Here is a 57,671-nt window from a genome sequence, read left to right as displayed (position 1 = left end):
GCGTGCACGGGCGCATACCTTTGGGTGGTCGATGGTGTGGGACGGCGATGGAGGCCGCCGATGTTGGTCATCAATGAGCGAACGACGGCGCCGCGCTCCGAGCAGCGTGTGCTCCACTGGATGCGGAACTGGACCGGACAGTACGTCATTGTGGGCCTGGCGATCTCCGGGTGCTACTTACCCGACCGCGACCGCAAGGGCGAGACGCAGGAAGCCGATCTGGTGGTGATCACACCGCGGGCAGCGGTGGTGATCGAGGTGCGCGACACCGTGCCGGAAGCCACCACCGGCGTCCTCTCGGTGCAGGCCAACGGACGGTGGCGACTGTCCGGCTTCGCGGGCGACCCGATGCGGGTGCGCGACAACGACAGCAGCCCGTTCGATCAGGTGACCAGCAACGTCGTCAACCTGCAGGCGCTGGTCCGCAAACACCACGCCGAAGCTTCCGTCGACGGGTTGATCGTCGTGGTTCCGCCCGACGAATCGTCCCTCACGCTGAACATCGAATCGCGTCGCCGCGGTTGCGGAGTAGTGCTCGGAGCCGGCGCCGTCGACCTCCGTGCCTGGTTCCACCGCACCGCCGGACGCAAACTCGTCTGGACCGCCGAACGCACGCACACCCTGCTCGCCGATTTGAACCTGGGCGATCAGGTGACCGTCGATGATCTGGTGGCGGACGGTTTCCCGCCGGAACAGAAGTTGCGGGCCGGGACGCTGGCGGCGCTGGACAGCGTCACGCGCAGGACGCGTGCGGTCGACGGCAGCCATTCTGTCGGGATCTCGGAAAAGGCTGAGGGACCGGAAAGTTCGGACGCGCCGTCAACGGAAAGCGTTCTCGAGTCGTCGGACGTGGCACCCCTTGCTGCGCAACCGACAGCATCCGAGCACTCGGAGCGCGATGTCGAGCCGGACGAAGTCGATCGAATAGCATCGGGGCCAGAACGATCGACGCCGCCGTTGTCTGCGATGCTCGCGCGGCCGCGAACCGACGCTTCGGAGCCCGACGCCTCGGAACCTGATATCAAGGAACCCGAAGTCTTGGAGCCCCTGCCGCCGACGCAAGGCAGTGCGCAAAGCGGACAGCACGTGAACGGATCCTTGTCGACGGCTCAGCAGTCGGTCGAATACGTGGACGTGCCCGACGACACCGCCGAGGTGACCACGGCACATCCCGCGCAGATTTCGCCCGATGCGCGGACACGACCGGCCGAACCGGACCCTTTCGCACCGGAATTCCTCGCGCCGGAACCCGCAACGTCGGAGCCCGCGTTGCCGAGTACGACCGTCCATCCCGATCTGGACGATCGCGAAGAAACGCACCACTCGTCGTCCTCTCCGGAGCATGCGCAGCCGCGCGGATCCGTGGAGGTGCCAGAAGATGACCACGCGCAATGGACGGCGAAGCCGCCCCGCTTCGAAGGCAGGCTCGCGGTGCGACCCGCGCGAGAGGAACCTGTCGAGCCCGAATCCTATGCACCGGAACGCTCCGCAACAGGATTCGTAGCGTCGATACGGCCCGTCGCGGCCGAGCCCCACGCACCGGAACCAACAGAATCCTCGCCCTCCGGCGAGGGACTCGATCCGGCTGCACAATCAGCGCCCGAACCGTCGTCGTTCACGGATAGCTGGTCGTCGTGGATCGAACCCGCTCCCGATCGACCACTTCCCCCGCGCCCCACACCGGCACCTCCGCCGAACCGCCCCCCATCGTGGTCCACGCCCAGTCCCCAACCTGAGCCATTGCGCCGCCCCTCGCCAACCACTGTCCTCGAGCGCCGCCCCCGAATCGCGGACCTCCGACGCATAACCACCCTGCCCGCACGTACCCCCGGCCGCCCATCCGAGAAACCGCAGTCACGCGGCCACCGCTCTCAACAGATCGCCGCGGTGGCACTGATCGTGCTCGTCATCGGCACCATCTGGGTACTGGCCGCCTCCTGCTCGACCCCGACAGGCGGCGCTGTACGACCGTCACAAGCCCCCGTGCCCATCACAGAGGAAGTTCCTCCACCGCCGACCGCCACGGAAACCCCGGGCCGCATGAACCTGCTGCCTTTGTGTACCCCGCTCACGCCCAAGTGCTGACTTCTGTTGCCGGGCACGCGGGGCCCATGCTTCTCCATCACGATCTTGGCCTGCTCGCTCGCGCCATCGGCGTCACCGAGCGCGGTGGCGATCGGTGAATCCCGCAAAGACTCGAGGCAGTCCGCGGCCTCCGGACGTGGCGTCTTCACTGGATCCTTGACGTGATCCGATACGCGGCCCACGCGCGGCGGTACCAGGCGAAGCCGGAGGCTGATGAGGTGACCGCGCTGCTCCGCGCCTTCTCGGACTCGTCGGTTCCCGTGCCGCGCGCGACTGAGTTCCAGTATTGGTCGGTCAGTACCGGGACCTGCGGCGGCAAGCGCCGTTTTGTGTGAGTGTCGGTGCGATGGAGGTATTCGTCGTCTCCGACGACCTGTCGGGCTTTCTCAATGTCCGCCGCAGCCTGCTGATTCCCACCGCGGAGGCGCAGCGTGAATTCCTGCGGCGGCATACTCCGCCACGAAAAGCGCTGGCACCGTAGCGTAGCCGCCTGGGTTTCAGGACGGCACCGAACCTTTGGATGATGCGGGCGTCGGTTACGCTGCGCGAAGGCGCCCTCGTAGCGTCGCCGCGCTCGGAACTGTGCACAGAGGTCGGTTTCACATCGGAAAGCCGTGCGAGGAAACGGCCATAGACGACGCACTTCTCCGCCGTGACAGTTCGGCCCAGTCAGGCGTGAACGGTCGTGCTCCGGAAACGTGAAGCCGGGCCGAACCACTCCGCCGGAGGGAGTGATCTGGCCCGGCTTTCGGATCAGGGACTACCAGTTGGCTCGAACGCTTCGGCGATGATCTCCACCTGTTCCACCGTGGACCTTGCTGGCCCCCGGGGAGCGGGGCGACATGGGCGCGGCGGGAGATACGGCACGCAGTTGGCCGTTCGGCAGATAGCTGAACTCGGCGGCTGAACCATCGACCTCGCCTTCCGACTTACGTTTTGGTCCTGTCGAATTCTGTTGCGAGGCAGAAGCCAGGGGATTGCCTGGCGTGGCGCGGGACAACGATCAACACTGACTGGCACGCGTTGACCCCAGTGCGTGTCATCTGTTCATCGAACACCGGAGACGGCATGAACAAGTCGATCGTCCAGTTGCTCCTCGATAGGACCATATACCAAAGAGCGCTGACACCCCTTTCGTGTGAGGTGGTCACGCGATAAGCAGCCGACCCGGTCGGGCCGGACTGCGCCGACGCCTCCGCACGGTCTCGCCGTGTCGATGATCAGCGAAAATTGGAGTACATCATGGCAGATCTCTTGCCGTTCGTGATCGCGGGAATCGTATCCGGCTCGGTCTATGGACTGGCCGCGGTGGGTTTGGTGCTCACTTACAAGACGTCGGGAGTCTTCAACTTCGCCCACGGTGCCATGGCTACGGTGTCGGCGTACGCGTTCTACACATTGCACGTTGTCAATGGCGTCGCCTGGCAGCTGGCCGCCGCGATCTGTGTTCTCGGCGTCGGTCCGGCCTTGGGGTTGGCGCTGGAGTTGCTGGCCCGTGTCGTCGACCGGGCGACAGTGGAATTGCGAATCGCCGCGACGGTCGGCATTCTGCTGGTTGTCGAGGCGGGGGTGACGCTGTTCTACGGGCGGACGACGACACGCATCGTTCCGATCTTTCTGCCGCAGGGCGGATTCGCCGCCTTCGGTGTGCGGGTGCAGTGGTCGGATGTCACCACGTTCGGGGTCGCGGTAGTCGCGACCGCCGCGTTGTCGGCCGCGCTGCGGTTCACGCGACGCGGCATCGCCATGCGTGCGGTCGTGGGGAATGCGGCCTTGCTGGACCTGGCCGGAACCAGCCCGGCCGGCACGCGACGATGGGCCTGGTGTGTCGGCACGGGGTTGGCGTCGCTTTCCGGCGTGCTGTTCGCGCCGTTGATTCCGCTCGATCCCATGCAGTTGACGTTGCTGGTCGTCCAGGCGTTCGGAGCGGCGGCCATCGGCCGATTCACCAGTTTGCCATGGACTTTCGGCGGAGGACTGCTCATCGGGGTGCTGGCCGCGCTGGCCACTCGCTACTTCACCACCGGGCTCGCTGCGGGAGTTCCCGCCGCATTGCCGTTCTTGGCGCTGTTCCTCGTATTGCTGGTGATGCCGCGTCGGTACCTGGTGGACCGGGACCGGGCAGTCCGGCGGATCCGATCCGGCTGGACTGCTCCGCCACTGTTGCAATCCGTTGGCGGGGCCATGGTGTTCGTGGTGCTCGCGCTGGTTCCCTCATTCGCGGGCATCCACCTGACGGATTGGACCGTGGCCCTGGCGATGACGCTCGTCCTTCTGTCGCTCGGCCTGCTGGTCCGGACGTCTGGCCAGGTCTCGCTGTGCCACGTGGCGTTCACCGCGATCGGCGCCTGCGCGTTCTCGCACTTCGCTGTCGATTGGGGGTTGCCCTGGCCGCTCGCGCTCATCGGTTGCGGACTCGTCGTCGTGCCGATCGGTGCGGTGTTGTCGATTCCAGCCATTCGCCTCAGTGGCCTGTATCTGGCGTTGGCGACCTTCGGATTCGGCGTCGTGCTGCAAGTGATGTTCTACTCCCGGCCCTATATGTTCGGCACCAGTGGTCTCGGCCTGAAGATGCCGCGCCCCAGCGTATTCGGGCTCGACTCCGACCCGGCGTTCTACCGGCTCGTGCTGGTGCTGGCCACGGTGGGCACCCTGCTGATAGTGGCGCTGGACAAGAGCAGGCTGGGACGATTGCTCCGGGGTCTGGCCGAATCGCCGACCGCCTTGCGGACCAACGGTGTCACGATCGAAGTCACGCGCGTTCTCGTCTTCTGCGTTTCGGCATTCCTAGCGGCGTTGGGAGGCGCACTCGCCGGAATGGCCCGCACCACCGCCTCGGCGATCGATTACCCGCCGCTGCTGTCGGTCACCTATTTCGCGGTCATCGTCATCGTGGTGGGCCGGGAGCCGTGGTATTCGCTGCTGGCCGCGGCGGCGCTGGTCCTGGTGCCGTCCTATGTCGCGGTCGCCGGGATGTCGCAGTGGCTCCAGGTCGTGTTCGGCATCCTGGTGGTGCTTCGTGCCGCCACCGCGAGCCGCCTGGAGGTACCCGGACCGATCCGGTCCTGGCTGGACAGCGCGTTTCGCCGCGATCGGTCATCGGCGGTCGTCGCGGCGGAAACATCCACCGCGCAGCCCGCAGCGGAGCTGGCGGTTCGCGATCTTTCGGTCCGCTTCGGTGGTGTGGTAGCCGTCGACGGCTTCTCGTTCGCGGCACGCACCGGGCGGATCATCGGGCTCATCGGCCCTAACGGGGCGGGCAAGACCACCACGTTCGATGCCTGCACCGGACTCGTCCAGGCCAGCGGCGAGGTGCGACTGCAGAACCGGGTGATCAGCCGAGCGTCGACCGCACACCGGGCGCGGCTCGGCATCGGGCGAACCTTTCAGCGGACAGAGCTGTTCGATTCCCTTACCGTCGCCGAGAACGTCGCGATAGGAGCCGAAGGCCCACTTGCCGGGGCGAACCCGCTGGCCCAATTGGTCGCGGCCCCTGGGCACTACCGCAAGACGCGCACCGCCGCGGCCTCCGCCATGGCGTTGTGCGGTATCGAATGCCTCGCGCATTCTCGTGTCGGCGCACTGTCCACCGGGCAGCGAAGACTGGTGGAACTCGCCCGATGTCTTGCCGGGCCGTATCGGATCCTGTTGCTCGACGAGCCGAGTGCGGGCCTCGATCGTTCGGAGACAGCGCTCTTCGGGCAGATCCTGCGGCATGTCGTCGCCGCACGCGGCGTCGGAATCGTCCTGGTCGAGCATGACATGTCGCTGGTGCTCGAGATCTGCGACGAGATCTTCGTACTCGACTTCGGTCACCTGATATTCCGGGGCTCGCCCGCGCAGGTCCGGGCTTCGGAGGTGGTGCAGCACGCCTACCTCGGCGAGCCGGTCACCGTCGAGCGCAGGCTGGAGGAACCCGTAGCATGAGCGGCACCGATTTCGCACTCGAATTGCGTTCGATCACAGCCGGATACGGCTCCACGATCGTCCTCAATGACGTCGACCTGGCCGTTGCGCCTCGGTCGGTCGCGGCGTTGCTCGGGCCGAACGGCGCCGGAAAGTCGACGCTGCTGCGGGTGGCCTCGGGGCTACTCCGAGCTCGATCGGGGACTGTGGCGATCGGCGGGACCGACCTGACCCGCGCTCGCCCTGCGCGCCGTGCCCGCGCGGGCCTGTGCTTGATCCCCGAGGACCGAGGGATATTCGCGGACTTGACGGTCCGGGAGAACCTTCGCCTGCTGACACCTCCGTGGCGCCGAGGTGGCGCCGACGAGGCTCTCGATGTCTTCCCGGCGCTGCGGAGGATGCTTGATCAGCGGGGAGGCTCGTTGTCGGGCGGGCAGCAGCAGATGCTGGCACTGGCTCGCGCCTGGCTGGCCGATCCGGCGGTCGTCCTGCTCGACGAGGTGTCCATGGGCCTGGCTCCGCTGGTCGTGGACGAGATCTTCACGGCGCTGCGCGAACTGCGTACCACCGGCGCGGCGATCGTGTTGGTCGAGCAGTACGTCGACCACGCCCTGACGATGGCCGACCACGTGGTTCTGCTCAGCCGCGGCACGGTCGCGTTCGCCGGACCCACCGCGGACATCGACCGAGATGCCGTGCTGCAGAGCTATCTCGGCATGGACGGCGAACGCACAGACTTGCCGGCATCGCCGGCGGGACACCCACCCGGAACTGTTGCCGGGCCATGGGCGTAGCGAACATCCGGTATCCACAGAGGAGTGGAGCAATGAAGAAGAGAAGGTTTCTGTGGTGCGTGGCGCCGGTGCTGGCGGCAGCGCTCGCGCTCACGTCGTGTTCCGCCGACTCGACGAACGACGGGTCCACATCCATCGGCCCGGTGAAGGTGTCCGACGGCGGGCTCACGGGCGACCCGATTCTGATCGGGTCGATTTGCAGCTGCACCGGCCCGGCCGCCGGATCAGTGGGACGCGCCGGCGACGTGCTGCAGTCGTGGGCGTCGTGGGTCAACGATCGTGGTGGAATCAATGGGCACCCGGTCAAAGTCATCTCCTACGACGACGAGCAGAATCCGGCCACGGCGCTGGCCGTCGCGAAGAAACTGGTCGAACAGGACAAGGTTGTCGCCATCGTCGGCCAAACCAGCCTGGTCAGTTCGAGCTGGCAAAGCTACGTCGCCGGCAAGGGCATTCCGGTGATCGGCGGACAGCCGGTCGATGCCCCGTTCATCACCGATCCGAACTTCTTCGCCTCCGGCACCACGCTGCCGGTGCTGATGCTGGGCGAGGTGGCCCAGGCAAAGAAGGCGGGCGCGAAGACCCTCGGCGTCTTCTATTGCGCCGAGATCCCGGTCTGCGAGCAACTGCCGCAGATGCTCGAGCCGATGGCCGAACAGGCTGGTCTGGGATTCGCAGCGGAGAAAGTCGCGATCGCCGCGCCGAACTACATCGCTCCCTGCCTGACATTCAAAGACAAGGGTGTCGACGCCTTGTTCTCCGCTGTCTCGGTCGAGGCGATCTCGCGTATCGCGGCATCGTGTGCGCAGCAAGGTTATAAACCGGTGCAGGCTCCTCTCGGCACGGCCCTCCAGAAAGGGTGGGCGAAGGACCCGAATTTCGAGGGCAGCATCTTCGCGAGCTCCAACGCGCTGTACACCGACGAATCCATCGCGGCTGTCAAGGACTTCAATGACGCCCTCGACAAATACATTCCGGGGCTTCGGGATAGCGCGGACTTCAGCTCACCGCTGCTGTGGCCGTGGGCAGGCGGGCAGTTGTTCCTGGCTGCGGCAAAAACCGCCAACCTCTCCCCGTCTTCGACGAGCGCGGATGTGATCAAGGGGCTGCGCGCACTGCGCGACGAGACTCTCGACGGTCTCGCTCCGCCACTGACCTTCCCGGAAGGCAGACCGGCGTTCCCGTTGTGCTATTTCACCGGAAACACCAAAGGCGGTGCATTCCATTCCGACAACGGTGGTAAGCCGACGTGCATCGACGAGGCTACTGCCGCTGCGCTGATGAAAGCGCTCGCGCCGTCCTGATCGTCGGAACTGGCCAGGCCCCGGCTTTCAGGCCGGGGCGTGGACTCCTTGGAAACGCGAAATCGGGCCGAATCGCTCTGTGGAGAGTGATTCGGCCCGATTTCAGGGTCAAGGACTACGCCGTCGGTTCGAACGCTTCGGCGATGATCTCCGCCTGCTCCACCGCGTGGACCTTGCTGGACCCCGAGGACGGGGCCGACATGGCGCGGCGGGAGATGCGGCGGAGTTTGCCGAGGCGGTCGGGGAGGACTTCCGGGAGGTTGAGGCCGAAGAACGGCCAGGCGCCCTGGTTGGCCGGTTCCTCCTGGACCCAGGCGATGTCGGTGGCGTTGGGGTAGCCGCCGAGTGCCTCGTTCAGGCGGTAGGTGGGCAAGGGATAGAGCTGTTCGACGCGCACGATGGCCACGTCTTCGCGCTTCTGCTTGGCCTTTTCGGCGGCGAGCTCATAGTAGAGCTTGCCGCTGGTCATCAGGATGCGCTTGACCTTGGCCCGGTCGCCGATGCCCTGCTCGTAGGCCGGCTCGTCGAAGACGGAGCGGAACTTGCTCTCGGTGAAGTCCTTCAGATCCGAGACCACGGCCTTGTTGCGCAGCATCGACTTCGGGGTGAAGACGATCAGCGGGCGGCGGATGCCGTCCAATGCGTGGCGGCGCAGCAGGTGGAAGTAGTTCGCCGGGGTGGACGGCACCGCGACGGTCATCGAGCCTTCCGCGCACAACTGCAGGAAGCGCTCGATGCGGCCGGAGGTGTGGTCCGGACCCTGCCCCTCGTGGCCGTGCGGCAGCAGCAGCACGACGTCGGAGAGCTGGCCCCACTTGGCCTCACCGGAGGAGATGAACTCGTCGATGATCGACTGCGCGCCGTTGACGAAGTCACCGAACTGCGCTTCCCACAACACCAGGGCGTTGGGGTTGCCCAGCGAGTAGCCGTATTCGAAGCCGACGGCGGCGAATTCGCTCAGCGCCGAGTCGTGCACGGCGAACCAGCCCGGGTTCTCGCTGCCGATGTTGTGCAGCGGGGTGTACTCCTCGGCGGTCTTGCGGTCGATGATCACCGCGTGCCGCTGGGTGAACGTGCCGCGGCGAGAGTCCTGACCGGTCAGGCGCACCGCGCGACCCTCGTCGATCAGGGTGCCGAACGCGAGCAGCTCGGCGAAGGCCCAGTCGACCTTGCCCTCGTAGGCCATCTCGCGGCGCTTCTCCAGCACCGGCTTGACGCGCGGGTGCACGTTGAAGCCCTCGGGCACGTGCAGGAACGCGTCGCCGATGCGCTGCAGGATGTGCTTGTCGACGGCGGTCACCACGGACGCGGGCACCGGCTGGTCGCCTTCGACCGATTCGCTCGGTCCCGGTGAGTATTTCTCCAGCTCACGAACCTCGTTGAACACCCGCTCCAGCTGGCCCTGGTAGTCGCGCAGCGCGTCCTCGGCCTCTTTCAGCGAGATGTCGCCACGGCCGATCAGGCTCTCGGTGTAGGCCTTGCGGACCGAGCGCTTGGTGTCGATGACGTCGTACATGTACGGCTGGGTCATCGACGGGTCGTCGCCCTCGTTGTGTCCGCGGCGGCGATAGCAGATCATGTCGATGACGACGTCCTTGCGGAACTTCTGCCGGAAGTCGACCGCCAGGCGCGCCACCCAGTCGCACGCCTCGGGGTCGTCGCCGTTGACATGGAAGATCGGCGCGCCGATGAACTTCGCGATGTCGGTGGAGTACTCGGTGGAGCGGCTGTTCTCCGGCGCGGTGGTGAAGCCGATCTGGTTGTTCACCACGATGTGGATCGTGCCGCCGACCCGGTAGCCGCGCAGGCCACCGAGGTTCAGCGTCTCGGCGACGACGCCCTGACCGGCGAACGCGGCGTCACCGTGCAGCATCAGCGGCACGACCGAGTAGCCCTCCGGCCCGTCGCCCTTGTCCAGCAGATCCTGCTTGGCGCGGACCAGGCCCTCCAGGACCGGGTCGACCGCCTCCAGGTGCGAGGGGTTGGCGGTGAGCGAGACCTCGATCTCGTTGTCACCGAACATCTGCAGGTAGGTGCCCTGCGCGCCGAGGTGGTACTTCACGTCGCCGGAGCCGTGGGTGGCGGCCGGGTTCATGTTGCCCTCGAACTCGGTGAAGATCTTCGAGTACGGCTTGCCGACGATGTTGGCCAGCACGTTGAGCCGACCGCGGTGCGGCATGCCGATGATGACCTCGTCGAGGCTGTGCTCGGCGCACTGGTCGATCACCGCGTCCATCATCGGGATGACGGCCTCGGCGCCCTCGAGCGAGAAACGCTTCTGCCCGACGTACTTGGTCTGCAGGAAGGTCTCGAAGGCCTCCGCGGCGTTCAGCCGGTTCAGGATGTACTTCTGCTGCGCGACGGTGGGCTTGGCGTGCTTCTGCTCGACCCGCTCCTGGATCCACTGCAGCTGCTCGGGATCGAGGATGTGGGTGTACTCGACGCCGACGTGGCGGCAGTACGCGTCGCGCAGAATCGACAGCACGTCGCGCAGCTTCATCTGCTCCTGGCCGTGGAAGCCCGCCACGTTGAACGTGCGGTCGAGGTCCCACAGGGTCAGGCCGTGCTGGGTGACGTCCAGGTCCGGGTGGCTGCGGAACTTGTCCTTGACCAGCCGCAGCGGATCGGTGTCGGCCATCAGGTGGCCGCGGTTGCGGTAGGCCGCGATCATCTCCAGCACGCGCGCGCTCTTGTCGACGCCGCGTTCGCGGATGTCCTTGCGCCAGCGGACCGGCTCGTAGGGCACGCCGAGACCGTGGAAGATCTCATCGAAGAAATCGTCGGAGATCAGCAGCTGGTGGATGGTGCGCAAGAAGTCGCCGGACTCCGCGCCCTGAATGATGCGGTGGTCGTAGGTGGAGGTGAGCGTCATCAGCTTGCCGACGCCCAGTTCGGCGATGCGCTCGTCGCTCATGCCCTGGAACTCGGCGGGGTACTCCATCGCGCCCGCGCCGATGATCGCGCCCTGACCGTTCATCAGGCGGGGCACCGAGTGCACGGTGCCGATGGTGCCCGGGTTGGTCAGCGAGATGGTGACACCGGAGAAGTCCTCGGCGGTGAGCTTGCCGTCGCGGGCGCGGCGGACGATGTCCTCGTAGGCGGTGTGGAACTGGCCGAAGGTCATCGCTTCGCAGCCCTTGATGGCCGCGACGACCAGCGACCGGTTGCCGTCCTTGCCGGGCAGGTCGATGGCGAGGCCGAGGTTTGTGTGCGCGGGGGTGACCGCGTGCGGCTTGCCGTCGACCTCGGCGTAGTGCCGGTTCATGTTCGGGAAGGCCTTGACCGCCTGCACGATGGCGTAGCCGAGCAGGTGGGTGAAGGAGATCTTGCCGCCCCTGGTGCGGGCGAGGTGGTTGTTGATGACCAAGCGGTTGTCGATCATCAGCTTGGCCGGGATGGCGCGCACGCTGGTCGCGGTGGGAATGCTCAGCGAGGCGGCCATGTTCTTGGCCACTGCGGCGGCGGCGCCACGCAGCACCTTGGATTCGTCGGCAGCGGTGTCGGCCTGCTTCGGGCCGGAGGTCGGCGCGGCGTTCGACGTCGGCGCCGGGGTGGTCTGCGGGGTGCGCGCGGTCACCGCGGCCGGTTTGGCGGCGGCGGGGGCGGGCTTGGCGGCAGCCGGGGCGGGCGCTTTCGGGGCCGCGGGTGGGGCGGGCTTGGCGTCGGCGGGCTTGGCGTCGTTGCGCGTGGCGGCGGGCTTGGTGGCCGTTGGAGCCGGTGCGGGAGCGGCAGCCTGCGCGGGCGCGGGCTGGCTGTTGCCGGAGTCGCCACTCGCGTCAGGCGTGTAGTCGGCCAGGAACTCGTGCCAGCTTTCGTCGACCGAGGATGGGTCTTGCTTGAACTTCTGATACATCTCGTCGACTAGCCACTGGTTCTGTCCGAACTGGGAAGTTGAGCTGCTCACAGCAGGTGTTCGCCTCTTTTCGTTCTTCGCGCTGCGACGTTTGTGACGTGCCCGGCACGGGGATCAGCGGATTGCGCGCCGATGCGCCCTATCTGAGGATAGGCCCAGCAGCAAATCGGCGGATTCACTGACCACCCGACACCCCCGACCCTATTGGTGATGACCCGGCGTCACCCGAGAATATTCCCTCCGACGACTGCGCCGCTGCCCAGAGCCGGGCATACGGTCCACCCGCCTCGAGCAACTCCGCGTGGCAGCCGAATTCCACGATCCGCCCGTGGTCGACCACGGCGATCCGGTCGGCCCGCGCGGCCGTGCCGAGCCGGTGCGCGACGATCACCGTGGTCCGGTCCCGGCTCAGCGATCGGCTCGCTGCCAGCACCGATGCCTCGGTGTCCGGGTCGAGCGTCGCGGTGGCCTCGTCGAGCAGCAGCAAGTCCGGAGCGACCAGTTCCGCGCGGGCCAGCGCGATCAGCTGCCGCTGCCCCGCCGACAGGCCGCGGCCTCGCTCGCCGACCGGCTGGTTCAGCCCGAGCGGGAGGGCGGCGATCATCTCCGTCGCACCCACCGCGGCGGCCGCGGCGGTGATCTCCTCGGGGGTCGCGGATGGTTTCCCGAATGCAATGTTGCTCGCCACGTCCCCGGTGAACAGGTGAGCTTCTTGCGGGACGATGCCCAGCCGGGAGCGGTAGTCGGCGAGGCGGTAGTCGCGGACGTCGGCGCCGTCCACGCGGATCGCGCCGTGGTCACTCGCGATCACCGAGGCTCTGTTTCTCGCCATCGCGGGACCCAGCGGGTCCGGTACGGCGAGATCGCCCGGCTTCCCGGGATGCCCGCCGGGCTCCCGTGGCAGGTCGTAGAGCCGCGCCAGCAACTTGACGACGGTCGACTTGCCCGCGCCGGTCGGCCCGACCAGAGCCAGGGTGGAACCGGCCGGGATGCGCAGCGAGACTCCGTCCAGCGCCGGGACACGACTGCCCGCGTAGTGGAAACGGACATCGTCGAAGCCCACGTCACCGCGCAGTCCCGCGGCGATCGGCACCGGGTGGGCCGGATCGGCGGCGATCGAGGACGGCGTGCGCAGCAGGTCCCCGATCCGGCGCAGGCCGACCCTGGCCTGCTGGTAACTGTCGAAGACCTGGGACAGCTGCAGGATCGGCACGAACAGCAGCTGTAGATACAGCACGAACGCGACGAGGGTGCCCGCGCTGGTCGCGCCGGTAGCGACCTCGCGCGCGCCGAAGAACACCACCACCGCCAATGCCACGTCCGCCCATCCGACGATGAACGCGAAGTACGACGCGATCGCCCGTTGGGCACGCAGCCGGCTGTTGCGATACCGCTGTGAATACTCGGCGAAGCGACGGGCGGCGCGCGGCTCGTGCCGATTGGCCTGCACCGCGCGCAAACCCGTCACGTTCTCCTGGAAGTCGGCGTTGACCGCCGACACATGCTCCCGCGAGACGGTGTACGCGGTGGATGACACCCGCCGGAACAGCACGGTCGCGACCACGAGGGCGGGCACCGTCGCCAGCACGGCGATGGCCAGCGAGACATCGATCACCAGCAACGCGACCGTGATGCCGACCAGCGTCAGCAGGCCCACCAGGCTGGTGGCGACGCCGGTCTGCAGGAAGGTCGACAGCGCGTCGACGTCGGTGGTCATCCGGGTCATGATCCGTCCGGACAGCTCGCGTTCGTAGTAGTCCAGACCGAGCCGTTGCAGGTGTGCGAAGCTGCGGACCCGCAGGGCGAACAGCACCCGCTCCCCGGTGCGCGCGGTGAGCAAGGTGGTGGCCGCTGCGACCGCCCAGCCCGCGGTGACCAGTACCGCGCCGAGCAGCGTCGCGCGGACCAGCGCGGCGGCGTCGTCGTCCAGCACGCCGCCGTCGATCGCGTAACGCACCAGCGGCGGGAAGGCGATCGCGATCGCCGCGTCCGCGGCCAGCAGCGCCATCACCGTGAGCACCAGCCTGCGGACGGGACGCAGCAGGCGGGTCAGCCGGAAACGCGGATCCGGCTCGCGCAAGCGCCGCGCGTCCTGGGCCGGTTGCTCGGTGGCGGGTGGCAGCGCCTCGATGATCCGGCGCAGTTCGGCCGTCTCGCTGATGTCGGCCGCCGCGGCGCCGAAGCGACGACCGGCGGGACCATCGCCGGCCCGGCCGTTCGAGACTGCGATCGCCTCCGGCTCGGGAGTGGGGTGCGCGGCGGGAACGGATAACCGGATAACCCGGTCGGCGTGGGCGAGCGTCGACTCCCGATGCGCGAGGATCACCGTGGTCCGTCGGCCGTCGCCGGGCAGCGCTTCGAAGATCGCGGCCTCGGTGACCGCGTCCACCGCCGAGGTGGCGTCGTCGAGCACCAGGATGCGCGGACGCGCCAGCAATGTCCTGGCCAGCGCGATGCGCTGGCGTTGGCCGCCGGAGAGCGTGAGACCGCGTTCGCCCACCACCGTGTCGTAGCCGTCCGGCAATTCGGCGATGAATTCGTCGGCCGCCGCCTGGACGGCCGCCTGCCTGATCTCCTCGTCGGTCGCGTCCGGTCGCCCGAGCGCGATATTGGCCGCGATCGTGTCGGAGAACAGGAAAGGATCGTCGAAGACGACGCCGATGGCGGCGCGCAGGTCGGCGGCGCGCAGGTCGGCGATGTCGACGCCGACGGTCTCGGCGGTGCGGGTTGTGGCGCGCGAACTCTCGTGGGCGCCGGTGAACGCGTCGGCGGTGTCGGCTCGCGAGGCCGCGTACGCGGGGACGTCGTCGGTGAACAGGCGGATGCTGCCCGAGTCGGGCGCGTAGAACCGGGGGAGCAGCAGGGCGAGCGTGGACTTGCCCGAGCCCGCCGGGCCGATGACCGCCACCGTCTCGCCGGGCCGCACCCGCAGGTCCAGTTCGCGCAGAACGGGCCGGTCGGGATCGAAACCGAAGCTCACCGCGTCGATCTCGATGCCGAGCGGTCCGTCCGGCAGCTCGACCGGGCGATCGGGGTCGGCGATGACCGGCGCGGTGTCGATCACTTGGAACACCCGCTCGGCCGCTGCCCTGGTGAGCTGAGCCATGACGATCACCGAGGAGAGGATGCGCGCGGTGCCGGTCATCACGGCGACGTAGGCGGCGAACGCGACGAAGGTGCCGATGCCGATGCTGCCGTGCAGCGCGAGCAACCCGCCGATCGCGATGACCGCGACCATCCCGATCTGGGGAATCGTCGCGACGGTCGGTGCGAATCGGGTGTCGATCCGCGCGGCGCGCATTCGCTCCGCGAACAGCTCGCGGCCGTGCCGCTCCAGCTGGTCGACCATCCGCGCTTCCTGGCCGAAGCCTTTGACCACCCGCACCCCGGTGACCGTCTCCTCGACGTGCTGGGCGAGATCGGCGGCGCGTTGCTGCGCGGACCAGGTGGCCGCGTGCAGGCGCGGTCGCATGCGATAGACCACCAGGCCGATGGCGGGCACCACCAGCAGCGCGACCGCGGCGAGCGGAGGGGACAGCCAGATCATCACCGCGGCGGCGAGACCGAATTCCAGCAACGCCATACCCGACAGCGGCACCATCGCCATCAGGCCTTGGACCAATTGGAGATCGGTGATGGATCGCGACACCACCTGGCCGGTGCGCAGGGTGTCCTGCTTGACGCCGTCCAGCCGCTGCAGGGAGCCCAGCAGGTTCACCCGCAGCGCGTGCTGCACGTCCAGGGAGAGCCGCCCGGCCAGCCAGCGCCGCCCGAATCCGGCCGCGGACCGGCTCACGGCCAGTATCAGGAGCAGGCCCGCGACGGCGCTGATGGCCCCCGTGTCACCGATCCCCGCCGCGTCGATGGCGCGTTTGGTCAGCAACGGTCCCGCGGTCTCGATGACCGCTCCGCCGAGCACCGCCGCCCCGAGGCCGGCCAGCACCGCGCGGTGCGGCAGGCATTCGGCCCACAGCCTGCGGATCCATCCCGGTCTGCGTCCCCCGTCCACGTCGCCTGTTCGCCCCCTCTGTCGTACCGCGTTCGTCATCGACGGTACCGACACCGACCGACAGCCCGTTGTTCCCGGCTGGGCTTTCGGGTCACAGGTCGCGGGTGCGCAGGCTCCACCAGCTCGCGGCGCCCAGCCCGATGGTCCACAGGAGCAGGACCACGACGGCGGCAGGGGTGGGCGCGAGGAAATCACTGTCGGGATAGGAGCCGACGGCCACGGTGCCGACGGTGGCGGAGACGGGCAGCACGGTGACCACGCCCGGGATGCCGAGACCGCGCGCGATCAGCCAGATCAAGGGTTCCGCGAGCAGGATCCAGCCGAGCAGTGAGGTCACTGCCCGAGTCGAGGAGCGCAGCAGGATGCCCGCGCTCGCGCCGATCAGCGACCAGCAGACCGCGGCGAGCAGTCCACCGCCGAGCACCGCGAACAACTCCCCGGTGACGGCGACCTTGCCCCGTCCGACGCCGAACAGCGCGCCGAGGGAGACCAATTCCACCGCCACCGCGGCCGCCAGCGCACAGCATCCGATGACCAGGAATTTCGCTGCGGCGAGCCGGTCGCGGTCGGCGGTGAACAGCGCGGTCACCGCCATGCTGTGGTACCGGTACTCCGACCCGGCGGCCACCGCGCCGAAGACCGTGGCCGCCAGCACGACCATGGCGAGGCCGATGTACAGCCCGATGGTCGACGCGCCGGTGGCCGGCTCGCCGCGCGGATTCGGCGGTCCGGCCAGGGCCGCCGAGGCGATACTCGCCAGCAGCGCCACCGCGACCAGCGCCCCGGCCAGGATCGGGCCGCGCGGCATCGTGACGAGCTTGCGGACCTCAGAATTGACGTTCGGCACCAGGTCCGCGGGCAGGATGGTGATCATCGTGGAATCCCGTAAGGCATCGGCGAGGGTTGCTGGAATCCGGGCGTCGCGAGACCCGGATACTGCGGAGCGGGCGCGGCCGTGGCTCTGGTCAAGGACGCGAGTACGCGATCGGGATGAATCGGGTCGGGAACGATGCTGTCGATCCGCACCTGCGCCGAGAGCGCCGCCGCCCGGATCTGCGCTTCGCTCGCCTCGGCGACGGCGAGGCGACCGTCCGGCCGGATCACCGCGTCGGTGAATCCCTGCGCCGCGAGCATGGTGGCCAGCGCGATGGGGGTGGAGGCCGCGACGACCAGTCGGTCCGGATGCCCGCGCCGCAACCGCGCCGGGGTGCCCTGGTAGACCACCGCACCCTGGCTCAGCACGATCAGCTGGTCCGCGCCCGGCAGAACGGCGCCGAGGCTCTCGCTGGTGAGCAGGACACTGCCGCCGCGGCGGGCGTGCTTGCGCAGGAAATCGTGCAGCCAGCCGCGTTCGGCGGTGTCGAGCCCCTCCATCGGCTCGTCGAGCGCCAGCAGCGGTGGGTCGCCGAGCAGCGCCGTGGCCAGGGCCAGCCTGGTCTGCTGCCCGATCGACAGAGCGCCGATCTTCGTCGCCGCGTGCTCGTCCAAGCCGACCAGCTCCAGGACGTCCGTCACGCGGCTGTCGAGGACTCCCGCCGCGGCGGCGTAGATCCATAGGTGGTCTCGTGCGGTACGGACCGGATGCAACCCACGTGGGGCGAGGACGCCGCCGATCACACTCGCCGAGCCCGCGGCGTCCCGCCGGGAGCCGGGGCCGCCGACGGACGCCGATCCGGCGGTGGGGACGAGCAGCCCGAGCAGCGCCCGCACGATCGTGGTCTTACCCGCGCCGCGCGGACCCACCAGCGCGGCGACGGCGCCGGCGGGCACGGTGAAGCTGACGTCCGTCACGGCGGTCGCCAAGTCGTACTGCTTGGTCAATCCCCGGACCGCGAACGCGATCGGCCGCGCCCCGCTCATCGTGGCGTGGCCGGGGGTCGCGGCTTCGCCGGGTCGATCGCGGTGAGCGGATCGGCGTCGATGACCATGTGCCGGTCGGCGGGCCAGGTGGTCGGCGCCGTCCCGAATGCCTTGCGCGCGTTGTTGATCGTGGCCTTGCCGAGCGCGCGGTTGCCCGCACCACCGATCACGGCGCCGATGCCCGCGGGTAGCACTTTGCCCGCCATCAGCGCGGCGCGCTTGGTGATGAACCGGACGATGAACCGCTTCAGCAGCGAATCGTTCATGCTCGACAGGCCGGGAATCCGGTTGGCGAAGGCCGTGCCCCAGTTCTTCGCCGAGGTGCCGACGCTCTTCTGCACGATCTGCATGCCGCTCTCGCCGAGCACGACGGCCAGCACGAGTGCCCTGCGCTGTTCCTGATCTTCCGGCGATATGCCGTGCACCGAGGCCACGGCCAGGGTGAAGACCGCCGAAGCCTCCATGAAGAAGGTGGTCTCGGCGCTGACCGCGGCGATGGCCGCGACGGTGCCGACGCCGGGGAACGCCGCGGTCGCGCCGACGGCGCTGCCGCTGCCGGTCACCGCGAGCAGGTACTGCTTCTCCAACCGCTCGATGATCTGCGCGGGACTCTCCTCGGGGTGGGAGCGGCGGATTCGGTCCACGTACTTGGCGACCGCGGGGGCCTGCAGGCGGGACCCGGTGTCGAGCAGTTCGACCACCGTCTTCTCGAACGCGCCTTTGAGCATCGGCGGCATCCTCCTCTTCCGGTCTGCTGGGTAGAACTGTATGGCACCGGTTGCCGTCAGCTCGTCATGACAACGAAGTACCCAGCCGGATCGGTTCCACCGGCGGCTGCCCGAGTTATGACCGGTTACGCGGGGGTGTGGACCGCGGGCACGCGTTCGGCCGACGGCGGAGGGGGCGGCGGGGTTCCGTCGCCGAAGGGCCTGCCGCCGAGTGTTTCCCGGCCGTGCGGGGTCTGCCAGTTCTCCAGGTCCGGGCCCTTGGGAACGATGCCGGTCGGGTTGATGTCGCGGTGCACCACGTAGTAGTGCGTCTTGATCTGCCCGAAGTCGATCGTGTCGCCGAAACCGGGAGTCTGGTACAGATCGCGCGCGTACGCCCACAGCACCGGCATCTCGGCCAGCTTGGACCGATTGCACTTGAAGTGCCCGTGGTACACCGCGTCGAAGCGGACCAGCGTGGTGAACAGCCGCACATCGGCCTCGGTGATCGTGTCGCCGACCAGATAGCGTTGTGTGGCAAGGCGTTCCGACAGCCAGTCCAGGCGGCGGAAGAGCCGGTCGTAGGCGGCGTCGTAGGCGTCCTGCGCGCCGGCGAACCCGCAGCGGTAGACGCCGTTGTTGACATCGCGAAACACCGCGAGGTTGACCTCGTCGATCTCCGCGCGCAGCGGTTCGGGGTACAGCCGGGGTGCGCCGGGCCGGTGGTGATCGGTCCACTCGGTGGAGAAGTCGAGCGTGATCTGCGCGTAGTCGTTCGTGACGACCTGCCCCGTCGGCACGTCGACGATGGCGGGCACCGTGATGCCCCGGGGGTAGTCCGGGAAGCGCGCCAGGTAGGCGTCGCGCAGCCGGGGTATGCCGAGTACCGGGTCGACGCCACCGGGGTCCAAGTCGAAGGTCCAACTGAGCTTGTCGTGCGTCGGACCGCACAGGCCCAGCGAGAGCACCGGTTCGAGCCCGAGCAGACGCCGCACGATCAGCGTGCGGTTGGCCCACGGGCAGGCGCGCGCCGCGACGAGCCGGTAGCGTCCCGGCTCGACCGGGTAGCCGTCGCGGCCGTCGGCCGTGATGCGGGTGGTGATGTAGTTCGTGTCCCTCTTGAACTCGCCGGGCTCGACGTAGGAACCGCTTGCGCTGGCCGACTTGGTCACAAGGACAGTCTTCCAGATCGACCTCGTACGCTGACCGGATGAGTGACACGAAGGCCACGCGCCTGGAGCGCGAGTTCACCGACGGCGGCGCGGAGGTGGCGACCCTCACCCTCGCCCATCCGCCGCTCAACCTCTTCGATCGGGCGATGCTGGACGCGCTGACCTCGGATATCGCCGAGCTGTCGGCGCGGCCGCCGCGCACGGTGCTGCTGCGCGCCGAGGGCAAGGTGGTCTCCGGCGGCGTCGACGTGCACGTCTTCGACGGTCTGACACCGGAGCAGGGAGCCGATTTGTGGCGCACCCTGTTCGCGCGGATCATCCATCCGCTGGAGGCGCTGCCGTGCCCGGTGGTATTCGCCGCGCACGGGCTGACCCTGACCGCCGCCTTCGAGATCGCGCTCGCCTGCGACATCCTGCTCGCGGCGCCGAAGGCGAAGTTCGGGTTGGTGGAGATCGTGGTCGGGCTGACCCCGTCGATGGGTGGCCCGCAGCGCCTGGCCGAACGAGCGGGCTCGGGTCGGGCTCGCGAGTTCGTGATGACCGGCGACCTCTACGACGCGGCGACCATGGCCGAGTGGGGGGTGGTGAACGCCGTGCACGACGACCTCGACACCGCGGCGCGAGCGCTGACCCACCGGCTGGCCGAGGGCCCGACGAAGGCTCACGGGGCGACCAAGAAGATCATCGAGGCGTGGCGTTCGGGCGGTGTGGCACATGCGGATTCGGTGACGCCCGAAGTGTCCGGCGCGCTGTTCGACACCGAGGACCTGAAGGGCGGTGTGCGCAGCTTCCTCGAGACCGGTCCGGGGAAGGCGCGCTACGCGGGGCGGTGACAGCTGGGACACGTTCATCGCCTATTCCAGCGAAGTTGTGACATGCGTCATATAGTCGCAGTGCCTGATACCTCGAGGCATGCGGAGGACGAATGTCGCAGTTGCTCGTCGAATATCCCCTCACCAGCCCGCACGCCTGGGACAACCCGCTAGCCCGGGGCGCCGACGGGGTGCTGCGCTACGGAAACCTCACACCCGCGCTGACCGAACTGCTCGATCTACAGGTGCACGCCTTCGGCACTCGCGAAGCCGTGGTGGAGGTCGGCGGCCCGCGCCTGACCTACCGTGAGCTGTGGCACTCCGCCTCCCGCATCGCGGGCGGCCTGCAGGAGCACGGCATCGGGTACGGCGACCGGGTGGTCATCCGCATGCCCTCGGGCGCTCGCTGGGTGCAGGCGTTTCTCGGCGCCTTGCTCAGTGGCGCGGTGCCGGTGCTGGTGCACGACAGGCTGCCCGACGCCGTGGCCGAGCGCGTGATCGCCGACAGCCGTGCGGATTTCGTGCTCGGCCCCACAAGCGTCGAGACCGAGTTGCCCGACGGGGCCGCCTACATCGATGACGGTGCGGCGCTGGGCGACCTGGCGCTGCTGTGCTACACCAGCGGAACCTGCGCGCCCAAGGGCGTGGAGTTGACCAACGAGAATCTGCTCTCCGCCGTGCGCTCGGTGGTCGCGGCGCTGGATCTGCCGACCGACGGCTTGCGCAACCTGGTGCTGCTGCCGTTGGCGCACGCCAGTGGCTGCGTCGATCAGCTGTTGCCGACCTTCGCGGTGGGCGGCACCGTGGTGCTCACCAGGGACGCCCGCGGCTTGGCCGAAGCCATCACCGCCGAGCGGATCGACATGGTCTGCGCGACGCCGCGGACTTTCGCGGACCTGTTGCCCGAACTCGTGGAACTGCGCGCCGAGGGATTGTGCACCGAGGGCATCGCGCGGATCAGCAAAGCAGGCCATCGCTCCGCGTCCCCGGTCGCGCCGGTCGACCTCACGGCCGGCCTGCGTGGCGTGTTCCCCGCGGCTCGGCAATGGTCGGTGTGGGGCGCGACCGAGACCAGCGGCATCGGTCTGGCAGTGGACGACGCCGAGCGGGCGGTGGACCCGTCCGAGGCTGCCGCGGTGCTCGGTTTCCCCTTCGGCGGAACGGAATTGGCGCTGTGGGGCCCGAAGGCGACGACGGGTCACGGTGAACTGCTGTGCCGCGGGCCGAATGTCACCCCGCGCTACTGGAACGACCCCACCACGACCGCGGCGCGCTTCACCGGAACCTGGTTCCACACCGGCGACCAGGTGACCATCGGCGCCGACGGATTGGTGCGCAAGGAAGCGGCGCCGGTCGAGTGATCCGCTCTCACTCGAGCATTCGTTCGCGCAGCCGCGCGAGCAGCGCGGGCGTCAGCCCGACGGTCGCGAGATAACCGTGCAGGTCGCCGTGCAACTCGCGCATCGACGCGGTGGCGATGTCCAGGTACTCCTCGCGCACGCCGAGCAAGTCGACCGAGATCTCCTCACCGCCGAGCAGTTTGGTCGTCATGATGGCGCGCAGCGCGGGGATGGCCCCGTTGCTGAGCATGTAGTCGGCCTGTATGTCCGCCTCGGTGACACCGACCGCGCGCAGCAGCGTCGCGACGGCCCAGCCGGTGCGGTCCTTGCCCGCCGCGCAGTGCACCAGCACGGCGCCTTCGCCGCGCACGATGGACTCCGCGAGCGAGGCGATGGCGGCGTGCGCCTCGGGCAGTGCCGGGAACATCCGGTAGACCTCGAGCATGTGCGTATAGGCCGTCTGCGCGGTCGCCTCGTGCGGCGGCGCCTCGGCCATACGCGAGTCGAACGGGGTGACGGTCAGCCGGACGTCCGTGGGCAGCAGGTCTGCGCCCATGTGGTCGATCTCGCGCTGTCCGCGCAGGTCGTGCACGTCGCTGACGCCCAGTTCACGCAGCGCGGCGTGGCCTGCCTCGTCGAGTCCGCTCAGCTGGGCCGAGCGCAGCAGGACGCCGGGACGAACCTTGGCGCCATCGTCGGTGCGCAGCCCGCCGGTGTCGCGGAAGTTGAACGTGCCGGAGAGAAAGTACTGATCGGCGGGGGGCGAGAGAGTCACCGATCCAGGCTATCGGTCTCGCGGAACGAAAAGGTGTCGATAGCGGATCGAACCCCCCACGGTAAGCGTGCCCGATTCGCCTGATTACGATGTGGCATTCGCCACAGAATTTGGGCAGCACGCGGCTCGAACCGTACCGTAGTCCACGGTCTGCCGAGCGTCGGGTGGCGCCGAGATCCACCGTCATAGCGGGATTTTAGGGTGATACGGCCTGATCGCAGCCCGATCCCGGTTGGGTAACAAAACATTCTTTCAGTCCGGAAATACCCATCGAAGCCGTTCTCAAACCCCGGAAACGCTCTACCATTGGTGATCGTTGGACCGGGCAGCCCAGGTGTTTCCCGATGTTGCCCGCCCTGTTCAGCGAGTCGCGCCGTCGGAGGTGCGCGAGTTCTTTCGCCGAGGGAGTCGTCGTTGAGCGCACGAGGAGAAGTAATAACAGAAATCCGGCTACGGCCGGCTGTCACCGAGGCTGTCGAGGCCGCGGCGGCCACGCTCGATTACCGGGGTCTGCGCGCGCTGCGGGTGCTGCTGCATGCCGGGGTCAGTGCCTACTGGCCGCTGGTGAAGGCCACTCCGGACAAGCAGATCAAGTCCTATGAGATGACGCTGCAGGCGTTGCGCGCGCGGTGGAACGGCGAGCGTGACTGCTTCCCGGACCCGATCGCGACGGAGTTCTACCGCGACAAGGACGCGGAGGTCACCGCGTTCCTGCGGTTGTGCGCCGAGCGTTCGGGAACGCAGTGGCTGGAACCGGTGGAGGCGATCGCGTGCAACGTCGTCTCGATCGTCCAGGGCACAGTCTTGCGCTGGCTGGCCGATTGCAATGACGAGACCATGCTGGTGGTGCTCGATGAGATGGTGAGCGGACTGGCCGCCAAGGCCACGGAACTCTGAACCGAAATACTGGACGTTTGACCAGTTTGGTGGTTGAGTTGTCCTGGTGACCGAGACGTCGCCGATCGCGGGGCTGCACGCGGCCACCGCGGAACTGGACCCGCCGCTGGCCGCCCTCGACCTGTCCACCCTGCGTGCGAACGCCGCCGACCTGGTGCGTCGAGCTGCGGGCACTCCGGTGCGCGTGGCCAGCAAATCCGTGCGCTGCCGCGCCGTCCTCGCCGAAGTCCTCGGCGCCGACCTCACCGCCGCGGGCGGCTTCGCGGGCATCATGTCCTACTCCCTGCGTGAGGCCCTGTGGCTGGTGCGCCACGGTGCGCGCGATGTCCTGCTCGGCTACCCGAGCGTGGACCGTGCGGCACTGGCGGAACTGGCGGCCGACGACATCCTGCTGCGCTCGATCACGCTGATGATCGACGACGCCGCGCAACTCGATCTGATCCGTTCGGCCGTCGGCACCGACCGGGTGCGGCCCCGGGTATGCCTGGACGTGGACGCTTCCCTGCGCATCGGCCCGCTGCATCTGGGCGTGCGCCGTTCCCCGGTCCGCACTGCGCTACAGGCGGCGAGCCTGGCGAGCGAGGCACTGCGGCGTGGCTTCGACGTGGTGGGCGTGATGACCTACGAGGCGCAGATCGCCGGGCTGCCGGACTCGAATGTCGCGGTGCGTTTGGTGAAGCGCGCTTCCGCGGGGGAGATCCGCAAGCGCCGGGCCGAAGTGCTCGACGCGGTCCGCTCGGTGACCGGCCTGCTCCAGATCGTCAACAGCGGGGGCAGCGGGTCGATCGAGGTCAGCGTCGCGGATCCGGACGTCACCGAGGTGACCGCGGGATCCGGGCTGTACGTGCCGACGCTGTTCGACCACTACCGGTCGTTCACCCCCAGGCCCGCGCTGTATTTCGCCACGCCCGTGCTGCGACGGCCCGCTCCCGGTATCGCCACCGTCTTCGCGGGCGGCTACATCGCTTCCGGCCCCGCCGGGCAGTCGCGGGTGCCCAAACCGGTGTGGCCGCGCACGGTGAAGCTGCTCGGCACCGAGGGCGCGGGCGAAGTACAGACCCCGCTGTCGGGCGCCGCGGAACTCCGGATCGGCGACCGGGTGTGGTTCCGGCACGCGAAGGCCGGTGAACTGTGCGAGCGGTTCGAGACGGTGCACCTGGTCGACGGGGACGGCTCCCGAGTCGCGGTGCCGACCTATCGGGGCGAGGGCGTCTGCTTCGGCTGACCCGCGTCGGCCAGCCGTAGGAACGCCGCGAGATCGGTGAGCTCGTCCGGGGTGCCGGGCAGGTACTCGGTGAGCAGCGGGGAGCGGATGACGATCGCCTTCCACATGGCGCGGCACAGCACGTGGCTCGAGCTGCGCGACAACAGCGACGGCATGCCGTAGGGAGCATCGGCGGGACTGGAGGTGGCCATCGACAGCAGCACCACCGCCGCCTCCCGGCCGCGGAACCGATCCGGCGTGCCCACCAGGACGTCCTCGATTTTCGCGCGGGCCAGCAGGGTGCGGATGCGCCCGACCTGAGCGGCGTACGGCGCGACCACGAAGATGTCGTGCGGGTGCAGCCTGCGGGTGGTCGCTCCGATCGTCCAGGACATGCCGAGCAGCGCGCGGACGCGGCGCACCACTTCGCGTGCCTCCGCCGGTGACTCGGTGGCGTTGCCGTAATGCTCCACCAGGACGGTCTGGACGCCGGGCTCCTCGCCGTCCAGACGCCGGGCCAGCGTGACGGTCTCGTTGGCGCGCAGGCGGCCGTCGTAATACAGGCGGGAGACGGGGTCGCACACCGCGGGATGCATCCGCCAGGTGCGGTCGAGGAAATAGCCGCGCTCGGCGGGCAAGGTTTGGCGTCCCTCGGCGAGCCAGCCGAGCACGGAGTCACCGACCGGGGCCGGGTGGACGCCGCGTGCGGCCGACGGCGCCGGGTCGCCGAGCAGCAACAGGTTGCGCGCGCACGCCGCGACGGACACGGTCTCGGCCAGCGGGAAGCGGCCCGCGTCGGCGACCACGAGCAGGTCGAGGGAGATGTGGGGCACCAAATCCTCGTTCGCGAAATCGGCCGGGTCGCCGCCGAGGACGCAACCGCTGATCGCGTTGTCCAGGAATCGCGGATAGCGGGCGGCGTCGATCACGACCCACTCCGGGGCGAGGGTCGCCGCGTCCTTCTTGGCGACCAGTTCCGGCAGCACGCCCGCCCGCACGATCGCGTCGAGCAGGTTCTCCACGATCGATGGTTCTCGCGCGACGATGCCGATCCGCCATTTGTTGCGAGAGATCAGCCGCTCCAGCACCCGGGCGGCGGTCGCGGTCTTCCCGGTGCCCGACGGGCCCTGCACCGCGACGTAGGAGTGGTCGAGGGCGCACAGCGCGGCGGTGATCGCCGCGGCGTAGTCCCCGTGCACCTCGGGCAAGCGTGCGTCGCCGAGAAGCCGGGGCGGGCGGCGCGCGAGGATGTCGAAGACGGCCGCGCGCGGCGTCTCCGGCAAGGTCATCAGCAACTGCTGCGCCGCGAGTTCGATGGCCGCTTCGGCATTCTCGTCCCAGGCCGGGAGGCCGGGCGCGATCGCGGAGGGCAGTTCGTCGTAGGGCTCGCAGCCCGCGGGCAGCAATTCCTCCAGCCGGACGGTGTCGTCGAATTCGGTGTCCACCGAGCAGCCGAGCACCGTCGCCTTCGCGGTGGCCCGCCGACCCGCGCCGGTGGCCATGCCTGCCGCTGTCGGCCGGTCGTAGAAGGTGTAGACGGTGGTGCCCGGTGTCAGGGCGCTCGGGCCGGGGGCGCCGCTGGGCCCGGTTCCGATCCGGCCGGTCAGGGTCAGATAGCGCCGCATCGTCGGGCGGTCGGGGCGGCGGTGCCACTTGGTGTCGACCGTGCCCCAGTCGGCGACCAGAACCCCCGGCGCGTCAGCCCATTCCTCCACCGGATGGCTGAGCCGGTCGGCGTGCGCCCACCACAGCGGCTGCCGCTCACGGCGGTGATAGCCGAGCGCTGCGGCCATCAGCGCGGCGGGATGCAGCGGATCACCTTGCGCGGCAGCGTATTCCGCGAGGGCAGCCTCCAGCGACGACGGCCGGGACGAGGGGACCGGTTCGGGCTCGCCGGGGACCGCCGCGGTGCACCACGTGTCCGTCCGGCCCGGCGGGCGGATGGCGATGCGCTGCTCGGCCGCGCGGTCGAGCAGCCAATCGCGCAGCCGCAGCACGGTGTGACAGTCGTGTTCGGCGGCGGCCGAACCCGTCGCGGCGGGAATCAGCCGTCGCAGCCCGCTCAGACGGTAGGACGACTCGCCGACGAGCAGCGCGCCGCGGACGATCGGATACAGATCGACGAGCACGCCTCCGCACAGCAGCTCGTCCACGAGTTCCTCGTTGACGCCGTGCCGTCCGGTGCAGCGCAGCAGCGCCGTCCGCACGGTTGCGGAGTAGTGGTAGACGTGCAGGTCCGGGTAGATCCGGCGGCGCTGCGTCAGATAGTCCAGCACCTGCTCGAGCACGCGGCGTTCGCCGGCGGCCCGCCCGGATCCGCTCGAGCCGACCGGCCCGCGCAACGACAGATGCACGGTGTCCGGCCCACCGACCTCGATGGTGAGCGGAGTGCCGCCGCCTCCCTCGACGGTGAGCGAGAGATCGCCGGGGGAGGGCGTGGGCAGCGCCGCGAGCGCGTCCGCGTCGAGCAGTGCGTACGTGGGCTCACCCGAAACTTCCCGGCGCAGTTGGATTTCCGCTTGCCTGCGCAGCGCGGACACGGTGCGCGGCGACACACCGGGCGCCGTGACCTCGGTGGTGGACAGCCGATCGATGGTGTTCACACCCGCTTCGCGCAGCCGGGCCCGAGCCGCCGGCGGCATGCCGGCCACGAGCAGCAGGTCGCGCGCGGCCGACAGCGCGGGGACGCAGGCACGGCAGCGGCCGCAGGCCAGATAGCGGGGATCACCCCACTGCACCGGCAGCAGTTCGCCGAGCTTCTCGTCCACGATGCGCTCCACCCGGCGCCTGCGCGCCCGATACAGCGGAAGCAGGTCGCTCAGCGCCCGTGCGCTGCTCTCCTCGCCCAGATGCAAACGGACCAGCGGCGCGGTGAGCGCGCCGGAGCGGTCCAGAGCGTCGGCGCAGGCGGCGAGTTCGAGCGCGGCGCCTACCCGGTCGGCGGTCGTGGACGCGACGCCGTGCACCGTGTAGCGGACCCGATGTTCCGCCCGCACCAGGAAGTCGCCGGAGCAATGGAAGCGGCCGTCGAAGAAGGTCGCGTTGCGCACCACGTGCGCGCCGGAGCGCAGAGCGGCGACCGTGCCGGTGTGCGCGGCCGTCAGTGCCGCGACTTGCCGTCCCGGATCGCCCGGTTCGTCCGGCGGCCGGTCGATCTCGGCCACCGCGCCGCCGAACCGCGTGCGGTAGTCGTCGAGAAGGCGTTGCCGTAGGTCATCGGTCCCCGGCTCGGGGGCCTGGTCGAAGTTTCCGGGTTCGGCCGGGATGGTGCCCAATTCGGCGTCGAGAGCGCGCAGCAACGCGAACTCGCAGTGCGTCGCGCGTACGAGATCGACGGTGCTGCAGACGACACGATCACCGAACACGAACAAACGCGGCCCTCCTGTGTCTTCGCGGGACACCCGCTACCGGCGTGCGCCGAATTACACACGGACGGCAACACTGTAGCTAGCGCGCCTGACCTCGGTGTGCCCTCCCCGGATCAGGAACGCGGCTTACGGCGCTCCAGTCGCTTGACGCCTTCGCGTTCACGGCGCGGACCGCGGCTGAACGGGCGCTGCTGCGGCGGCCCCTGATCCAGTTGCAGCTGGATGAGCACACCACTGATCCTCGTGCGCCGCAACGCCTCCAGCGTTTCCTCCGGCAGCTGCGCGGGCAGCTCCACCAAGCTGTGGTCGGGACGGATGCTGATGTGCCCGAAGTCGCTGCGGCGCAGGCCGCCTTCGTTGGCGATGGCGCCGACGATCGCGCCCGGCACCACGCGATGCCGCTTACCGACGCTGATCCGGTAGGTCGCCAGCTCGGTTCCGGTCGCCCGGTGGTGCGTGCCGCCGGCCTGGCGCTCCTCCTCGAACCGCCGTGGGGGACGTTCGCGCGGCGCGCGGTCGCGCTGCGGGCGCTCGACCGGCTCCGGCTCGGGTTCCATGAAGAAGTTGTCGCCGTCGTAGGAGCCGATGGCCAGCGCCGCGGCGATGTCGGCCAGCGGGATGTTGTGCTCGCGCTCGTAGTCCTCGATCAGCTTGCGGAACAGCGCGAGATTGGACGAGGCGAGGTTCTCGGTGATGGTGTCGCCGAACTTGGTGACGCGCTGGGCGTTGACGTCCTCCACGCTGGGCAGCTGCATCTCGGTCAGCGGGTGCCGGGTGGCCCGCTCGATCGACTTGAGCAGGTGTCGCTCGCGCGGCGCGACGAACAACAGCGCCTCGCCGCTGCGCCCGGCCCGGCCGGTGCGGCCGATCCGGTGCACGTAGGACTCGGTGTCGTGCGGGATGTCGTAGTTGACCACGTGCGAGATGCGGTCCACGTCCAGCCCGCGTGCGGCGACGTCGGTGGCTACCAGGATATCGAGCGCACCGGACTTCAGCTGCCCGATGGTGCGCTCGCGCTGGTTCTGCGCGATATCGCCGTTGATCGCGGCGGCGGAGAATCCCCTGGCGCGCAGCTTCTCGGCGAGCTCCTCGGTGGCCTGCTTGGTACGGACGAAGATGATCATCGCCTCGAACGACTCGACCTCGAGCACCCGGGTGAGCGCGTCCAGCTTGCGCTGGTGGGAGACCTGCACCCAGCGCTGGGTGATGTTGGTGGCCGTCGAGGTCTTCGCCTTGACCGTGATCTCGACCGGATCGTGCAGGTACTGCTTGGAAATCTTGCGGATCGCGGCGGGCATGGTCGCGGAGAACAGCGCCACCTGCTTGTCGGTGGGCGTATCGGCGAGGATGCGCTCGACGTCTTCCTGGAAGCCCATCTTCAGCATCTCGTCGGCTTCGTCGAGCACCAGGTACTGCAGCTGCGACAGGTCGAGCGTGCCCTTCTCCAGGTGGTCGATCACCCGGCCCGGCGTGCCGACCACGACGTGCGCGCCGCGGCGCAAGCCGGACAACTGCACGCCGTAGCTCTGCCCGCCGTAGATGGGCAGTACGTGCAGGCCGGGGATGTGCGCGGCGTAGCGGCCGAACGCCTCGGCGACCTGGATCGCGAGTTCCCGAGTCGGCGCGAGCACGAGGGCGCGCGGGCTGCGGCCCGTGGGCTGCAACCCCATAAGGATCGGGATGGCGAACGCGGCGGTCTTGCCGGTCCCGGTCTGCGCGAGACCGACGACGTCGGCGCCGGAGAGCAACGGCGGAATCGTCGCGGCCTGGATCGGCGAGGGCGATTCGTATCCGACATCGGCGATGGCCGCCAGGATGCGGTCATCGATCCCCAGATCGGCGAAAGACGGGCCGTCAATGTCCCTGTCGTTGTCGCCAGGAACGCTGTCGACCTGATTGGTGCTCATTGACCAGGAGTTTACTGCCTCGTGCTGGCCGTCCCGGTCACCGCCCCAATACGGTGAGACCTATGCAACTGGACAACGCGCCCGCGCATCGAGACACGACGCCGAATCGGCTGGACGTGGCCGTCGTCCAGTTCGCCCCCTCCACCGACCCATCGGCCAACGTCGCCGCGGTCGCGCGACACGTGCGCACGGCCCGCGAGCGCGGCGCGCGCGTGGTCGTCGCGCCGGAATACTCGATGTTCGCCGTGACCCGCCTCGACGAGCGGGTCGTCGCCGTCGCCGAACCGTTGACCGGCCCATTCGTCACCGGTCTCGCCGATATCGCGCGCGAGTCCGAAGTGTTCCTGGTCGCCGGAATGGTGGAGCAGGGCGCGCCGGGCAGCGACCGCATCCGCAACACGCTGGTAGTGCTCGGCCCCGACGGCTCCCTCGTCACCCGCTATCGGAAGGTGCACCTCTACGACGCGTTCGGCCACCTCGAATCCGACGTGGTCGAGCCGGGCGCGATCGAGGCTCCGGCCACCTTCACGGTCGCCGATGTGACATTCGGCATGCAGACCTGCTTCGATCTGCGCTTCCCGGAAGGCGCGCGCCGGGTCGCCGCGGCGGGCGCGCAGGTGCTGCTGTTGCCCGCCCAGTGGATTCCGGGACCGGCCAAGGTCGATCAGTGGACCACGCTGCTGCGGGCGCGCGCCATCGAGAACACCGTGTACGTCGCGGCCGCCGATCAGGCCGCGCCACGGGGCGCGGGAGCGTCGATGATCGTGGATCCGACCGGCTCGGTGCTCGCCGAACTCGGCGACGAGCCGGGCGTGCTGACCGCCGGAATCGACCTGGCGTACCTGAACGAGGTGCGCACGACCAACCCGAGCCTCGCGTTGCGTCGATTCGCGATCACCGAGCGCGGACCGGAGTAGCGTTCGGAATCGATGGTCTACACCGATCGGACCTCGGCCGGTCACGCGCTGGGTGCGCATCTGGAACACCTACGCGCGTCGAACCCGCTGGTGCTCGGTCTACCGCGCGGCGGAGTGCCGGTGGCCGCCGCGGTGCGCGAGGTGATCGGCGGCGACCTCGACATCCTGCTGGTCCGCAAGCTGGGTGTGCCGTGGCAGCCGGAGCTGGCGATGGGCGCCGTCGGGGAGGACGGGGTGCGGGTCCTGAATCCGGACGTGTTGGCGCACACCGGGTTGTCGCCGAAGCGGGTGGACTCGATCGAGGCGCGGGAGCGCACCGAGCTGGAGCGGCGCAGGCAGGTGCTGCGCGGCGCGGTGCGCCCGATCCCGCTGGCGGGGCGCACGGTGGTGATCGTCGACGACGGCATGGCGACCGGCGCCACCGTCGTGGTCGCCTGCCGGGTCGCGCGGCTGCACGAGCCCGCACTTGTCGTGGCCGCGGTCCCGGTCTCCTCCACGGAGGCGATGCGCCGGGTCGCCGACGAGGCCGACGAGGTGGTCTGCCCGTGGGTGCCGCGCTCGCTGGGCGGCGTCGGCGGCGCCTACCGTGATTTCCACCAGTTGGAGGACGCCGAGGTCACCGCGCTGCTGTGCTGACGGCGGTCAGATCTCGGCGATGCCCTTGCGGTGGCGCTGTGCCAGTTCGGCGTAGAAGCCCGGGTTGAGCCGCACCCACATCTGCGCCTGGGTGCCCTCGATCGGGCGTTTCACCTCGGCGGGGGCTCCGGCCGCGAGCACGCCGTCGGGGATCTCGGCGCCCGGCGGGACCAGCGAGTGGGCGGCGATCATGCTGCCCGCCCCGATCTTGGCCAGGTCCAGCACCGTGGTCCCGTTGCCGACGATGGCCTCCGCGCCCACCGCGGCCCCGTGGAACACCACGCTGTGCGCGATCGTCGCGCCGGGACCGATCTCCATCGGCACGTCCGGCGGCACGTGCAGCACCGCGTTGTCCTGGATGTTGGCGCGTTCCCGGATGACGATCGGCGCCAGGTCCGCGCGCAGCACCGCGCCGTACCAGATCGAGGCACCCGCCTCGACCCGGACGTCACCTATCAGGGTCGCCGTCGGTGCGACGAACGCCGTCGGATCGACCTGGGGCCGTTTGCCTTCGAATTCGTAGAGTGGCATTCGTACACCGTATCGGTGGTGCGCAGGCCCCACACCCGCGGTGACCCGCCGTGCCGTTCAATGCCCGGCGTAGGCCGTCGACGTGCGGGCGGCCGCGGTGACGAGCGGGCGCAGGTGGGCGGCGAGGCTTTCCGCGGTCACCGCGACGACGTCGACGTCGGTGCCGGTTCGTATCGCGTAGCGGCCATCGGCGATGACGTCGATCCAGCACAGCACGCCGAACGGACGCAGCTCGCCCTCGCCGCGGCGGGCGGAGACCACCATCTGGCCGATGCCTTCACGCGGTTGCTTGAGCAGTCTGCGGATCCGGGCCGGAGTGGACGGCCCGGCGACCGGAACGGTGACCAGGTTGCGGCTGTCCTCGCCGACCTGGGCCAGGGGAGCGGTCAGCCGCGGGAGAGTGCCCGGGGTGTTCTCCGGAAGCATCGAGACGATCCGTGCGCAGAGGCTTTTGGAGCTGCCCGCGAACAATCGCACGTCGCCGCCGCGGTCGATCGTCGCGCCGGAGCGTTGCGCCGCGACCACCGCGATGTTCCCGGCGGCGGCTCCGAGGATGCGGATCGGGCGTGCCACCTCGCTCTGCGCCGTAGGGAGGACGAGCGGCCCGCCGTTCCCGCACGGTGCCGGGTCGGGCGCCGCGTCGCGCTGACCGAACACCTCGATCCGCAGGTCCGGCTGCGCGAGAACGCGTAGCGCCGCTTCCAGGTCCGCGTCCAGTACCTGATCGCACCAGCGATCGAGCGCCGGAAGTTGCGCGGCGCGTTCGCCGGTGTCGCGCGCCGACAGGCGCACGGCGAGTGGATATGGGATGCGATCACCGTCGGTGCGTGACCAGGCCAGCGCGAACTGGTCCGGGGTCAGCGTCCAGTTCACTCGTACTCGGTCCACTCACCGAGCACGGGTGGCGTGGTCGGATCGAGTGACCCGATGAGTTCGCCGCCGTCGTCGGAGGGCTCGAGGAAGGTGAGATCGTCGAGGTCGTATTCGTCGTCCTCGTCATCGATCGGCGCCGTGCGTGCGGTCGCCGCGCCCGCGGCCACGCTCGAACCGGCGCGCGGGGTGTCGACGGCGGCCAGCGCACCGCCCATCAGACCGCCCATCGCGCCGGCGCCGAGACCGGTGACCGCCGCGTCGCCGCTGTCGTCGTTCTTGCGCCGCTCGTCGCGCTTGCGCTGTTCCTCGGGCGGAACCTGGCCGCCCACGCCGGGCACCGTCGGCACGATCGTCGGCTGGCCGGCCGACGCGGGCGTGGTGGTCGGCCCCGACGCGCTCGCGGACGGCGCGGTGCGCAGAACGGAGGCGGCCGCCACCGTCGGAAGCGGGGCCGCGGCGGGTGCGACCCCGGGCGCGGTGGACGCCGGTATTTCGCCCGGGACCGTGGCGCCCGCGGGTGTGACAGCGGCGGCGGAGGTCTCGGGGCTGTCCGTGGTGGGTGTCTGATCGGCGGGCGCAGCGCTGACGTGCTGCTCCGCCGCCCCGCTCGGCTCCTGCGGGTGCGTGCCGAGCGGCATCGGCGGTGCGTCCGGCGCGGCCGGAGTGGTTCCGGTGATCTTGCTCGTGGGTGTGGCGGTGGGCGCTGTGGCTGCCTGCTGGTCCGTCTCGTCGGGGAAGGCGGGCACGTCGGTGCCGGTCTGGACGAATACGCCCGCGTAGATGTCGTTCATCGCGCGCACGACGTCCTGGCGTGCGTGCTCGCTGGCCTTCTGCCCCTCGACATTGCTCGTCGCGCGGGACGGATCCAGCAGCGCTCCCGCCAGATCCGGTGCGTCCGCCGAAGGCTCGGACACTGCGGCCCGCAGCGCTTCCGCCGCGTCGCTCGCCTGCCCGAGGCGCTGGGAGACCACCGCGAACACGTCGGCGAGGTCTTGACCGCTCTGCTCGAACACGCGCACCACCGCGTCCGCGTTCTTCGCCGCGGAGCCGCGCCAGCCGTCGGCGATGGCCGCGCGAATGCCGGTGTGCGCTTGGAATATGGCGTCGGCGAGGTGCGCCGCGGCATCGCTCCAGGCCTGCTTGCCGCCCGCGAGCACCGCCGGATCCAGCAGCTGTACCTTGGCGTGGATCTCCGTGTGTGTGAGGTTGTCGAACATCTCGACGTTCGGCGCGTAAGCGGGGTCGGTGCGCCGGTGGGTGGCCCGCTCGCCGGCGCGCGGCATCTCACGCATGCGCGGCTCCCGTCACGTCGATCCGTTCGACCGCCAGCGCGAGCGCCTGGTCGGCCTGCTGGTAGGCGGCGGCCGCGGCGCGGAAGGTCTGGGCGAGTTCCCGTGCCGCGGTGGCGTATTCGCTCAGCCGCGCGATCGCGCCGTCGGCCTTGCGTTCGAAACCGGCGCGCAGCGCGTCGCCGGAGGCGAATCCGCCGAAGCCGGGCAGCGAGGTGGCGGCGCTCAGGACGCGGATCTGTTCCTCGACCCGATCGGCGAGCAGCTCGTACTGGCGGGCGCATCGTTCGTGCGCGCCGTCGGCGACCAGCAGGCCGTCGATCCACAGTGAGCCGTCGTCGACCGCTCGGTTCAGCGCGGCGATATCGACATCGGGTGCGGTGACCTCCGCGGGTGGCTCTCCGCCGAACCCGTTCTCCTGCGATGGCATATGCGCCGTCCCCCTTCCTCGTCCGAAGAGCGGTTCACGGATGTCGTGCCAACCCCACGACGACACCCTGCATCCAATCCGCGATGTCGGCAGTGACCCGCGCGTGCACCGGCTCGTGCAGCAGGTCGTGCCCTGCGTCGGTGTACTGCCGTAAATCTACCGATTCGTGGCGGCTAGTCCAGACCCTGATCGCATCGATCGGCGCGCGCCGGTCGTCCACGCCGTGCACGGCCAGCACCGGAAGTTGGCGCGGCAGCGGCGTTCCCGGCGCGCCGGGCGCACCGCCGCCCAGCGCGCGCGGCGGGACGCCCGACAGCACCAGGCCCGCCAGCGTGTGCACGGGCAAGGCGGGCCGCAGCGGGTAGTCGCGCTCCAGAACCATCGAATCCGTGGTGGCAACGGACGAATCCGGCACCGCAGCGCCGAGTATGCCCAGCGCGGTGACCGCGCCGAGCGAGTGGCCCATCAGGATCAGCGGTAGGCCGGTACCGGCCAACTCGACCAGCCGCACCGCGTCCGCCACCAGCTCGGCCAGGGTGCCGGGCCGGTGCGGATCGCCCTCGCTCAACCCGTGCCCGGAGGTGTCCAAGGCCCACACCTCCGCCCCCGCGGGTTTCAACGCGCGGGCGAACCGGTGGTAGTGGCTGCTGTGCTGACCGGTTCCGGGCAGCAGAACCACGGTGTACAGGGGACTTTCGATCGGCCACCGCCGATAGTGCATCCGGCCGCGCCTGCCGTCGAAAAATGGCATGCACCGATAGTGCCAAAGATCGCCTCCCGAATGGGACCGCACGATTTCGTGTCGAGAACAGTTAAGATGCGCGGCGACCACCCAGACCGAGCCCGAGGTGCCCGCGTTGCGAAGACTCCGCCGTCGAGGCGCCTTTCTCTTGCCCGCCGCGGCGCTGGCCCTCACCGGCGCACTCGCGCCGGTCGCAGCCGCCACGCCGCCGGTCGCCGCCTGCGACCCCGCCTCGGCGGTCACGGCGGTTCCGGCGCAGGCGCCCGTGCTCGACTGGTCGGAGAACCTCGGGTACGACGCCCAGGGCAACCTGTGGGTCTCCCGGCTCTACCGCAACGAGGTCCAGCGCTACGACGCCTCGGGCGCGCTGACCGCCACCGTCGCGGTGGACTTCCCCGGCGCGGTCCGGCTCGGTCCCGACGGACTGCTGTACGTCGTCTACGGCGACGCGCCGGTCAGTGTCGTCCGTCCCGGCGGCGTGATCCGGTTCGATCCGGCGGCGGCCGTGCCGAAGCCGGAGGTCTTCGTCTCCGGCTTCACGATGCCCAACGGCGCGGCGTTCGACCCGAGCGGCAACCTGTACGTCGCGACCTTGTCCGGCGTGGTGAAGGTCCGTCCCGACGCGTCCATCGATGCCGCGTGGGGAGCGCCGCTGGCCGGACTGGCCGCCAACGGCGCGGCGGTGCACGACGGCACGCTCTTCGTCACCGCCAACGGTGGCCCGCTCGGCCGCATCGTGCGCATCCCGCTCACCGCGCCCGCGTCCCGCAGCACCGTCGCCGACCTGTCCTCGCGGCTGCCCGGTCTGCCGGATTTCGCCGACGACCTCCTGATCGACCCGGCCGGAATCCTCTACGTCACCACCCTTACCGGCCAATTGGTCCGCGTGGACCCCACCACCGGCGCCGCTTGCTCGGTCCTGAGCACTCAACCCCTGACCGCCGTCGCCGCCGTCCCCGGCCATTCGGACCAACTGATCGCCACGACCGAATCCGGCGCTCTCCTGCGAATCGACCTTTCCCGCTGACCTGTCCCGTACCCACTGCGCGGTGGGGCTCCCGCATAAGTGGTCAGGTGGGAGCTCCCCAGGTCAGGTGACTGCCCGAAATATTCTGAGCGCGGCTTCGACTCAGGTGCCGGTGTTGTCGCCGGGGTCCGTGGGGATCGCACGCTCGGCGCGGCGGGCGATGGCGCGCACGTGGTCGATCAGTTCCGGCGGCTCGTGAACCCGGAATTCCGCTCCCAGCCCGAGGAGCCGGTGCGCCAGCCATTCCGGCGCGTCGTCCCGTAGGACATCGATCCGGCACGTGCTCGCATCGATCGCGACGACCTCGTCCGGGCCGTCACCGAGGCGTCCCGCGACCCGGTCGGCCGAAGCGTGGATGGTCACGCGAAGCCGGAGGGCCGGTGTGCCCCAGTCGGTGCGGCGGCCGGTCACGTAGGCGGCGGCGTCTGCGGCGGGCAGGGGGCGCGGGGTGAATCTGGCGGCGGTGGGCTGCGGGCTGTCGATCCGGTCGACGCGGTAGACGCGCCAGCCGGCGCGGTCGAGGTCGTAGCCGACCAGATACCAGCGCCGCCGGGCGGGAACCAGGCCCACCGGCTCGGTATTGCGCCTCGTCTCCGTGCCGGCCTCGTCGCGGTAGACGAATCGCACACGCTCGCGGTTGGTGACGGTCGCCGCGAGCGTGGCGAGCATTTCGGGGTCGACGGCGGGTCCGTCGCCGGTGAGTGGGGTGAGCGCGGCGCCGAGCACCCGTACCCGGCGCCGCAATTTCGCGGGCAGCACCTGCTCCACCTTGGACAGCGCCCGGACCGAAGCCTCTTCGATCCCGGCCACCGCCGAGCCGGCGGCGGCGCGCAACCCGACCGCGATGGCGACGGCCTCGTCGTCCTCCACCAGCAGCGGCGGCATCGCCGCGCCCGCCACCAAGCGGTACCCGCCCGTCGCCCCGAGCGTCGCGGTCACCGGATAGCCGAGTGCGCGTAACCGGTCGATGTCGCGGCGCACCGTGCGGTCGGTGACGCCGAGGCGTTCGGCCAATTCGCTGCCCGGCCATTCCCTTGGGGTCTGCAGCAGCGACAGCAGACGAAGCAGTCGCGCGGGAGTGTCGTTCACGCTGTCCAGAGTCGCAGACATCTAGGACCTAGTTCGTCCTAGATGACTCTTACCGTCGTTGTCGTACCGCAGGACCGACCGGCAAGGAGCCGAAGCCATGACCGACAGCTCGACCGAAATCCGCCCGTTCCGCATCGAGATCCCGCAGGCCGATCTGGCCGATCTGCACGACCGGCTCGCCCGCGCCCGCTGGTCTGCCCAGCTGCCCGGCGCGGGCTGGGATCGCGGCGTGCCGGTCGACTACCTGCGCGAGCTGGCCGAGTACTGGCGGACCGGATTCGACTGGCGTGCCCAGGAAGCGAAGCTCAACGCGTTCCCGCAGTTCAAGACGCGTATCGACGGCCTCGACGTGCATTTCCTGCATGTGCGTTCGCCGGAGCCGGACGCGACGCCGCTGCTGCTCACCCACGGCTGGCCGAACTCGTTCGTCGAATTCACCGAGACCATCGGCCCGCTGGCCGACCCCCGCGCGCACGGACTCGATCCGGCGCAGGCCTTCCACGTGGTTGTGCCCTCGATTCCGGGGTTCGCGTTCTCCGAAGGGCCGCGTGAGCCCGGCATGACGCCGGGAAAGGTGGCCCGGATGTGGCTGACGCTGATGGACCGGCTCGGCTATCACCGCTTCGGCGCGCAGGGCGGCGACCTCGGCGCCTATGTGGCGCCCGAACTCGCCATCGCCGCGCCGGACCGGGTGATCGGGGTGCACCTCGACGGCGGGATCGGGCTGCCGAGCGAGGCGGATGTGCCCACCATGACGCCGGACGAACGCGCCGAGTGGGACCTCATGCAGCAGTGGATGAGCGGCGGGGTGGACCACCACGTCCTGCTGCGCGACGCCCCGCAGACCTTCGCCCACGCCTGGACCGACTCACCCGTGGGTCTGCTCGCCTGGATGATGCAGAAGTTCACCGAGTTCGCTCCGCTCGCCGACCGCGTCGAGGACGTGATCAGCCGCGACCATCTGCTGACCAACATCAGCCTGTACTGGTTCACCGACACCGTGGCCGAGTCGTCCTGGCCGATGTACAACGGCCTCGGTGACGGTGGATTCGCCTGGCCGAAGGGGCAGAAACTGGTGCCGACCGGCACCTACGGCGGCGGCTCCGCGCTGATGCGGCGCCTGGCCGAACGGGACAACACCATCGTGCACTGGCCGGAGGGCAACACCGGCAACCACTTCGTCGCCATGGAATGCCCGGAGGCGCACGTCGCGGACATCCGCGCGTTCTTCGCCGGGCTGCGGTAAGGGGCGCGCTCCTGCGGCTCGGCGCGCCCGTCGCACGCAGTCACGGCGTTGCGGGAAGGCCTGTGCAGGGACCGGTATCCGGGCGTGGTCTCTGCGGCACACCAGCCGCTACCCACTGTCCGGACCGGCTCGAACTGCTCGAGGCCGGTCGGGCGCCGCGCAAGTGTGCGCGGCGACTCTCAAGGGGTCGGTTCCCCGGAGCCACTCGGGGCCGGCGCCGGTGCAGGCGCGGCGGGCGGCGGGACCGGGTGGTCCGGGACGGTGAACAGGCCGACGGTGGGAGTCATCACACAGTGTGCGAACGGGTAGTCGATGATGCCCCACATGGAGGCGAGCACCGTGCCGGGTCCGCTCGCGACCGTCTTGGACAGCGACGGCAGGCGGTACTCGGTGACATCGTCGAGCGGGTCGATGCCGCTGGCTCCGGTGTTGACGTTCACCCACGCGACGACGAGCCCGGAGGCCAGCGGCGCACCGGAGTGCGAGGGGGTCGCGCTGAACCGCAGCTCACCGGGCCCGACGTTCAAGTCGCGGCCGTTGCCCGTCCCGTCGGTGGTCGCGGCCGCGATGATCGTGGTGATCGGCCCGTTGCTGCCGCAGCCGAAGGTGGGCGCGGCGTAGGAGAACGGGGTGAACACGCTGGAGACCTCACGCAGGTGCGCGGCGTCGATCAAGCCGGCGTATCGCGTGAGCGCGGCCACGCCCTCCTGTGCGGTCGGGTCGGCGCCGGCGATTTCGGTCAGATGAGCCAGGCCGGAGTCCACCGGCGCTTGGGCCTGCTCGGCGGTGGCCGGTGCGGAGAAGGTCAGGGCCGCGCCGATGCCGAGGGATGCCGCGGCGGCCGCGGCGCGTGCGATGGTCCTGCCGTTCACTCGTTCTCCTCGATACCGAACCTGGTGGGGCCCCGACCCACGTGCAGCAACGTACCAGCTCGCCGCTACCGCCGTCCCGGGGAGCGGCGCCCTTTTCGGCGTCGCGAACGGCATCGGCCGCCTGTCCGTTGTGATCCAGTCGACAATGGAGGATTACCGAGGGGTAGGTTTGACTCGGAAGTTACGAGACACGCAGGGAGATGCGTATGAAACTATCCTTGTCCCCCGACGACGTCGCCTTCCGCGACGAACTGCGCACGTTCTATCGGACCGAGATCCCGGCCGACATCCGTGAGCGGGTCCGGGACGGCCGTGAGCTGTCCCGCGACGACATCGTCACCGCGCACAAGATCCTCAACGACCACGGTCTCGCGGTGCCGAACTGGCCCGTGGCGTGGGGCGGCAAGGACTGGACGCCGATGCAGCGCCACATATGGCAGGACGAGATGCAGCTCGCGTCGGTGCCCGAGCCGCTGACGTTCAACGCGCAGATGGTCGGCCCGGTGATCGCCCACTTCGGCTCGCAGGAGCTCAAGGAGCGTTTCCTGCCGCCCACCGCGGCGCTGGACATCTGGTGGTGCCAGGGCTTCTCCGAGCCGGACGCGGGCTCCGACCTGGCCTCGCTGCGCACCACCGCTGTTCGCGACGGTGATTCCTACATCGTCAACGGCCAGAAGATCTGGACCACGCTGGCCCAGTACGCGGACTGGATCTTCTGCCTGGTGCGCACCGACCCCAGCGTGCCGAAGAAGCAGGCGGGCATCTCGTTCCTGCTGTTCGACGTCAAGTCGCCCGGTGTCACCATCCGCCCGATCAAGCTGATCGATGGCGGGTACGAGGTGAACGAGGTCTTCTTCGAGAACGTCCGGGTTCCCGCCGACCAGCTGGTCGGCGAGGAGAACATGGGCTGGACCTACGCGAAGTTCCTGCTCGGCAACGAGCGCACCGGCATCACCGGCGTCGGCCGCACCAAGGTCAAGATCGGCGTGGCGAAGCAGTACGCGGCGCAGATCAAGTCGGGCGACGGCACTCTGCTGGAGGACCCGGTGTTCGCGGCGCGGGTCGCGGAACTGGAGAACGAGCTGCTCGCGCTGGAGCTCACTCAGCTGCGGGTGGTCTCCAACTCCGCGGACGGCAAACCGAATCCGGCCTCCTCGGTGCTGAAACTGCGCGGTTCCGAGCTCCAGCAGGCAGCCACCGAGCTGCTGCTGGACATCGCGGGGCCGGATGCCATCCCGGTGGGCTCCGGCGACATCGCCTCGCCCGGCTGGGCGCAGCGCAGCGGCCCCGCCTACCTGAACTACCGCAAGACAACCATCTACGGAGGCTCCAGCGAGGTGCAGCGCACCATCATCGCCTCCACGATCCTCGGATTGTGAGGCGCCACCATGGATTTCGATCTCACCGATGAACAGGTCATGCTCCGCGACACGGTCCGTGACCTGCTCACCCGCAACTACGACGCCGAATCGCGGCTGAAGGTCGTCGACTCCGAACTGGGTTGGAGTCGCGACGTATGGCGTCAGCTCGCCGACCTGGGCGTGCTCGGCCTGAGTTTCGCCGAGGAGGACGGCGGGGTCGGCGCCGGTCCGGTGGAGACCATGGTCGTGCTCGAGGAGGTGGGCCGCAGGCTCGCGCCGGAACCGATCCTGGACGCGGTGCTGGTGCCCGGCGGGCTGGTCGCCGCGGCGGGCAGCGCCGAACAGCGGCAGCGGATCCTTCCCGAGGTCGCCTCGGGCACGAAGCTGCTCGCCTTCGCCCATGCCGAGCCGGGAGTGCGCTGGCCGTCGACCGAGCAGGCCACCACCGCTTCGGTGCAGGGTGATTCGTACACGCTGACCGGTGTGAAGAACCCTGTCCCGCACGGCGACAGCGCCGAGGAGTTGGTGGTCAGCGCCGCGCTGCCGGACGGCGGTGTGGGGCTGTTCCTGGTCGCGCCGGACGCGCCGGGTGTGGTGCGCAAGCCCTACCGCACGGTGGACGGTCAGCGCGGCGCGCAGCTGGAACTGACCGACGCGCCCGCCGAGCGGCTCGGCGAGGCCGAAGCCTCCGAGACGATCGCGTCGGTGCTCACGTACGCGCAGGCAAGCCTGTGCGCGGAGTCGATCGGCGCGATGGAAGAGGCGTTGCGGCTGACCGCCGATTACCTCAAGCAGCGCAAGCAGTTCGGCGTCACCCTGTCGAAGTTCCAGACGCTCACGCAGCGGGCGGCCGACATGTACGTCTCGCTGGAGCTGGCGCGCAGCATGAGCCTGTACGCCACGGCGTCGCTGGCGGACGGGGCCGACAACCCGGTGATCGCCTCACGCGCACGGCTGCAAGTGGGCCGCGCGGCTCGGCACATCGGGCAGGAGGCAATCCAGATGCACGGTGGCATCGGCGTCACCGCGGAGTACCCGGTCGGCCACTATGTTGCCCGGCTGACCGCGATCGAGCGCACCCTCGGTAGCGGACTCGAGCACCTGCGGGTGCTCAGCTCCCGGGTCGGCGAATACGAGCTGCCCGAACTGTAAGGGGTGCGGCGGTGGTGCGCGCGTGGCGCACCACCGCCTGTCACTCGTCTTCGTCGTCGGGGGTCGTCCGCAATTGCGGGGGCGCCTCTTCCGACGAATCGTTCGTGGGCGTCCGCGCGGCGGACGGTGGCCTCGGTTCCTCGGGCGGAGCGGCCTGCGAAGTGTCCTCGTGTGGGTTTCGCGGGGAGGGCTCGGCGGAGGTGCTGCTCATGAAACCCGCGAACGGGGTCGGCCGCTGCTGATTGGCGGGGGCTACCCGCCAGGTGGGCGAGGGCGGGATGACGACCTTGGGTGTCGTCGGGCCGGTAGTGCTTTCGCGGACCACGGGTTCGGCGTACTCGCCCGCCTTCAGCGGCGGTGGCGGCACGTAGGTGTCCTGTCTGCCGACGCCGCAGGCGCCGATCAGAATCAGCCCGATGGAAACCGCTCCGGCGGCGATTACCAGACCGGCGATCTTGGTCCTGCTGCTCTCCATCGGTGACGCTCCTCGTGTGTCTCGAGTGGACTCACCTTACTCGAGGCAGCTCGGCCGAGCGAGGCGAGTGGTCGCTGGGTATACGCCGGGACGGCGCATATAAAACGGTCCTCATTCAGATATCGAATTGGTCTCTTCGGCGTGTCGCGGGCACGTGTCGCTATCTTCCGGCGTCCCGGAGTCGTAGCGTGTGTGAGCAAAGTTACGCGTGAGACGCCGGTTTCAGGATGAGAGACACGTTGTGTGAGAACGTGATAGTGGTTCTCTGACCGGCGTCATCGAGGAGTAGATGATGGGAGCTTACTCGACAGCGGCGCAGCGTGGTTCATCCCACGCCGCAGAGGATGCGGTGTCGGCAACGGCGCAGCATCCCGCGTCGAACCAGCAGGCACGCACGCTGTCCACGATTCTGTCGCGGACGCTCGCCTGGTTGATCTTCATCGGCGGACTCGTCGGGGCGGTGCTCGGCATCGCCGGGCTGCACGTCGAAATCACTGTCGCCGGGCTCATTCTGGCGTGCACCGCGGGACTGGTCCTGCTCAAACTCCGCGCCGGAGGCAGCGAAGCGGACTGAGAAACCGGCCGGTCGCACTGGTGGCCGGTACGGTGCCTGGCGCGAGAAACGCGGGCGCGCAACACTTCAGGCGCCTACCGTGATCCGCATGAGGATCGAGATCACCACCGACGCCGCCGAGTTCCGCTCGGTCGCGGGGTCGTTTCTGCTCCGCGATCCGCTGCGGCACACCGTGATCACCACGAGTGTCGCCAACCACGTCACGGGCATCGACGCCCCCTCCGAGGCATCGCGCTTCGTCTCGGTCCACGGCGAGGATGGCTCGGTCGTCGGCGCCGCCATGCGCGTGGCCGGCCGTGACGTGTATCTCGGCGCGCTACCGCCCGACGGCATTCCCGCGGTGGCTCGTGCGCTGGCCGACGTGGTGCCCCAGAGCGCGGGCGTCGAGGGCATCGTCGAGGACGCGACCGCTTTCGCCCAGCACTGGTCCGGACTGCGGGGTAAAGGCTTCCACCGGTCGTACGTCACCCGGCTGCACCGGCTCGGCGCGCTGCGGATCCCGGACGTGGCCGGAGCGCCCCGCCGAGCCGGGGATTCCGATGTCGCGCTGTGCCGAGACTGGTCGATGACCATGAACCAGGAGTCCGGGACGCAGTCCGGGCTGGACGAAGCCGCTATCCGGCGCCGCGTGGAAACGGGCCGCTGGTGGTTGTGGGAACGAGATGGGGAACCGGTGAGCCTTGCCGCCCATCAGATTCCGATCCAGGGTTGGTCACGGATCGGGCCCGTCTACACCCCGCCGGACGCGCGCGGGCACGGTTACGCCAGTGCGGTCACCGCGCACGTCGCCAAGCTGCTGCGAGCCCAGAGCCTGGATGTCTGCCTGTTCGCCGACATCGCCAACGCCACGGCCAACCGGATCTACCGGTCGATGGGCTTTCATCCCACCCATGAGTTCGCCCACTACGTCTTCGACTAGCCCTCGGCCCGGACGGCCCCGCGGGGCCGCGGTGAACCGCGCGAACACCGGCGCGAGGCTCGGCGGGCGGGAACTCGATTCAGCGGCGCGGATTTCCACCAGTCCATGAACTCGGCGTGGGTGGCGATGAACCCGGTGCTGTACATCAGCATGGCCGCGCGGCCCGGGTCCGAGGAGAACGCGGTCACCATCCGCGGCCGGAGATTTCGGCTGTCGCGCAAGGTGTAGTTCGTATAGCTGTGGCCGCTGTCGTTGGTAGCGGTCGCGCGATCGTTGGCAGGCAAGGCATCGAGAACCGCCTGAGCGTCGGCGGGGGAGCCGTAGAGGTAGAAGTCGAAGGACGCCTTGTTCTGCCCGCCGAAGCAGCTCCACATCGCCACCCACGCGCCGAAGCCGGGGTCCTCGTGGTCGCTCGTCGCCGGGGAATCCGGTGCGTGGGCGAAACAGCCCGCTTTGTGGTATCCGGTTCCGGAGTGCACCAGGCGCTGGGCGGAGGTCTCCGGCAGCATGTCCGGGAACGCGGCGCTCAGCTCGGCCGCGCGGGCGCCTATCGTGGCTCGATCCGTGGTGGCGGAGACGGTCGTCGGCGGATGCCTGGTAACCGATGGCGCGGTGGCGGCGGTGTGCTGCGGGCGCTCGGTCGTCGTCGGTCCGGCGGAGCTGGGGGAGCTGACGCTGCTGAAGACGACCGCGACGATGACGACGGTCAGGCCGAGCACGAACAGCAAACCGAGCCAGCCGCCCACCGAAGCGTGCCAGCGGGAACGCCGTGCCGGGCCGAGATAGGCGCGTGCGGGACGTTGCGGGATCTCCGCGTCGGTCCGCGGCGGCGGCCGGTTCGGCAGGGGCGGCGGCGGCCACGGCGCCGCGGTTGCGGTCAGGGCCTGCCACGCGGCGACGGCGAACTCGGTGCAGGAGTCGAAGCGACCTGCCGCGTGTTTGGCCATCGCTTTGGCCAGCACGGCGTCCAGCGCCGGCGGCAACCCGTGCCGCGACCTGCTGACCGGTGGCGGCGGTGCGCTGAGGTGGCCTTGGATCACCGCCACCGGATTGGTGGCGTCGAACGGCACGGTGCCGGTCAGTAACCGGAACAGCGTGCAGGCCAGCGAATACTGGTCGGCGCGGTGATCCAGCGGCGCGCCGGACAGCTGCTCCGGCGCGGCGTAGGCCAGTGTGGCGGTGAAAGTCCCGGTCTGGGTGAGCCGTCCGGTGTCGTCCCGGAATCGGGCGATGCCGAAGTCGCCGAGAAAGACGCGCTCCTCACCGCCCTCGCCGCGCTCGAGCAGAATGTTCGCCGGTTTCACGTCGCGGTGCAGCACGCCGCGGCTGTGCGCGAAGTCCAGCGCCTTGGCGGTTTCCGCGATGATCTGTACCGCCCGCAGCGGCGACAGCGTCCATGCGTCCAGCGCCGCGGCGTCGGTGCCGTCGATGTAGCGCATGGAGATCCACAGCCGATCGCCTTCGACGCCTCGGTCGAACACCGGGACGATGTTCGGGTGGTCCAGCCGCGCGACGAGATCGGCTTCCCGCTCGAAGCGGGTACGGATCTCCGTGTCGTCGAACAGCTCCGGGTTCAACAGCTTCATCGCCGTCAACCGGGGCAACCGCGGATGCCGCGCCAGGTACACCGATCCCATCCCGCCGCGGCCGAGCAGGCGTTCGATGGTGTACCCCGCGAAGACCTCACCGGTACGTAGCACGGGTCAGTTCAGCGGAGCCGAGCGCCACCAGCGCAGCAGCTCGTCGATGGTGGTGTGGCTGAAGCCGTCGGTGTACATCAGGTATTGGGTCCGATCCGGATCACCGGTGAACGCGGTGACCATCTTGGCGCCGTCGTCCACGTACTTGTAGTTGGTGTAGGACTTTCCGCCGTTGGTGTCCGTCGACTTGGTGGCCGAGGAGGGCAGGCCCTTCAGCACCGCCTGCACGTCGGCCGGGGTCTTGTAGGCGTAGATGCGGTAGTACGGATCCTCGTTGTTGCCACCCTTGAAGCAGCGCCACTGCGCGGCCCAGTCGCCGAAATCCGGCTCGCCCTTGGACGGCGACGGTGGCGAACTCGATGAGGCCAGCCAGCATTCGGCGCCGTTGTACCCGACATCCTCGGTCTTGGAGGCGGGCACCATCCGCGGGAACTCCGCGCTGACCGACTCCGGGGTCGCCTCGACCAGGTTCGGCTTCACCGCCGAGGTGGTCGTGGCGCCCGCGTTGTTCGACCCCGAATCCGAGGTCGCGCCGATGATGCCGAGCACAACCAGGATCAGCACGACGACGCCCACCGCCGAACCGACGATCAGGCCGGTGTTCTTCTTGGGCGGTGATCCGGCCGAGGGATAGGTGTGCGCACCGTGCGGCGGCGCCGGCGGGGCGCCGAAGGCGGAGAACCCGGATTGCTGGTGGGAGTAGGGGTTGGTGGCCGTCGGGTGCGGCCCGGAGTTCACCACCGGAGTGGGCGGTGCGGGCGCGGCCGACGCGGCGAGCGAGGTGGGCCCGCTGGTATGCGGAGCGTGCGTCTGGTGCCCCGGGCCGCTGACGTAGTGGCCCACCGGATACGGCGACCCGGTAGTCGGGATCTGCGGCCCCGTGGTCGGGCGCGGCCCGGTGGTCGGGTGCGGTGGACCGGTGACCGGGCGGGGACCGCCCACCACCGGCATCGATGGCGCGCTCGACCCGGTCAGCGCCTGCTTGGCGGCTGCGGCGAACTCCGCGCAACTGCCGTACCGGTCGTCGGGCCGCTTGGCCATCGCCTTGGCCAGGACGCCGTCCAGGGCGAACGGCAGTCCCGGCCGGACACTGCTCAGCGCGGGCGGCGCTCCTTGCAGATGTCCTTGGATGACCGCGGCGGGGTTCGTCGCGGAGAAAGGGCCCGTGCCGGTGAACAACCAGAACAGCGAGCAGGCCAGCGAGTACTGGTCGGAGCGGTGATCGAGTGAGACGCCGGTGAGCTGTTCGGGCGAGGCGTAGGCCAACGTCGCGGTGAAGGTGCCGGTCTGCGTGAGGTGACCGGTGTCGTCGCGCAGCCGGGCGATGCCGAAGTCGGTGAGGTAGACCCGCTCACCACGACCCGCGCTGGAGCGGGCCAGCAGGATGTTGGCGGGTTTCACGTCACGGTGCAGCACCCCGCTGCCGTGCGCGTAGTCCAGCGCGTCGGCGGTCTCCTTGATGATCTGCACCGCGCGTTCGGGCGGCAGCGATCTCGGTTCCACCGAGGCGGCGTCGATGCCGTCGATGTACTGCATCGAAATCCACAGCTGCTCGTCCTCGAGGCCACGGTCGTAAACCGTGACGATGTTGGGGTGATCGAGCTGGGCGACCAGATCCGCCTCCCGTTCGAACCGCGCCCGCACCTCCTTGTCGAAGAACATCTCCCGATTCAGCAGCTTCAGCGCGGTCATCCGCGGCAGCCGCGGATGTTTCGCCAGATATACCGAACCCATGCCACCGCGCCCGAGTTGCCGCTCGATGACATAGCCGGCGAAAACGTCACCGCTGGCCAGCATGACTGCTCCACTTCCCGCCGCGCGCCGGGACCCACCGGCGAACAGGCGTACAGCATAAGAACGCGCGGTCCGGGATGGGCCCGACCACGGAAAACATCGAAACCATAGCAGTAGTCGCGCCCCCGCCTATCGGTCGTCGAGTGTGGTGACGCGCGGGCGATCGACGGAAACCGGCCCGCCCGGCGGGGGCCGGGGGTCCGGCGGTTGCTGGTGTGGCCGCACCGCCGATCCCGGGCGTATGGGCAGATTCGGCAACTCGATGAGGCCGGGATGAACGGGGCGGCGCGGCGGCGGAAAGCTCGGGCGCGGGGTAGGCGGCGGAGGTGGTTGGGGCCTCGCACGGGGCTGCGCGGGCGGCATCCGGTGCATCGGCGCGGGCGGGTGCCCTTCGGGGTGGATGCCGTGCAGCGGTGTCGCCCGGTGCCCGCCGGGATATCCGTGAAGGGCATGCTTGGCCGCGGCGGCGAACTCGGCGCAACTGGTGAAGCGATCCGCGGGCCGCTTGGCCATGGCACGTGCCAGCACCGGATCCAGCGCGGGCGGCAGGCCCGGACGCATCCGGCTCAGCATCGGGATCGGCGCGTGCAGATGGTTGTCGACCACGGCCGCCGGATTGGTGCCCGGATACGGCGGCGCGCCGGTGAGCAACCAGAACAGCGTGCACGCCAGCGAGTACTGATCGGCGCGGTCGTCCAGCGGCTGACCGATCAGTTGCTCCGGCGCGCCGAAGGCGAGGGTCGCAGTGATCGTGCCCGCCGAGCTGATCGTGGTCTCCGCGCCGCGGATACCGGCGATACCGAAATCGGTGAGCAGCACCCGCTCCGGCTGCCCGATCGGCGCCTTGGCCAGCAGGATGTTGGCCGGTTTCACGTCGCGGTGCAGCACCTGGTTGGCGTGCGCGTAATCGAGCGCCGCGGCGGTGTCGGCCACGATCTGCACCGCGCGTCCGGGAGCGAGCACGTCGACGTCCGCGCAGGAGGCGTCCGAGCCGGGCACGTACTGCATGGAGATCCACAGCTGCCGGTCCTCCGCGCCGCGATCGAACACCGTGACGATGTTCGGGTGGTCGAGCCGCGCGACCAGATCGGCCTCGCGCTCGAATCGGCGGCGGCTGTCGGCATCGGCGTACAGATCCCGTTGGAGCAGCTTCAGCGCCGTCATGCGGGGCAGCCGAGGATGCCGGGCCAGGTACACGGTGCCCATACCGCCATGGCCGAGGACGCGTTTGATGACGTAGCCCGCGAACACATCGCCGGTCTGCAACACCGTTACACCCCCTTGTCGAGTGAATCACGCGGACACTATCCATGTATCTCGCCGAACCGTCGGGATGCAACAGTCGCGGCGCAACCTCGATGGTTGTCGGTAGCAGCCAGTACTGTGGCGCGCATGCGCATTGGAGCACATGTCCGGCTCGACAGCGACCCGATCGGTTTCGGGGAGAAGCTCGGCGCCGACGTCATCCAGATGTTCGTGGTCGATCCGCAGAGCTGGGACAAACCCACCCCGCATCCGCGGACCGAGGAGATCCTCGCGAGCCCGATCGAGGTCGTGGTGCATTCCTCCTATCAGATCAACGTCGCTAGCCTGAACAACCGGCTGCGCATGCCCTCTCGCAACGCGGTCGCGCAGCAGGCGAAGGCAGCCGCCGAACTCGGCGCCTTCGGCCTGGTGGTGCATGGAGGGCACGTGCGTTCCGACGCCGAACTGGACACCGGAATCGACAACTGGCGCAAGTTGTTCGAGCGGCAGCAGGACAAGGGCGGTTTCGCGGTGCCGATCCTGATCGAGAACACCGCGGGCGGCAATCACGCCATGGCCAGGCATTTCGACTCCATCGCCCGGCTGTGGGACGCGGTCGGCGACTACGGCGCCGGTTTCTGCCTGGACACCTGCCACGCCTGGGCGGGTGGTGAGGAACTGGTCGGCGTCGTCGACCGGATCAAGGCGATCACCGGACGGATCGACCTGGTGCACCTGAACTCCTCCCGCGACGAGTTCGACTCCGGCGCCGACCGGCACGCCAACTTCGCCGATGGCACCATCGACCCGCAACTGCTCGCCGAGGTGTGCCGGACGGCGGGCGCCCCCGTGGTCCTGGAAACCCCGGCCGACGGACTCGCGGAGGATCTGGCGTATCTGCGCGAGTGCTGTGTTTGATGTGCAGCGCCTGCGGCGCATGCGCTTCGGTCGCTGGGACGCGAGACGGGCCGCGAACAGCGCTCGTAAGACTCGCACCCGACGGGGCTGGGTCTGCTTCGGTTGTATCGAGTCTGTGGGCCGGTGCGGCGGGGAGCGGTCTTGCGGTGCTGTGCGCGGTGTCGCGGGTGGGATGAACGGTGCTGGTACGGCTTGTACTGGACGGGGCTGGGTCTGCTTCGGTCGTCTCGAATCTGTGGATCGGTGCGGCGAAGACCGATCTCCCGGCGCTGTGTCCGATGTGCGGTGGGTGAACGGTGCTCGCGGGACTCGCGCTGGACGGGTCCGGGCTGCTCCGCTCGTCCCGTGTTGTGATCAGTGCGACGAAAACCCTGGTCGGCGGGGTGGTTTCGGTGATGTGCTCCAACGAGCAGTAACCGATCTCGACAGCGAAGGTGATCTTATGACGGTCGCACCCGCCACCCCATCCACAGCCTCGGTGACCAGGCTCGGCGCCCGCATCGGCGCGCGAATCGACAACGTCCGGCTCGGTGGCGATCTGGACCCGGTCACAGTCGAGGTGATCCATCGCGCGCTGCTGGAGCACAAGGTCATCTTCTTCCGCGGGCAGGATCACCTCACCGAGGACGGGCAATACGAGTTCGCCCAACTGCTCGGCTCACCCACCACCCCGCACCCGACGGTCACATCGCACGGTGTGAAGAGCCTGGCGATCGATTCCGAGCACGGCCGCGCCAACAGCTGGCACACCGACGTCACCTTCGTCGACCGCATTCCGAAGGCGTCCGTCCTGCGCGCGGTTCAGCTGCCGCCCTATGGCGGCGCCACCACCTGGGCTTCCACCGTCGCGGCCTACGAGTCGCTACCGGAGCCGCTCGAGCGCCTCGCCGAGTCTCTGCGAGCCGTACACACCAACGTGTACGACTACGCCGCGCGCACCGGGGAGCAGCCGCAGCCCAACGCCGCCGCCTACCGCGCGGAGTTCGAGTCGACCTACTACGAAACCGAGCACCCTGTGGTGCGCGTGCACCCCGAGACCGGCGAGCGGGCGTTGCTGCTCGGCCACTTCGTCAAGCATTTCGTCGGGCTCTCCAGCGCGGAGTCGCACGCCCTGTTCCGGCTGTTCCAGGACCGGGTGACCCGTCTGGAGAACACCACCCGCTGGAACTGGGCGCCCGGCGACGTCGCCATCTGGGACAACCGCGCCACCCAGCACTACGCCATCGACGACTACGACGACCAGCCGCGCAAGCTGACCCGCATCACCCTGGCCGGCGACGTCCCGGTCGGCGTCGACGGCTCGCCGAGCACCGTTATCGCGGGCGACGCCGAGCACTACTCGATCATCGAGGACACGCGGCTGGTCGCGTCCTGAGCGGGGCCCCGCATGGTTGCCGGGCGCGAGCCCGGCTATTGAGGGGCCATGCGGTGTCCTGGATCCAGCCGCGAACACGCAGCGCCGCGGGCGCTGCAAAAACCAGCACAGCATGGTCCACACTTGTTGCCATGAGTATTCGGCCGCTGGACGGGGTGCGCGTCCTGGAACTCGGCAACTACATCGCCGCGCCGACCGCCGGGCGCATCCTCGGCGACTTCGGCGCCGAGGTGATCAAGGTGGAACGCCCGAAAGCCGGGGACGAGCTGCGCAACTGGCGGCTCTACGGTGGTGACACCTCGATGCTCTTCCGGACGATCAACCGCAACAAGAAATCGATCACGCTGGACCTGCGTACCGAGGCGGGACGTGGCATCGTGCTCGACCTGATCCGGCGCTGCGACGTGCTGCTGGAGAACTTCCGGCCCGGGATGCTGGAGAAGTGGGGCCTGGGTCCGGAGGTGCTGAACGAGGCGAACCCGGATCTGGTGATCACGAGGATCTCCGCCTACGGGCAGACCGGCCCGCTGTCGGATCGTCCCGGTTTCGCGGCGGTGGCCGAGGCCGTCGGCGGCCTGCGCGAACTGGTCGGCGACCCGGACCGTCCGCCCGTACGGACCGGTGTCTCGATCGGGGATTCCATCGCGGGCATCTACGCCGCGTTCGGCACCGTGATGGCCCTGTTCCAGCGCGAACGCCGCGCCGAGGGGGACGCGCCGGTCCCGCTGCCCGAACGGCTGATCGACGTGGCGCTCAACGAGGCGATCCTGTCGGTGATGGAATCGCTGGTGCCGGACTATCTGGCCTACGGGATCCAGCGCGAACGCGTCGGCGGACGGATGGAGGGCATCGCCCCGAGCAACGCCTACCCGTGTTCGGACGGGACCAGCATCATCATCGGCGGCAACGGCGACGCCATCTTCCAGCGCTACATGGCGGTCATCGACCGGCCCGATCTGGCAGCCGACCCCGAACTCCAGGACAACGCGGGTCGCTGGCGCCACCGCGAACGCCTGGACGCGGCCATCGGCGAGTGGACGGTGCGCCATACCCGAGCCGAAGCGTTGAAGCTGCTGGAGGCCGCCGGGATCCCGTGCGGCCCGATCTACACGGCGGCCGACATCGTGGCCGACGAGCAGTATCGAGCGCGCAACATGATCCAGCCGTTCGCTGTGGACGTCGGCGCACCGGAGCCGAAGGTCGTCGGCTTTCCCGGCATCGTCCCGGTGATCGGCGAGCAGTCCCTGCCCATCCGCTCCGTCGGCCCCGACCTGGGGGAGCACACCCGGGAGGTGCTGACCGGGTTGCTCGGCATGAGCGAGGCCGAGATCGATGCGTTGGAGGCGCGATGAGCACGCAGCCGCACGACCGCAGGCGACCGGAGGGCCGTAGTGCCCGGGAACCGCGCACGCCGGGCAGCAGCAGGCCCGCCGTGCAACCCAATCCGACCGGGGCCGGGGAGAAGCCGTGGGGCGGCGTGATGTGCGGCCACCACCGAGCGCGGGAGCAGCGATGACCGCGCCGGTGCTGCGCGACGTCACATTGCGCGACGGCCTGCAGCTGACCGGCAAAATGCTGCCGGTGCAGCGCAAGGTGGACATCGCGCGCCGCCTGCTCGCGCTGGGTGTGCCCGCACTGGAGATCGGCTCGATGGCGCGCCCGGACCTGGTCGCGCCGATGGCGAACACCATGGAACTGGTCGCCGCGCTGACCCCGGAGGAACTGCGCCACTGCTGGGTGTGGGTGGCGACGCCGCGCCACGTCGAGAAGGCAGCCGCGGCGGGGGTGCGCAACTTCCAGTACTGCTTCTCGGTCTCCGACGCGCACAATCGGGCGAACATCGGACGCGACACCGAGGACAGCGTCGCCGCCATGCCGAACGCGGTGCGACTGGCCCGGGAGGTGCACGGGTCCATCCAGCTGTGCTTGGCAACGGCTTTCACCTGCCCCTTCGACGGTCCGGTCGACCCGGAGCGAGTACTGGCCATCGCGTGCGACCCACGCACCGAGGGCGCCGACGACATCGTCCTGGCCGACACCCTCGGACAAGCTCATCCCGGCCAGGTCGCGGCGCTGGTCGCCGCGGTGCGGGACCGGACGCCCCCGCGCCGCGTCGTCTTCCACGGTCACGACACCTGGGGAATGGGCGTGGCCAACACCCTCGCCGCGGTCGCGGCGGGCGCGGACATGGTCGACGGCGCGCTCGGCGGGCTCGGCGGCTGCCCCTTCGCACCGGGAGCGAGCGGCAACACCGCCTCTGAGGACATCCTGTTCGCCACCAGGCCGGAATGGTTCACCCCCGCGACGCTGGCCGCACTGGTGAACATGTCCGAGGAGTTGCTGGCCGAACTCGGCGAACCCAACCGTTCGCGCGCACTCGAAGGCGCCCGCTCGAAAGCCTCGGCCTTCGAGTGGGTCGTGGGTGAGGCCTGATCAACCCAGCTCCGAATCCAACACAGGGTTTTCCCTGATGGCATGTGGACGCGAAGCCGGTAAGACTGGACGGCATGACTTCGCAAGCCTTGGGCGCAGATACCGCGGACATCGCGGCACCGACCGATGTCGCGGCCCACGCTATCGACCTGACCAAGGTCTACGGATCGGGTGACACGCAGGTCAGGGCATTGGACGGAGTGTCGGCCGAGTTCGCCAAGGGCGAGTTCACCGCGATCATGGGCCCGTCCGGGTCGGGCAAGTCGACCCTGATGCATTGCCTGGCCGGGCTCGACAGCGCCAGCTCCGGCGCCGTCCGCATCGGCGACACCGACCTGACCACCCTGTCCGACAAGCAGATGACGCGCCTGCGGCGGGACCGGATCGGGTTCGTCTTCCAGGCGTTCAACCTGGTGCCGACGCTCACGGCGCTGGAGAACATCACGTTGCCGCTGGACATCGCCGGGCGCGAGCCCGACCAGGAGTGGCTGGACACGGTGTTGAAGCGGCTCGGGCTGATCGATCGGCTCACCCATCGTCCCAGCGAGCTGTCCGGCGGACAGCAGCAGCGGGTGGCCTGCGCCCGTGCTCTCGCGGGCAAGCCCGAGATCATCTTCGGTGACGAGCCGACCGGCAATCTGGACTCCCGGTCCTCGGAAGAGGTGCTGTCGATCCTGCGGGCCGCGGTGGACGAGTTCGGGCAGACGGTGGTGATCGTCACGCATGAACCGCACGCGGCCGGGTTCGCCGACCGGGTGGTGTTCCTGGCGGACGGGCGCATCGTCGACGAGATGCGTGATCCGACCGCCGACACCGTGCTCGACCGGATGAAATCGTTGGAGCAGGCGTGACCAGGGGTTCGCGGAAGTTTCGGGGGCAGGCGTGATGGCCGGGAGCCCGATGCGCAAAGTCGCGCTGCGCAATCTCGCCGCGCACAAAGTGCGGCTCGCGCTGACCTTGTTGTCGGTGGTGCTCGGCACCGCGTTCATCGCGGGCTCGTTCGTGTTCACCGACACGCTGCAGCGCACCTTCGACGGCATCTTCGCCAACGAGGCCAAAGGCGTCGATGTCCGGGTGAGCCCGAAAGAGCGCCAGGCCCAAGGTATTCCGAACAATGTGGTGGAGGAGCTGGCGAAGTATCCGGGCGTCCGCACCGCCGCCCCCAGCGTGAACGGACCGGTGGTCCTGCTCGATCCGGCGGGCAAGAAATCCGTCCAGACCGGTGGTGCGCCCACCCTCGGCACGTCGTATCTGCCTCCGGAGAAGGCTGTCGCGGAACCGGAGAAGTTCGTGCAGGGCGCGCCGCCCGCCCGGCCGGGCGAGGTCGCGCTGAACACAAGCGGGGCCGAGCGGGCCGGGCTGAAGATCGGCGATCGGACCAAAATCCTCATTCCTTCCCAGCCCGATCCCATCGACGTGACCCTCACCGGGATCTACGAAGGATCGTCCGACGCGGGCGGTTTCATCGGAGTGCTGTTCGAGGACACACAGGCGCGCAAGCTGTTCACCGACGGCCTGCACGTCGCGTACGTCGACCTCGCGGCCACCGGCATCCCCGGTGACGAACTGCGCGACAACCTGGCCACGCAGCTGCCGGGCTACAAGGTGCAGAACGGTGATCAGGTGCGCGCGGACCTGAAGAAGGAAGTCTCCAACGCGCTCAACTTCATCAACTACTTCCTGCTCGCCTTCGGCGCGATCGCGCTGATCGTCGGCACGTTCATCATCTACAACACCTTCTCGATGATCGTCGCGCAGCGTTTGCGGGAACTGGCGCTGCTGCGCGCGGTCGGCGCGAGCAGGCAACAGGTCGGCCGGTCGGTGGTGGCCGAGGCATTCGTCATCGGCGCGATCGGCAGTGTGATCGGACTCGCGGGCGGCGTCGGACTGGCGTTCGGGCTGTCGGCGGCGCTGAACGCGTTCGACCTCGGGTTGCCGACCGGATCGATGGCGGTGCGGCCGCGCACCATCGTGGTCGGACTGCTGGTCGGTCTCGCGGTGACCGTGGTGAGCGCCTACGCGCCCGCGCGGCGCGCCTCGCGGATTCCGCCTGTGCAGGCCATGCGCGAGGAGTTCGCGTCCGCCGGGGAGTCGCTGCGCGTGCGCACGATTTCCGGTGTGGTGCTCGCCGTGCTCGGCGTGGGACTCGTGGTGCTGGGTGCGCAGCGCACCGGCGGGACGGCGGCCGCCACGGTCGGGGTCGGCGCGCTCGGCTTGATCTTCGCGGTGCTGCTCGCCGCGCCCGCGTTGTCGCGGCCGGTGGTCGGTGGACTCGGGGCGCTGGTGCGCCCGTTCGGGCCGATCGGCCGGATGGCCCGCAACAACGCGGCGCGCAATCCCCGCCGCACCGCCGCCACCGCCTTCGCCCTGACGCTCGGGTTGATGCTGGTCTCGGCGATCGGCATGCTCGGCGCCTCGGCGAAAGCCAGCGTCGGCGTGCTCGTGGACAAGGGCGTGCGAGCCGATTACGTGCTGGCGGGTCCACAGCTGCTCGGCGTGCCGTTCGGCGCCGCCGACGCCGCGCGTACCGAGGCGCCCGGCGTGGAGCAAGCGGTGGGTATGCGGGGCGCCCCCTTCAAGATCGGCGACGAGCAGGTGTTCGCCACATCGGCCGACGGTCCGCTGGGCGGCGTGCTGAACTATGAGATCGTGCGCGGCACCGACACGCTCGGCGCCCGCGACGTGCTCGTGTCGGAGGACGAGGCCGGTGAGCGCGGGTGGAAGGTCGGCGACCAGGTGACTCCGACCAGCGTCGACGGCAAGAAGGTCCCGCTCACGGTGACCGGTCTGTACAAGAAGAATCCGCTGCTGGGTCCGATGGTGGTGTCGCAGACGGTCTACGACGAGGTCGTCCCGCTCAACTTCCGGACCAACTTCCTGGTACTGATCAAGGCGCGACCTGGCGCTGACCTCACGCAGATGCGCGGCGACCTGGAGAAGGCGACGGAGCAATTCGTCGTGGTGCAGGTGCAGGACCGCGAGGAGTTCAAGGGCGCGCAGGGCAAGCAGATCAACACTTTGCTGGCCATCCTCTACGGCCTGCTCGCCTTGGCGGTGGTGATCGCGATCCTGGGCATCGTGAACACGCTCGCGCTGTCGGTGGTGGAGCGACGCAGGGAGATCGGCATGCTGCGCGCGGTGGGGATGCAGCGCGCCCAGGTGCGCCGGACGATCTATCTGGAGTCGATGCTGATCGCGGTGTTCGGCGCGATCGTCGGCATGGTGCTCGGGCTGGGGTTGGGCATCGGGTTCCTGCGGACGCTGCGCGACCTCGGGCTCGACCAGATCGCCATCCCGTGGAACCAGCTGGTGCTCGTCCTGGTCAGTTCGGCGGTCGTCGGAGTGCTGGCCGCCCTGTGGCCCGCCGTGCGGGCGGCACGCACGCCGCCGCTCGCGGCGATCGCCGACCTCTGAAACAGGTGCGCCGCGATGCAGCCGACCCGATCCCTGTGACAGCTCGGCCGAGTGGGGCTCGCCGTACGCGTTTGCTGTGGTATCACCTTCGCGACGATTGATCAGTTTTGAAGAAGCCTTCGCCGCGGCAGCTTCATAGCATGAGAGACGTCCTCATCGAGACCGGCAGGAAGAACTCATGAAGAACGCGCAGAAGTCCGCCGACGAAGCCATCGCGAAGAACAAGTCCTCTGTCGGATTCACCGACGAGGAACGAGCCGCGATGAAAGAGCACGCCCAGGAGTTGAAGACGGCCGCACGCCGCGGCTCGCGCGCGAACAAGGCGGACGGGGAGAAAGACGTGCTCGCGAAGATCGCCGAGATGTCGGAATCGGATCGCGCCATGGCCGAACGGCTCCATGCCGTCGTCAAAGCCAGCGCACCGGACCTTACGCCGAAACTCTGGTACGGCATGCCCGCCTACGCCAAGGACGGCAAGGTCGTCTGCTTCTTCCAAAGTGCCGCGAAGTTCAAGGCGCGGTACGCGACGTTCGGCTTCAACGACATCGCGAACCTCGACGAAGGCACCATGTGGCCGACCGCTTTCGCGATGACCGAGTTGACCGCCGCCGACGAGGCGAAGATCGGTGAGGTTGGTGAAGAAGGCCGTGAGGTGAGGCAGGGGCA

General features: G+C 69.3%; 45 protein-coding genes (2 of these 45 running past the window's edge). 25 read left to right on the top strand and 20 right to left on the bottom strand.

The genetic code is table 11. The features are described 5' to 3' along the window. The 5 genes from GVY39_RS05695 to GVY39_RS05680 all read left to right on the top strand — a co-directional run. On the top strand, positions 1–2,085 hold the 3' portion of the coding sequence (locus GVY39_RS05695; RefSeq protein WP_236565298.1) for an NERD domain-containing protein. 36 nt of this gene lie to the left of the window's left edge; only the last 2,085 of its 2,121 coding nucleotides appear in the window; its start codon lies off the left edge, out of view; it ends in the stop codon at positions 2,083–2,085. A gap of 346 nt (positions 2,086–2,431) precedes the next feature. Next, entirely contained in the window at positions 2,432–2,566 is a 135-nt protein-coding gene (locus GVY39_RS34940) for a hypothetical protein (RefSeq protein WP_255466127.1), read from the top strand. 761 nt (positions 2,567–3,327) lie between these two features. Further along, on the top strand, positions 3,328–6,012 hold the full coding sequence (locus GVY39_RS05690; RefSeq protein ID WP_159920452.1) for an ATP-binding cassette domain-containing protein: 2,685 nt from the start codon (positions 3,328–3,330) through the stop codon (positions 6,010–6,012). Beyond that, entirely contained in the window at positions 6,009–6,785 is a 777-nt protein-coding gene (locus GVY39_RS05685) for an ABC transporter ATP-binding protein (protein ID WP_159920454.1), read from the top strand. The genes GVY39_RS05690 and GVY39_RS05685 overlap by 4 nt, the downstream gene beginning before the upstream one ends. 32 nt (positions 6,786–6,817) lie before the next feature. Further along, entirely contained in the window at positions 6,818–8,089 is a 1,272-nt protein-coding gene (locus tag GVY39_RS05680; protein WP_159920456.1) for an ABC transporter substrate-binding protein, read from the top strand. Positions 8,090–8,204: 115 nt separating this feature from the next. Here GVY39_RS05680 and GVY39_RS05675 read toward each other — a convergent pair whose 3' ends face one another. From GVY39_RS05675 to GVY39_RS05650, 6 genes are all read right to left on the bottom strand, one after another. Next, positions 8,205–11,993: a multifunctional oxoglutarate decarboxylase/oxoglutarate dehydrogenase thiamine pyrophosphate-binding subunit/dihydrolipoyllysine-residue succinyltransferase subunit gene (locus tag GVY39_RS05675; protein ID WP_159920458.1), complete on the bottom strand. Its 3,789-nt coding sequence runs from the start codon at positions 11,991–11,993 to the stop codon at positions 8,205–8,207. A gap of 124 nt (positions 11,994–12,117) precedes the next feature. Beyond that, a complete protein-coding gene (locus tag GVY39_RS05670) occupies positions 12,118–15,990 on the bottom strand; it encodes an ABC transporter ATP-binding protein (protein ID WP_159920460.1) in 3,873 nt (1,290 codons plus the stop codon). A gap of 52 nt (positions 15,991–16,042) precedes the next feature. After that, entirely contained in the window at positions 16,043–16,825 is a 783-nt protein-coding gene (locus tag GVY39_RS05665) for an ABC transporter permease (protein WP_159920462.1), read from the bottom strand. After that, positions 16,822–17,811, bottom strand: a complete 990-nt coding sequence (locus tag GVY39_RS05660; protein WP_159920464.1) for an ABC transporter ATP-binding protein — start codon at positions 17,809–17,811, stop codon at positions 16,822–16,824. The genes GVY39_RS05665 and GVY39_RS05660 overlap by 4 nt, the downstream gene beginning before the upstream one ends. Then, on the bottom strand, positions 17,808–18,539 hold the full coding sequence (locus GVY39_RS05655) for a hypothetical protein (RefSeq protein WP_159920466.1): 732 nt from the start codon (positions 18,537–18,539) through the stop codon (positions 17,808–17,810). Before GVY39_RS05655 ends, GVY39_RS05660 begins: the two co-directional genes overlap by 4 nt. Before the next feature lie 125 nt (positions 18,540–18,664). Next, positions 18,665–19,690 (bottom strand): glutathione S-transferase family protein, encoded by a 1,026-nt coding sequence (locus tag GVY39_RS05650; RefSeq protein WP_159920468.1) that lies wholly within the window; start codon positions 19,688–19,690, stop codon positions 18,665–18,667. 38 nt (positions 19,691–19,728) lie between these two features. Here GVY39_RS05650 and GVY39_RS05645 point away from each other — a divergent pair, with 38 nt between their 5' ends. Together GVY39_RS05645 and GVY39_RS05640 are read left to right on the top strand one after the other, a co-directional pair. After that, positions 19,729–20,523, top strand: coding sequence for an enoyl-CoA hydratase/isomerase family protein (locus GVY39_RS05645; protein WP_159920470.1), 795 nt, complete (start codon positions 19,729–19,731; stop codon positions 20,521–20,523). Positions 20,524–20,615: 92 nt separating this feature from the next. Next, complete coding sequence (locus tag GVY39_RS05640) at positions 20,616–21,863, top strand: class I adenylate-forming enzyme family protein (RefSeq protein ID WP_159920472.1); 1,248 nt, start codon at positions 20,616–20,618, stop codon at positions 21,861–21,863. Positions 21,864–21,870: 7 nt separating this feature from the next. Here the strand turns inward: GVY39_RS05640 and GVY39_RS05635 are convergent, their stop codons facing one another. After that, positions 21,871–22,617, bottom strand: coding sequence for a tyrosine-protein phosphatase (locus GVY39_RS05635; protein WP_159920474.1), 747 nt, complete (start codon positions 22,615–22,617; stop codon positions 21,871–21,873). Between the two features lie 414 nt (positions 22,618–23,031). Here GVY39_RS05635 and GVY39_RS05630 point away from each other — a divergent pair, with 414 nt between their 5' ends. Together GVY39_RS05630 and GVY39_RS05625 are read left to right on the top strand one after the other, a co-directional pair. Further along, positions 23,032–23,514, top strand: coding sequence for a TetR family transcriptional regulator (locus tag GVY39_RS05630; RefSeq protein WP_159920476.1), 483 nt, complete (start codon positions 23,032–23,034; stop codon positions 23,512–23,514). Between the two features lie 46 nt (positions 23,515–23,560). Then, positions 23,561–24,739 (top strand): amino acid deaminase/aldolase, encoded by a 1,179-nt coding sequence (locus tag GVY39_RS05625; RefSeq protein WP_159920478.1) that lies wholly within the window; start codon positions 23,561–23,563, stop codon positions 24,737–24,739. Here GVY39_RS05625 and GVY39_RS05620 read toward each other — a convergent pair. Further along, positions 24,709–28,083 carry a bifunctional RecB family nuclease/DEAD/DEAH box helicase gene (locus GVY39_RS05620; protein ID WP_236565300.1) on the bottom strand — a complete coding sequence of 1,125 codons (3,375 nt, stop codon included), beginning with the start codon at positions 28,081–28,083 and terminating at the stop codon, positions 24,709–24,711. The two genes, GVY39_RS05625 and GVY39_RS05620, sit on opposite strands and share 31 nt — an antisense overlap. A gap of 116 nt (positions 28,084–28,199) precedes the next feature. Next, positions 28,200–29,993 carry a DEAD/DEAH box helicase gene (locus GVY39_RS05615; RefSeq protein ID WP_159920482.1) on the bottom strand — a complete coding sequence of 598 codons (1,794 nt, stop codon included), beginning with the start codon at positions 29,991–29,993 and terminating at the stop codon, positions 28,200–28,202. A gap of 62 nt (positions 29,994–30,055) precedes the next feature. Between GVY39_RS05615 and GVY39_RS05610 the strand changes: the two genes are divergently transcribed. Further along, positions 30,056–30,910, top strand: a complete 855-nt coding sequence (locus GVY39_RS05610; RefSeq protein ID WP_159920484.1) for a carbon-nitrogen hydrolase family protein — start codon at positions 30,056–30,058, stop codon at positions 30,908–30,910. 12 nt (positions 30,911–30,922) lie between these two features. Further along, a complete protein-coding gene (locus GVY39_RS05605) occupies positions 30,923–31,546 on the top strand; it encodes a phosphoribosyltransferase (protein WP_159920486.1) in 624 nt (207 codons plus the stop codon). 6 nt (positions 31,547–31,552) lie between these two features. On the opposite strand, the gene GVY39_RS05600 is transcribed toward GVY39_RS05605, so the two are convergent. The 5 genes from GVY39_RS05600 to GVY39_RS05580 are packed head-to-tail and all read right to left on the bottom strand — an operon-like array spanning position 31,553 to position 35,420. Next, positions 31,553–32,077: a gamma carbonic anhydrase family protein gene (locus tag GVY39_RS05600; RefSeq protein WP_159920488.1), complete on the bottom strand. Its 525-nt coding sequence runs from the start codon at positions 32,075–32,077 to the stop codon at positions 31,553–31,555. Positions 32,078–32,134: 57 nt separating this feature from the next. Further along, positions 32,135–32,950 (bottom strand): ESX secretion-associated protein EspG, encoded by an 816-nt coding sequence (locus tag GVY39_RS05595; RefSeq protein ID WP_159920490.1) that lies wholly within the window; start codon positions 32,948–32,950, stop codon positions 32,135–32,137. Next, complete coding sequence (locus GVY39_RS05590) at positions 32,947–34,242, bottom strand: WXG100 family type VII secretion target (protein WP_159920492.1); 1,296 nt, start codon at positions 34,240–34,242, stop codon at positions 32,947–32,949. Before GVY39_RS05590 ends, GVY39_RS05595 begins: the two co-directional genes overlap by 4 nt. Beyond that, positions 34,235–34,669, bottom strand: a complete 435-nt coding sequence (locus GVY39_RS05585) for a hypothetical protein (protein ID WP_159920494.1) — start codon at positions 34,667–34,669, stop codon at positions 34,235–34,237. The genes GVY39_RS05590 and GVY39_RS05585 overlap by 8 nt, the downstream gene beginning before the upstream one ends. A 34-nt stretch (positions 34,670–34,703) precedes the next feature. Then, complete coding sequence (locus GVY39_RS05580; RefSeq protein WP_159920496.1) at positions 34,704–35,420, bottom strand: alpha/beta hydrolase; 717 nt, start codon at positions 35,418–35,420, stop codon at positions 34,704–34,706. 106 nt (positions 35,421–35,526) lie between these two features. Between GVY39_RS05580 and GVY39_RS05575 the strand changes: the two genes are divergently transcribed. Then, positions 35,527–36,438 (top strand): SMP-30/gluconolactonase/LRE family protein, encoded by a 912-nt coding sequence (locus GVY39_RS05575; RefSeq protein ID WP_159920498.1) that lies wholly within the window; start codon positions 35,527–35,529, stop codon positions 36,436–36,438. 102 nt (positions 36,439–36,540) lie between these two features. Here GVY39_RS05575 and GVY39_RS05570 read toward each other — a convergent pair whose 3' ends face one another. Then, entirely contained in the window at positions 36,541–37,527 is a 987-nt protein-coding gene (locus GVY39_RS05570) for a YafY family protein (RefSeq protein ID WP_159920500.1), read from the bottom strand. Positions 37,528–37,624: 97 nt separating this feature from the next. Between GVY39_RS05570 and GVY39_RS05565 the strand changes: the two genes are divergently transcribed. Next, on the top strand, positions 37,625–38,773 hold the full coding sequence (locus tag GVY39_RS05565; RefSeq protein ID WP_159920502.1) for an epoxide hydrolase family protein: 1,149 nt from the start codon (positions 37,625–37,627) through the stop codon (positions 38,771–38,773). A gap of 179 nt (positions 38,774–38,952) precedes the next feature. Here the strand turns inward: GVY39_RS05565 and GVY39_RS05560 are convergent, their stop codons facing one another. After that, positions 38,953–39,645 carry a hypothetical protein gene (locus GVY39_RS05560; protein WP_159920504.1) on the bottom strand — a complete coding sequence of 231 codons (693 nt, stop codon included), beginning with the start codon at positions 39,643–39,645 and terminating at the stop codon, positions 38,953–38,955. A gap of 206 nt (positions 39,646–39,851) precedes the next feature. Here GVY39_RS05560 and GVY39_RS05555 point away from each other — a divergent pair, with 206 nt between their 5' ends. Both GVY39_RS05555 and GVY39_RS05550 read left to right on the top strand, forming a co-directional pair. After that, positions 39,852–41,024 carry an acyl-CoA dehydrogenase family protein gene (locus tag GVY39_RS05555; protein ID WP_159920506.1) on the top strand — a complete coding sequence of 391 codons (1,173 nt, stop codon included), beginning with the start codon at positions 39,852–39,854 and terminating at the stop codon, positions 41,022–41,024. 9 nt (positions 41,025–41,033) lie between these two features. Beyond that, positions 41,034–42,158 (top strand): acyl-CoA dehydrogenase family protein, encoded by a 1,125-nt coding sequence (locus GVY39_RS05550; RefSeq protein ID WP_159920508.1) that lies wholly within the window; start codon positions 41,034–41,036, stop codon positions 42,156–42,158. Positions 42,159–42,198: 40 nt separating this feature from the next. Here GVY39_RS05550 and GVY39_RS05545 read toward each other — a convergent pair whose 3' ends face one another. After that, positions 42,199–42,633 (bottom strand): hypothetical protein, encoded by a 435-nt coding sequence (locus tag GVY39_RS05545; protein ID WP_159920510.1) that lies wholly within the window; start codon positions 42,631–42,633, stop codon positions 42,199–42,201. Between the two features lie 292 nt (positions 42,634–42,925). On the opposite strand from GVY39_RS05545, the gene GVY39_RS05540 reads away from it, so the two are divergent. Then, positions 42,926–43,207: a hypothetical protein gene (locus tag GVY39_RS05540; RefSeq protein WP_159989276.1), complete on the top strand. Its 282-nt coding sequence runs from the start codon at positions 42,926–42,928 to the stop codon at positions 43,205–43,207. A gap of 88 nt (positions 43,208–43,295) precedes the next feature. Then, a complete protein-coding gene (locus GVY39_RS05535; RefSeq protein WP_159920514.1) occupies positions 43,296–44,126 on the top strand; it encodes a GNAT family N-acetyltransferase in 831 nt (276 codons plus the stop codon). On the opposite strand, the gene GVY39_RS05530 is transcribed toward GVY39_RS05535, so the two are convergent. The 3 genes from GVY39_RS05530 to GVY39_RS05520 form a co-directional block, all read right to left on the bottom strand. Next, positions 44,123–45,826 (bottom strand): serine/threonine-protein kinase, encoded by a 1,704-nt coding sequence (locus GVY39_RS05530; RefSeq protein WP_159920516.1) that lies wholly within the window; start codon positions 45,824–45,826, stop codon positions 44,123–44,125. The genes GVY39_RS05535 and GVY39_RS05530 overlap by 4 nt on opposite strands. Before the next feature lie 3 nt (positions 45,827–45,829). After that, a complete protein-coding gene (locus GVY39_RS05525; protein WP_159920518.1) occupies positions 45,830–47,623 on the bottom strand; it encodes a serine/threonine-protein kinase in 1,794 nt (597 codons plus the stop codon). 126 nt (positions 47,624–47,749) lie between these two features. Continuing rightward, complete coding sequence (locus tag GVY39_RS05520; RefSeq protein WP_236565278.1) at positions 47,750–48,889, bottom strand: serine/threonine-protein kinase; 1,140 nt, start codon at positions 48,887–48,889, stop codon at positions 47,750–47,752. A 123-nt stretch (positions 48,890–49,012) separates the two neighbouring features. On the opposite strand from GVY39_RS05520, the gene GVY39_RS05515 reads away from it, so the two are divergent. From GVY39_RS05515 to GVY39_RS05480, 8 genes are all read left to right on the top strand, one after another. Beyond that, positions 49,013–49,783, top strand: a complete 771-nt coding sequence (locus GVY39_RS05515) for a deoxyribonuclease IV (protein ID WP_159920520.1) — start codon at positions 49,013–49,015, stop codon at positions 49,781–49,783. 442 nt (positions 49,784–50,225) lie between these two features. Continuing rightward, a complete protein-coding gene (locus GVY39_RS05510; protein WP_159920522.1) occupies positions 50,226–51,158 on the top strand; it encodes a TauD/TfdA family dioxygenase in 933 nt (310 codons plus the stop codon). Between the two features lie 131 nt (positions 51,159–51,289). Next, positions 51,290–52,510, top strand: coding sequence for a CaiB/BaiF CoA-transferase family protein (locus tag GVY39_RS05505; RefSeq protein WP_159920524.1), 1,221 nt, complete (start codon positions 51,290–51,292; stop codon positions 52,508–52,510). Beyond that, positions 52,507–52,674 carry a hypothetical protein gene (locus tag GVY39_RS05500; protein WP_159920526.1) on the top strand — a complete coding sequence of 56 codons (168 nt, stop codon included), beginning with the start codon at positions 52,507–52,509 and terminating at the stop codon, positions 52,672–52,674. Before GVY39_RS05505 ends, GVY39_RS05500 begins: the two co-directional genes overlap by 4 nt. Then, entirely contained in the window at positions 52,671–53,591 is a 921-nt protein-coding gene (locus GVY39_RS05495) for a hydroxymethylglutaryl-CoA lyase (RefSeq protein ID WP_159920528.1), read from the top strand. The genes GVY39_RS05500 and GVY39_RS05495 overlap by 4 nt, the downstream gene beginning before the upstream one ends. Before the next feature lie 74 nt (positions 53,592–53,665). Beyond that, positions 53,666–54,442, top strand: a complete 777-nt coding sequence (locus GVY39_RS05490) for an ABC transporter ATP-binding protein (protein ID WP_159920530.1) — start codon at positions 53,666–53,668, stop codon at positions 54,440–54,442. Positions 54,443–54,476: 34 nt separating this feature from the next. Further along, positions 54,477–57,005, top strand: a complete 2,529-nt coding sequence (locus GVY39_RS05485; RefSeq protein WP_159920532.1) for an ABC transporter permease — start codon at positions 54,477–54,479, stop codon at positions 57,003–57,005. Positions 57,006–57,183: 178 nt separating this feature from the next. Then, positions 57,184–57,671, top strand: the 5' portion of a protein-coding gene (locus tag GVY39_RS05480; protein ID WP_159920534.1) for an iron chaperone. It continues 4 nt past the right edge of the window; the window shows 488 of its 492 coding nt (coding positions 1–488); the start codon lies at positions 57,184–57,186; its stop codon lies off the right edge, out of view.

The organism is Nocardia sp. CY15 (genome assembly GCF_009829295.1).
GTDB classification, from domain to species: domain Bacteria; phylum Actinomycetota; class Actinomycetes; order Mycobacteriales; family Mycobacteriaceae; genus Nocardia; species Nocardia sputi.
The sequence above is the reverse complement of the archived record's forward strand: the minus strand, read 5'-3'. Positions and strand labels throughout refer to the sequence as shown.

Excerpts from the sequence above, each read along its gene's own strand:
- GVY39_RS34940 (WP_255466127.1), top strand. The coding sequence starts at position 2,432 with ATGGAGGTATTCGTCGTCTCCGACGACCTGTCGGGCTTTCTCAATGTC.
- GVY39_RS05690 (WP_159920452.1), top strand. The coding sequence starts at position 3,328 with ATGGCAGATCTCTTGCCGTTCGTGATCGCGGGAATCGTATCCGGCTCG.
- GVY39_RS05685 (WP_159920454.1), top strand. The coding sequence starts at position 6,009 with ATGAGCGGCACCGATTTCGCACTCGAATTGCGTTCGATCACAGCCGGA.
- GVY39_RS05680 (WP_159920456.1), top strand. The coding sequence starts at position 6,818 with ATGAAGAAGAGAAGGTTTCTGTGGTGCGTGGCGCCGGTGCTGGCGGCA.
- GVY39_RS05670 (WP_159920460.1), bottom strand. The coding sequence starts at position 15,990 with ATGACGAACGCGGTACGACAGAGGGGGCGAACAGGCGACGTGGACGGG.
- GVY39_RS05665 (WP_159920462.1), bottom strand. The coding sequence starts at position 16,825 with ATGATCACCATCCTGCCCGCGGACCTGGTGCCGAACGTCAATTCTGAG.
- GVY39_RS05660 (WP_159920464.1), bottom strand. The coding sequence starts at position 17,811 with ATGAGCGGGGCGCGGCCGATCGCGTTCGCGGTCCGGGGATTGACCAAG.
- GVY39_RS05655 (WP_159920466.1), bottom strand. The coding sequence starts at position 18,539 with ATGCTCAAAGGCGCGTTCGAGAAGACGGTGGTCGAACTGCTCGACACC.
- GVY39_RS05645 (WP_159920470.1), top strand. The coding sequence starts at position 19,729 with ATGAGTGACACGAAGGCCACGCGCCTGGAGCGCGAGTTCACCGACGGC.
- GVY39_RS05640 (WP_159920472.1), top strand. The coding sequence starts at position 20,616 with ATGTCGCAGTTGCTCGTCGAATATCCCCTCACCAGCCCGCACGCCTGG.
- GVY39_RS05615 (WP_159920482.1), bottom strand. The coding sequence starts at position 29,993 with ATGAGCACCAATCAGGTCGACAGCGTTCCTGGCGACAACGACAGGGAC.
- GVY39_RS05610 (WP_159920484.1), top strand. The coding sequence starts at position 30,056 with ATGCAACTGGACAACGCGCCCGCGCATCGAGACACGACGCCGAATCGG.
- GVY39_RS05605 (WP_159920486.1), top strand. The coding sequence starts at position 30,923 with ATGGTCTACACCGATCGGACCTCGGCCGGTCACGCGCTGGGTGCGCAT.
- GVY39_RS05600 (WP_159920488.1), bottom strand. The coding sequence starts at position 32,077 with ATGCCACTCTACGAATTCGAAGGCAAACGGCCCCAGGTCGATCCGACG.
- GVY39_RS05590 (WP_159920492.1), bottom strand. The coding sequence starts at position 34,242 with ATGCGTGAGATGCCGCGCGCCGGCGAGCGGGCCACCCACCGGCGCACC.
- GVY39_RS05585 (WP_159920494.1), bottom strand. The coding sequence starts at position 34,669 with ATGCCATCGCAGGAGAACGGGTTCGGCGGAGAGCCACCCGCGGAGGTC.
- GVY39_RS05580 (WP_159920496.1), bottom strand. The coding sequence starts at position 35,420 with ATGCCATTTTTCGACGGCAGGCGCGGCCGGATGCACTATCGGCGGTGG.
- GVY39_RS05565 (WP_159920502.1), top strand. The coding sequence starts at position 37,625 with ATGACCGACAGCTCGACCGAAATCCGCCCGTTCCGCATCGAGATCCCG.
- GVY39_RS05555 (WP_159920506.1), top strand. The coding sequence starts at position 39,852 with ATGAAACTATCCTTGTCCCCCGACGACGTCGCCTTCCGCGACGAACTG.
- GVY39_RS05550 (WP_159920508.1), top strand. The coding sequence starts at position 41,034 with ATGGATTTCGATCTCACCGATGAACAGGTCATGCTCCGCGACACGGTC.
- GVY39_RS05545 (WP_159920510.1), bottom strand. The coding sequence starts at position 42,633 with ATGGAGAGCAGCAGGACCAAGATCGCCGGTCTGGTAATCGCCGCCGGA.
- GVY39_RS05540 (WP_159989276.1), top strand. The coding sequence starts at position 42,926 with ATGGGAGCTTACTCGACAGCGGCGCAGCGTGGTTCATCCCACGCCGCA.
- GVY39_RS05535 (WP_159920514.1), top strand. The coding sequence starts at position 43,296 with ATGAGGATCGAGATCACCACCGACGCCGCCGAGTTCCGCTCGGTCGCG.
- GVY39_RS05525 (WP_159920518.1), bottom strand. The coding sequence starts at position 47,623 with ATGCTGGCCAGCGGTGACGTTTTCGCCGGCTATGTCATCGAGCGGCAA.
- GVY39_RS05515 (WP_159920520.1), top strand. The coding sequence starts at position 49,013 with ATGCGCATTGGAGCACATGTCCGGCTCGACAGCGACCCGATCGGTTTC.
- GVY39_RS05510 (WP_159920522.1), top strand. The coding sequence starts at position 50,226 with ATGACGGTCGCACCCGCCACCCCATCCACAGCCTCGGTGACCAGGCTC.
- GVY39_RS05505 (WP_159920524.1), top strand. The coding sequence starts at position 51,290 with ATGAGTATTCGGCCGCTGGACGGGGTGCGCGTCCTGGAACTCGGCAAC.
- GVY39_RS05500 (WP_159920526.1), top strand. The coding sequence starts at position 52,507 with ATGAGCACGCAGCCGCACGACCGCAGGCGACCGGAGGGCCGTAGTGCC.
- GVY39_RS05495 (WP_159920528.1), top strand. The coding sequence starts at position 52,671 with ATGACCGCGCCGGTGCTGCGCGACGTCACATTGCGCGACGGCCTGCAG.
- GVY39_RS05490 (WP_159920530.1), top strand. The coding sequence starts at position 53,666 with ATGACTTCGCAAGCCTTGGGCGCAGATACCGCGGACATCGCGGCACCG.
- GVY39_RS05485 (WP_159920532.1), top strand. The coding sequence starts at position 54,477 with ATGGCCGGGAGCCCGATGCGCAAAGTCGCGCTGCGCAATCTCGCCGCG.